The organism is Collinsella sp. CLA-ER-H5, from assembly GCF_040092375.1.
Classification (GTDB): Bacteria; Actinomycetota; Coriobacteriia; order Coriobacteriales; family Coriobacteriaceae; genus Collinsella.
Window position 1 is genome coordinate 1 of sequence record NZ_JBBNLR010000012.1, and the last position, 57,671, is coordinate 57,671.

At 60.2% G+C, this 57,671-nt stretch carries 43 protein-coding genes and 1 tRNA gene (1 of these 44 running past the window's edge); 11 read left to right on the plus strand and 33 right to left on the minus strand.

Annotated elements, in window-relative coordinates; translation table 11 throughout:
- Positions 1-144 precede the first annotated feature (144 nt).
- The 3 genes from AAAX31_RS05780 to AAAX31_RS05790 form a co-directional block, all read right to left on the minus strand.
- The gene (locus AAAX31_RS05780; protein ID WP_349076515.1) at positions 145-1,077 is read right to left on the minus strand and encodes a DUF4268 domain-containing protein; all 933 of its coding nucleotides are present in this window, start codon (positions 1,075-1,077) and stop codon (positions 145-147) included.
- Between the two features lie 193 nt (positions 1,078-1,270).
- On the minus strand, positions 1,271-1,393 hold the full coding sequence (locus AAAX31_RS05785) for a hypothetical protein (protein WP_349076516.1): 123 nt from the start codon (positions 1,391-1,393) through the stop codon (positions 1,271-1,273).
- 599 nt (positions 1,394-1,992) lie between these two features.
- Positions 1,993-2,069 (minus strand) — tRNA-Met (locus AAAX31_RS05790).
- 196 nt (positions 2,070-2,265) lie between these two features.
- Here AAAX31_RS05790 and AAAX31_RS05795 point away from each other — a divergent pair.
- A complete protein-coding gene (locus AAAX31_RS05795; protein WP_158557001.1) occupies positions 2,266-3,039 on the plus strand; it encodes a type III pantothenate kinase in 774 nt (257 codons plus the stop codon).
- Positions 3,040-3,059: 20 nt separating this feature from the next.
- Here AAAX31_RS05795 and AAAX31_RS05800 read toward each other — a convergent pair whose 3' ends face one another.
- From AAAX31_RS05800 to AAAX31_RS05810, 3 genes are all read right to left on the minus strand, one after another.
- Entirely contained in the window at positions 3,060-3,761 is a 702-nt protein-coding gene (locus tag AAAX31_RS05800; protein ID WP_117769759.1) for a hypothetical protein, read from the minus strand.
- Positions 3,762-5,504 carry a dihydropteroate synthase gene (gene folP / locus AAAX31_RS05805; protein WP_117769758.1) on the minus strand — a complete coding sequence of 581 codons (1,743 nt, stop codon included), beginning with the start codon at positions 5,502-5,504 and terminating at the stop codon, positions 3,762-3,764.
- A 95-nt stretch (positions 5,505-5,599) separates the two neighbouring features.
- On the minus strand, positions 5,600-6,352 hold the full coding sequence (locus AAAX31_RS05810) for an NAD-dependent protein deacylase (RefSeq protein WP_117848374.1): 753 nt from the start codon (positions 6,350-6,352) through the stop codon (positions 5,600-5,602).
- 135 nt (positions 6,353-6,487) lie between these two features.
- Here AAAX31_RS05810 and AAAX31_RS05815 point away from each other — a divergent pair, with 135 nt between their 5' ends.
- A complete protein-coding gene (locus tag AAAX31_RS05815) occupies positions 6,488-7,306 on the plus strand; it encodes an exodeoxyribonuclease III (protein ID WP_117848375.1) in 819 nt (272 codons plus the stop codon).
- Positions 7,307-7,845: 539 nt separating this feature from the next.
- On the opposite strand, the gene AAAX31_RS05820 is transcribed toward AAAX31_RS05815, so the two are convergent.
- The 3 genes from AAAX31_RS05820 to AAAX31_RS05830 are packed head-to-tail and all read right to left on the minus strand — an operon-like array spanning position 7,846 to position 11,094.
- A complete protein-coding gene (locus tag AAAX31_RS05820; RefSeq protein WP_117769755.1) occupies positions 7,846-8,559 on the minus strand; it encodes a DUF6580 family putative transport protein in 714 nt (237 codons plus the stop codon).
- A gap of 4 nt (positions 8,560-8,563) precedes the next feature.
- Positions 8,564-10,207: an ABC transporter ATP-binding protein gene (locus tag AAAX31_RS05825; protein ID WP_271737776.1), complete on the minus strand. Its 1,644-nt coding sequence runs from the start codon at positions 10,205-10,207 to the stop codon at positions 8,564-8,566.
- Entirely contained in the window at positions 10,207-11,094 is an 888-nt protein-coding gene (locus AAAX31_RS05830; RefSeq protein ID WP_271737777.1) for an energy-coupling factor transporter transmembrane component T, read from the minus strand. Before AAAX31_RS05830 ends, AAAX31_RS05825 begins: the two co-directional genes overlap by 1 nt.
- 199 nt (positions 11,095-11,293) lie before the next feature.
- Here AAAX31_RS05830 and glmU point away from each other — a divergent pair, with 199 nt between their 5' ends.
- From glmU to gltA, 6 genes are all read left to right on the plus strand, one after another.
- Positions 11,294-12,706, plus strand: a complete 1,413-nt coding sequence (gene glmU, locus AAAX31_RS05835; protein ID WP_349076520.1) for a bifunctional UDP-N-acetylglucosamine diphosphorylase/glucosamine-1-phosphate N-acetyltransferase GlmU — start codon at positions 11,294-11,296, stop codon at positions 12,704-12,706.
- A 192-nt stretch (positions 12,707-12,898) separates the two neighbouring features.
- The gene (locus AAAX31_RS05840) at positions 12,899-13,885 is read left to right on the plus strand and encodes a ribose-phosphate pyrophosphokinase (RefSeq protein WP_117769752.1); all 987 of its coding nucleotides are present in this window, start codon (positions 12,899-12,901) and stop codon (positions 13,883-13,885) included.
- 451 nt (positions 13,886-14,336) lie between these two features.
- Positions 14,337-15,464 carry a hypothetical protein gene (locus AAAX31_RS05845; protein WP_117769751.1) on the plus strand — a complete coding sequence of 376 codons (1,128 nt, stop codon included), beginning with the start codon at positions 14,337-14,339 and terminating at the stop codon, positions 15,462-15,464.
- Positions 15,465-15,815: 351 nt separating this feature from the next.
- The gene (gene pth / locus AAAX31_RS05850) at positions 15,816-16,445 is read left to right on the plus strand and encodes an aminoacyl-tRNA hydrolase (RefSeq protein WP_006235792.1); all 630 of its coding nucleotides are present in this window, start codon (positions 15,816-15,818) and stop codon (positions 16,443-16,445) included.
- Positions 16,446-16,818: 373 nt separating this feature from the next.
- Positions 16,819-17,658 carry a sulfide/dihydroorotate dehydrogenase-like FAD/NAD-binding protein gene (locus AAAX31_RS05855; RefSeq protein WP_006235793.1) on the plus strand — a complete coding sequence of 280 codons (840 nt, stop codon included), beginning with the start codon at positions 16,819-16,821 and terminating at the stop codon, positions 17,656-17,658.
- Positions 17,649-19,058, plus strand: coding sequence for an NADPH-dependent glutamate synthase (gene gltA / locus AAAX31_RS05860; protein ID WP_022094914.1), 1,410 nt, complete (start codon positions 17,649-17,651; stop codon positions 19,056-19,058). The genes AAAX31_RS05855 and gltA overlap by 10 nt, the downstream gene beginning before the upstream one ends.
- A gap of 394 nt (positions 19,059-19,452) precedes the next feature.
- Here gltA and AAAX31_RS05865 read toward each other — a convergent pair whose 3' ends face one another.
- Both AAAX31_RS05865 and AAAX31_RS05870 read right to left on the minus strand, forming a co-directional pair.
- Entirely contained in the window at positions 19,453-26,073 is a 6,621-nt protein-coding gene (locus AAAX31_RS05865) for a leucine-rich repeat protein (protein WP_349076523.1), read from the minus strand.
- Between the two features lie 336 nt (positions 26,074-26,409).
- Positions 26,410-28,803, minus strand: coding sequence for an LPXTG cell wall anchor domain-containing protein (locus AAAX31_RS05870; protein ID WP_117769748.1), 2,394 nt, complete (start codon positions 28,801-28,803; stop codon positions 26,410-26,412).
- 224 nt (positions 28,804-29,027) lie between these two features.
- Here AAAX31_RS05870 and AAAX31_RS05875 point away from each other — a divergent pair, with 224 nt between their 5' ends.
- Positions 29,028-30,431 (plus strand): helix-turn-helix transcriptional regulator, encoded by a 1,404-nt coding sequence (locus AAAX31_RS05875; protein ID WP_349076524.1) that lies wholly within the window; start codon positions 29,028-29,030, stop codon positions 30,429-30,431.
- A gap of 165 nt (positions 30,432-30,596) precedes the next feature.
- Here the strand turns inward: AAAX31_RS05875 and AAAX31_RS05880 are convergent, their stop codons facing one another.
- The 12 genes from AAAX31_RS05880 to purF form a co-directional block, all read right to left on the minus strand.
- Positions 30,597-31,712 (minus strand): AAA family ATPase, encoded by a 1,116-nt coding sequence (locus AAAX31_RS05880; protein ID WP_117769786.1) that lies wholly within the window; start codon positions 31,710-31,712, stop codon positions 30,597-30,599.
- Positions 31,713-31,902: 190 nt separating this feature from the next.
- Complete coding sequence (locus AAAX31_RS05885) at positions 31,903-32,526, minus strand: cytidylate kinase-like family protein (protein WP_022094991.1); 624 nt, start codon at positions 32,524-32,526, stop codon at positions 31,903-31,905.
- 171 nt (positions 32,527-32,697) lie between these two features.
- Complete coding sequence (locus AAAX31_RS05890) at positions 32,698-33,336, minus strand: amino acid ABC transporter permease (RefSeq protein WP_055285379.1); 639 nt, start codon at positions 33,334-33,336, stop codon at positions 32,698-32,700.
- 3 nt (positions 33,337-33,339) lie between these two features.
- On the minus strand, positions 33,340-34,086 hold the full coding sequence (locus tag AAAX31_RS05895; protein ID WP_035136546.1) for an amino acid ABC transporter permease: 747 nt from the start codon (positions 34,084-34,086) through the stop codon (positions 33,340-33,342).
- 25 nt (positions 34,087-34,111) lie between these two features.
- Positions 34,112-34,987 (minus strand): transporter substrate-binding domain-containing protein, encoded by an 876-nt coding sequence (locus AAAX31_RS05900; protein ID WP_117848438.1) that lies wholly within the window; start codon positions 34,985-34,987, stop codon positions 34,112-34,114.
- 8 nt (positions 34,988-34,995) lie between these two features.
- On the minus strand, positions 34,996-35,727 hold the full coding sequence (locus tag AAAX31_RS05905; protein ID WP_022094215.1) for an amino acid ABC transporter ATP-binding protein: 732 nt from the start codon (positions 35,725-35,727) through the stop codon (positions 34,996-34,998).
- Between the two features lie 247 nt (positions 35,728-35,974).
- Positions 35,975-36,418 (minus strand): GatB/YqeY domain-containing protein, encoded by a 444-nt coding sequence (locus AAAX31_RS05910; protein ID WP_117629799.1) that lies wholly within the window; start codon positions 36,416-36,418, stop codon positions 35,975-35,977.
- A 54-nt stretch (positions 36,419-36,472) separates the two neighbouring features.
- Positions 36,473-37,693 (minus strand): peptidylprolyl isomerase, encoded by a 1,221-nt coding sequence (locus AAAX31_RS05915; RefSeq protein ID WP_349076525.1) that lies wholly within the window; start codon positions 37,691-37,693, stop codon positions 36,473-36,475.
- 170 nt (positions 37,694-37,863) lie between these two features.
- The gene (locus AAAX31_RS05920) at positions 37,864-38,328 is read right to left on the minus strand and encodes a PTS sugar transporter subunit IIA (RefSeq protein WP_349076526.1); all 465 of its coding nucleotides are present in this window, start codon (positions 38,326-38,328) and stop codon (positions 37,864-37,866) included.
- Positions 38,329-38,481: 153 nt separating this feature from the next.
- A complete protein-coding gene (gene purN / locus AAAX31_RS05925) occupies positions 38,482-39,183 on the minus strand; it encodes a phosphoribosylglycinamide formyltransferase (protein ID WP_117848440.1) in 702 nt (233 codons plus the stop codon).
- The gene (purM, locus tag AAAX31_RS05930) at positions 39,173-40,276 is read right to left on the minus strand and encodes a phosphoribosylformylglycinamidine cyclo-ligase (protein ID WP_117848441.1); all 1,104 of its coding nucleotides are present in this window, start codon (positions 40,274-40,276) and stop codon (positions 39,173-39,175) included. Before purM ends, purN begins: the two co-directional genes overlap by 11 nt.
- Positions 40,277-40,433: 157 nt before the next feature.
- Positions 40,434-42,104, minus strand: coding sequence for an amidophosphoribosyltransferase (gene purF / locus AAAX31_RS05935; protein WP_349076527.1), 1,671 nt, complete (start codon positions 42,102-42,104; stop codon positions 40,434-40,436).
- 286 nt (positions 42,105-42,390) lie between these two features.
- Between purF and AAAX31_RS05940 the strand changes: the two genes are divergently transcribed.
- Entirely contained in the window at positions 42,391-43,620 is a 1,230-nt protein-coding gene (locus AAAX31_RS05940; protein ID WP_349076529.1) for a putative ABC transporter permease, read from the plus strand.
- A gap of 90 nt (positions 43,621-43,710) precedes the next feature.
- Here the strand turns inward: AAAX31_RS05940 and AAAX31_RS05945 are convergent, their stop codons facing one another.
- The 10 genes from AAAX31_RS05945 to AAAX31_RS05990 form a co-directional block, all read right to left on the minus strand.
- On the minus strand, positions 43,711-44,130 hold the full coding sequence (locus AAAX31_RS05945; protein WP_233504102.1) for a molybdenum cofactor biosynthesis protein MoaE: 420 nt from the start codon (positions 44,128-44,130) through the stop codon (positions 43,711-43,713).
- A 64-nt stretch (positions 44,131-44,194) separates the two neighbouring features.
- The gene (locus AAAX31_RS05950) at positions 44,195-45,193 is read right to left on the minus strand and encodes a sortase (RefSeq protein ID WP_349076530.1); all 999 of its coding nucleotides are present in this window, start codon (positions 45,191-45,193) and stop codon (positions 44,195-44,197) included.
- A gap of 35 nt (positions 45,194-45,228) precedes the next feature.
- Positions 45,229-45,693, minus strand: coding sequence for a 5-(carboxyamino)imidazole ribonucleotide mutase (gene purE, locus AAAX31_RS05955; protein ID WP_006235810.1), 465 nt, complete (start codon positions 45,691-45,693; stop codon positions 45,229-45,231).
- Between the two features lie 217 nt (positions 45,694-45,910).
- Complete coding sequence (locus AAAX31_RS05960) at positions 45,911-52,273, minus strand: discoidin domain-containing protein (RefSeq protein ID WP_349076531.1); 6,363 nt, start codon at positions 52,271-52,273, stop codon at positions 45,911-45,913.
- A 514-nt stretch (positions 52,274-52,787) separates the two neighbouring features.
- A complete protein-coding gene (locus AAAX31_RS05965) occupies positions 52,788-53,228 on the minus strand; it encodes a MarR family transcriptional regulator (protein ID WP_349076532.1) in 441 nt (146 codons plus the stop codon).
- Positions 53,229-53,332: 104 nt separating this feature from the next.
- The gene (locus AAAX31_RS05970; RefSeq protein WP_117584044.1) at positions 53,333-53,659 is read right to left on the minus strand and encodes a DUF202 domain-containing protein; all 327 of its coding nucleotides are present in this window, start codon (positions 53,657-53,659) and stop codon (positions 53,333-53,335) included.
- Between the two features lie 196 nt (positions 53,660-53,855).
- On the minus strand, positions 53,856-54,683 hold the full coding sequence (locus AAAX31_RS05975) for a PTS system mannose/fructose/sorbose family transporter subunit IID (protein WP_117646152.1): 828 nt from the start codon (positions 54,681-54,683) through the stop codon (positions 53,856-53,858).
- On the minus strand, positions 54,683-55,540 hold the full coding sequence (locus AAAX31_RS05980) for a PTS sugar transporter subunit IIC (protein WP_089572605.1): 858 nt from the start codon (positions 55,538-55,540) through the stop codon (positions 54,683-54,685). Before AAAX31_RS05980 ends, AAAX31_RS05975 begins: the two co-directional genes overlap by 1 nt.
- Before the next feature lie 71 nt (positions 55,541-55,611).
- A complete protein-coding gene (locus tag AAAX31_RS05985) occupies positions 55,612-56,100 on the minus strand; it encodes a PTS sugar transporter subunit IIB (RefSeq protein ID WP_117584041.1) in 489 nt (162 codons plus the stop codon).
- A 79-nt stretch (positions 56,101-56,179) separates the two neighbouring features.
- Positions 56,180-56,614, minus strand: a complete 435-nt coding sequence (locus tag AAAX31_RS05990) for a PTS fructose transporter subunit IIA (protein ID WP_089572603.1) — start codon at positions 56,612-56,614, stop codon at positions 56,180-56,182.
- Positions 56,615-56,922: 308 nt separating this feature from the next.
- Here AAAX31_RS05990 and AAAX31_RS05995 point away from each other — a divergent pair, with 308 nt between their 5' ends.
- Positions 56,923-57,671 carry the 5' portion of a GntR family transcriptional regulator gene (locus tag AAAX31_RS05995; protein ID WP_158551165.1) on the plus strand. Its footprint extends 34 nt past the window's final position, so 749 of the gene's 783 nt are visible here — the first part of the coding sequence; the start codon lies at positions 56,923-56,925; its stop codon lies beyond the right edge, outside the window.

The following is a 57,671-nucleotide window of genomic DNA, read 5'->3' on the forward strand; positions in this document are numbered from 1 at the left end:
CGCGCGGCCGTGCCCCTCGTCGTGCAGCTCTGCCGCTCGCAGTCTCATTCCGACGTCGTACAAAGCGTTTCCAGCCATAAAAAGGCCTCCCATTTCTTGTGTCCAAGAAATGGGAGGCAGTTCATATGAACTGCCGGGGCGTTTTTAGAGCCCGATCTCCGCGATTACCTTTTTCATCTCGATGGCCCATCCGAGCTGTTCCTCGATATACTGGGGCCATGCGTCCTGGTGGCCCTTGATGGGGTGACCCGCCTTGTAGAAGCGCAGTCCCGAGGCCTTTTTCGCATCGAAGGGTGCCGCCGTCAGCCCGAGGTGCTCCTCGAAGACCCCACCGTTGGCGATGGCGCGGTGCCCGATTTCCTTGTCGTCGTCTACGTACAGCTCGATGCCCGTGCGGCCCTTGTGCGTATCGATGAGCAGGGCGAGATGGTACGCCGAGACCCCCAGGCGAAGCGTCGACCAATGGTCCTTGCTGGGCTTCTGCGGGCTGAACTCCTTGAGGAACTCCGGATGGCCGCCCGCCACCTCGCGGTAGGCCGTCCAGTACGCCAGCTTGACCTTTTCGGTCTCGCTGAGCCCCTCGGAGAGTTTCACGGTCTTGGTCCACTCGTTCGGCTGCTCGACCACGCCGAAGCGCGGGGCGGGCAGGGAGTCCCCGATCTTCCAGAGCTCGACCTCGACCAGGAAGAACCCGAAGTCGCTGTCGGTGTGCTGGTTGAGCCACTCGATGGCCTGGCGGTGCTCGTCGCGGGCGCGCGCCACGACCCAGATGACGACCTCGGCGCCCTTGCCGGCGGCGTACGTGATCACCTTGCCGAGATGGTCGTGGTTGGTGTCCTCGAGCTGGTTCTCGATGATCACCTTGCGGCCCGTACCGGACTCCTGCGCGTAGATGTCCACGTTGAACGATCCGACCGAGGACTCCGTCTCTATGAGCTCGAGCTCGATTCCGACCGCCATCCCGAGGGTTGCGAGGTTCTGCTCCTCGGCCAGCCACTTGGTGAAGTCGTGGGCCTCATGCGGCCACACCTCGCGCAGGGGGACCTTTTGAATGGTGTCCAGGTTATAAGTCTTCATCCGTCACCCTCTCGACCGATAATCTGGCACCATTGTAGAGCCTCTCGCCATCAAACGACCGTAGCAGGAGCCACGACGCTCGTCGACGTCCTTCAGCTCGCACGGGTACACGAATAGCAAAATATATCTCTTCTTAGTCATGCGGTTTCCCTTCCCTTGAAAAACGAACCACTCGATCCGCGGAGAGGCGCTATCAGGTGCCGTTCGTCAACGCCGCGGCGATTATGTCGCTGTCCGTGAAGACGAAACTGATGAGCTCATCTTCCCAAGGCTCGCGCTCCTGCTCCTCCTCGGCCTCCTTGAACGTCATCGGCATCTCGCGCGCTCCCGAAAACTCGTGGCAGATAGCGTAGAGACGAGAGGGCCTATCAGCCCACTTATCAGCCGGTCGGCCAAAAGCGTCGTACTGCCGCAGCCCATCCCCAACATCGCGCCAGATTGTTCGATACCAACCCGTTAACGATAGGATCAAGAGCATCGTAGACCGTATTCATATAGCGACGCCTTTGTTACAGCTCAGATGTCACCATTTTAGATAATGGGCGTAGCGACCCGAATCTCATTTCAGGCCAATTCGACCAAGAGCAATCTACGGTCTTGTAACTGCCTCTTTCCAAATAAGGCCCGCCCCGGTGGGGCCCCACCCATGCCCACGGCATAGGCCCGCCAGAGCTAGAGGAACTTCGTCATTCTTGTCTGGTAGCTCTCAAATAAAGCGCAGAAAGTGTGGAGGAGCGCCGAACGGTCCTGCTGAACTCGTCGCCAACCGGCGTCAACCAGTGTGGAGATGGTTCAAGCAGGCAACCTGTTCGAAAAATGCCGTTATTAATTGATTTCGACCAAAATTCGACCAAGATTGAAAGTCAAAAAAGAAAACAGCCCAGAGGAACAATGCCTCTGAGCTGCTAAAAGTCTTGGTCGCGGGGGCAGGATTTGAACCTACGACCTCCGGGTTATGAGCCCGGCGAGCTACCAGACTGCTCCACCCCGCAATGTCTGGGCGCCTCATGTGCGCAAGAAAGAATATTACGCGGGAGTTCGGTAAACGGCAAGGAAAATCTCGTAGAGCATAATTCCTTCATATTTAAACCCCTCAGCCCCTATCACCGTAAACGAATCGCAGCCGAGCGCCGTCGACGGCACGTATACAATGGTGCGCGTCCTTTTATGCCGACACCGGGAGTAGACATGCTGCTCGCTATCGATATGGGAAACACGCAGACGGCCATGGGCCTGTTTGACGGAGACGAGCTGGTGCAGTCGTGGCGCATGCCCACCGACCGCTCCTATACCGCCGACGAGATCCATGTGCGCCTGATGGGTTTCTTTAAGATGTACGGCCTTTCGCTCGATGCGGTCGACGCGATCGCCTTTGCGGGCGTGGTGCCGCAGCTCTCGCGCGAGTGGCACGCCGTGGCCGACCGCATTGCCGCGGACGCCATCGTCATCGGGCCGCAGACGGCCGCCGTAACCAAGCTGCGGGCGGCGCGCCCCCAGGCCGTTGGTGCCGACCGCATCGCCAACGCCGTCGCTGCCGAGACCTTCTATGGCGCGCCGGCGATCGTGGTGGACTTTGGCACCGCGACCAATATCGACGTCATCGATGAGGACGGTTATTACATTGGCGGAGCGATCGCGCCGGGCATTCGCATCTCCATGGACGCGCTTGCCGCCCGTGCCGCCAAGCTCGCCAGCGTGCCGCTCGAGGCGCCCGAGCACGCCATCGGCCGCGATACCGAGGAGTGCATCAAGGTCGGCGCCGTAACGGGCGCCGCCGCCATGGCTGAGGGCCTGGTCGCGCGCATGAAGCGCGAGCTGGGCCGCGAGGATGCCACCGTTATCGCCACGGGCGGTCTCGCCAGCATCGTCGCCGATTCGACCGACGCCTTCGACATAGTCGACGGCCAACTCACCATCAAAGGCATCTGCGAAATCTACCGCCGCATGCAGGAGTTAGCGTAGGCTCTGGCGAAGCCGAGACGTTACAGCCCGCGAATTCGTACAGCCTCGGGCGGAAACTCCTGCTCGCCGGCATCGGTCTTGATGGTCGCGCGGCCCCAGATGTCCAGGCCCGCAAACACACCGACCGCAAGCGGCAAGCCGTTGGGAGACACCGCCGCAACCTGGCGGCCCAGCAGCGGCACCATGTCGAAGTACTCGCCCAGCACGGGAGCCAGCGGCCCTGCGGCGCCTTGCGGCGTGTTGGCAACAACCGCCCAGGCGTCCACGCGGGCCAGCACGGCGGCGGCCAGCGTCTCGACCAGCGCTTCGTCAGCCACGTCCACACCAAGCTCGCTCAGCGCCGAACGCTCAATATCCACCGTCACGGCACCGAACATGCCCGCAGCACCGGCACCGCCGTTCACGGCAACACGCGCGAGCGACGTCTCAAACGCAGGCGCACCGCACACGATATCGCTCGGCCACTGGATACCCACCTTACCGGCAAGGCCCAACCCCGGCGTCGAAGCCGTGCCCACAAGCGCGTCCATCATGCCCATAGCCGCCACAAACGGCAGGCCGTGGAAGGCATGCATGTTCACATCGGGGCGCACGACCAGCGAAAACATCAGCGATGCATCGCCCGCGCTCCACGCGCACCAGCCCGCGGACATGCCCTCGCGGCCCGCGTCGCGCGCCGCGTCGAGCTCGGTGCCAGCGGCAACAGCATTCATCTCGATCATCTACATACGCCCCAATTCGCCCACGATATGGCCCACGCGGTCCTCGGGCTCCTTGACCTCGACGCCGTTGTAGCGGAAGAACCGCGCCGGGTCGTGCATCAGGTCCTCGAGCGGCACCAGCACAAAATCGCGTTCGCCGATCAGCGGATGCGGCAGGCGCAGCTTTTTGCCGCCGTGGGTCTCGCCGTCCATCCACAGCAGGTCCAGGTCGATGGTGCGCGGACCGTTGGCCTTGGCCTTTTTGGAGCGGTCGCGCCCCAGCTCGACCTCGATCTTCATGAGCTCGTCGAGCAGCACCAACGGCGCCAGCTCGGTCTTAATCTCGATGACAGCGTTGGCAAACGCGTCCTGGCGCGTCTCGTAGGCCGGCTCGCTCTCGTAGATCTTGGAGGAGTTGGACACGCAGGTGAGCGGAATCTCGGCGATCATGTCGCGCGCGGCGCGGATGTTGTCGCAACGATGCCCCAGGTTGGAGCCCACGGCCACAAACGCACGGCGCGGCTGCGGCTTGGCGACGGCCCAGTAACCGTTCAGGAACTGCGCAAAACCCGCGGCGTCGTGCACGCGCACGATGTTGGCACCGGCCTGGATGGCGCCCAGGCACACGCCAAACGTGGCGGCATCGCGCGCGGCGGCCTCGGTCACGCCCGAGACAGCGCCCACAAAACGCTTGCGCGACACGGCGCACATGAGCGGATAGCCCAGTGACGCCATCTTGGCAGTCTCGCGCTGGATGACGATGTCCTCGTTAGCCGACTTACCAAAGCCCGGGCCAGGATCGATGCAGATGCGGTCGCGCGACACGCCGGCATGGATGAGTGTGCGGGCCTGGTCGGACAGAAAGCCCATGACGCGGCGCATGATGGGCGCCGAATCGGGCAGGGTAAAGCGGCGGAGCTGAGAGGTGGGCACGTAGGCCTCCTCGCGGCGGGCGCTGCGGCGCATCATGGCGGCCAGGCGGTCATTGGACTCCGATTCGGCCTCGGTGGCTGCGGGCGCGGCCTCGGGTGCGGGCGCGACGGTCTCGGCGGCAGCAGCCCGCTCGGCGGCGGGCGTCTCCTGCTCGCTTGCAGGCTCGGACGTGGGCTCCGGCTCGCCAAACGGCAGTGAGGGCTGTACCACACCGCCCGGAAGCTTGGCCTCAACCTTGGGCTCGCCCAGCAACTTGCCGCGACGGCGACGGGCCGGCTTCTCGGCCTCGCGCGCGGCCTCGGCAGCCGCTTCGCGTGCCTTCTCGGCAACAAACGCCGCAGCCGAGGTATCGAGCTGCACCGTTGCGTGCGTGCGGGCGGGCGCGGCGACCTCGCCGGCATGCATCACGATGACGCCGCAGGTGCTCGTCTTAACGAACTCGACCATCTTGGGATCAGTGAAGCCCGTCACGTCGTTGACGATCGAGGCGCCGCAGCGCACGGCCGCCTTGGCAACCGCCACATGACGCGTGTCGATCGAGACGATGGCGCCCTCCTTGGCCAGCGCGCGCACCACGGGCAGCACGCGGCGAGCCTCCTCGTCGGGGTTGACCGGGGTAAAACCAGGGCGCGTGGACTCGCCGCCCACGTCGATGATGTCGGCGCCGGCGTCGAGCATCGCCAGGCCGTACTCGATGGCGGCATCGGGGTCGAAGTGCTCCCCGCCATCGCTAAACGAATCGGGCGTCACGTTGAGGACGCCCATGATGCGCGGACGGTCAAAGCTGAGCTCGTACTTTCCGCACCGCCATGTCTTGCTGTCGTTCGCCATGAGCATCCTCCTAAAATGCCCACGCCGCCGAGCTTGGGGAGCTGGCGGCGGGGTCGCTTTGCACTCAGTCTTTCTATTGTATCCGCGCGCGCGGGCTAGAACGCAAACGTGGCCGCGATGTCGCAAGAAATCAGCAGGTCGGCATTTGCATCCTGATCGGTGGGAGCAAGGTTGCATATGGCCAGCGTATCGCCGGTAAAGTATCGCGTAAGGCCTGCCGCCGGATACACCACGAGCGAGGTCCCGCCTACAATGAGGGCATCGGCCGCGGCGATGGCGGCAACGGCACCGGTCAACACATGCTCGTCGAGCGGCTCTTCGTAGAGCACTACATCGGGCTTGATGCGGCCGCCGCACGCGGGGCACGCAGGCACGCCCGCGGCATCCTCGTGCTCGCGCGAGCAAATCCACTCGGCGCTATAGACCGCGCCGCACGACTGGCAAATGTTGCGATGGACCGATCCGTGCAGCTCGAACACGCGCTGTGAGCCGGCCATCTGATGCAGGCCGTCGATATTTTGCGTCACTACGGCGTCGAGCTTGCCGGCGCGCTCCAGCTCGGCTAGCTTGGTGTGGCAGCGGTTGGGCTTAGCGTTAAGCGCGATCATCTTGGTGCGGTAAAAGTCGAAGAACTCGGCAGGATGCGCCTCGTAAAAGCTATGCGACAGCATGGTCTCGGGCGGATAGGCAAACTGCTGGTGATACAGGCCGTCCACACTGCGGAAATCGGGGATGCCACTTGCCGTGGAAACACCAGCGCCGCCAAAGAAGACCACGCGCTTGTGGGTGTCAAACAGATCCGCCAGCGCGGCGGAGGCCTGCCTGGGGTCCGATATTGCCTGCGTCATATGAGTCCTCCGTCCTTGTTAGTCGGGCAGCGTTGGGCGACGTCCCAGCATGCGGCCTTTGAGTCAGCATGCGCGGAGCCCACCCCGCCCCTGTTGCGTTAATCTTAAGCCTGCCAACCCCGTCGAAAGGACACCATGCCTCAGACTTACACCTTTGCCTCGTGGAACGTTAACGGCCTGCGCGCCGTGCTCAAAAAGGACCCGAGCTTTATTCAGATCGCGCAAGAACTCGACGTCGACATCTTGGCGCTGCAGGAGACCAAGCTGCAAGAGGGTCAGGTCGATATTGACCTGCCCGGCTATCACCAAACCTGGAGCTACGCCGAGCGTAAAGGCTATTCGGGCACTGCGGTCTTTAGCCGCCAGGAACCGCTGCGCGTGCTGCACGCCGACGCGCTGCTACCCTACGCCGGCGAGGGCGAGGCGGCCGAGCTCGTCGCCCAAGCCGCAACCGAGGGCCGCGTCTGCGCGCTCGAGTTCGACAAGTTTTGGTTCGTGGATGTCTACACGCCCAACGCCCAAAATGAGCTCGCGCGCATCGATGTACGCATGGCCTGGGACGATGCCTATCGCGGCTTTTTGAGCGCACTTGAGCGCGAGACCGGCAAGCCCGTCGTAACCTGCGGCGACTTTAACGTGGCGCACGAGGAGATCGACCTTAAGAACCCCAAGTCCAACCGCGGCAACGCCGGTTTTTCGGACGAGGAGCGCGGCAAGTTTACCGAGCTGCTCAACGCCGGGTTTACCGATACCTGGCGCGCGGCAAACCCCGACGTCGAGGGCGTCTACAGCTGGTGGAGCTACCGCTTTAATGCCCGCAAGAACAACGCAGGCTGGCGCATCGACTACTTCCTGGTAAGCGACGCAATCGCCGACAACGTACGCGACACCGGCATCCGCGGCGACATCTTCGGCAGCGACCACTGCCCCGTCACCCTCACGCTAGAGCTCTAGCCCCCAAATGATCCCCCGGGGACGAAGGAATACAGATCACTTTTGCCCGCGCAAGGGGCGCCCGCGTGACCCCGTCCGCCACGAAACCAGCCCATCTACTACGTTTAAGCCACTACCCTCAACCACAGCGAACAACGCAAAAAGAAAACCGCAGGTAGAAAGCCTGCGGTTTTTCATAAAACGCGGTCATGGTCGGGGGTATCAAGCTAAACGTAGTAGATGGGCCAGTTTCGTGGCAAGCGCCGTCAACTGATTTCCTGGGGACATCTGGGGACGGAAGAAAATGGATCAATTTGGCTCTCTGGGGGCCACGATGCCCGTCGTATCAGCCGGCCATTTTAAAACTATGCCGGTTTACGGGGCTGAATCGCGAACCCCCAGCCATGCGCAATTCCGTAATAATAAAACCGCAGGTAAACGGCTTGCTCTATTTTGAAAAAAGCCGGTATGGTCGGCCTGCGCCAATCTAGCCCCGTAAACCGGCATAGTTTTAAAATGGCACTTCGGCAGTATTGATTCCCGCTCCGACGCAACCAGCCTTACAGCCCGTATTTCACGACGACACGGTTAATGCGGCGACACCAGGGCTTGTACAGGGCGACCAAGAACACGCAGGTCGCGAGGCCGTGTGTGATATCGAACGGCACCGCCGTGGCAAGACGCGCCACGGCACCCGCCCAGGTAAGCGGCTGCACAAAACCAATGATGTCATACGCGTTGATCACGACGCCATAGAGCAGGCCCGACGCAAAGCCGTACGCCAGCAGTGCTGGCATGCGCACGGTGCCGTCGGCGCGGTCGAACGCACCCGCATACGTCAGCGCACCGCCAACGTATCCCACGAGCCCCCAAGCATACATCTGCCACGGCGTCCACATGCCCTGTCCAAAAAAGAAATTGCTGGTCAGCGCCGCCAGCGCGCCAACCATAAAACCATTGCGGCGACCAAGCGTCGCCCCCGCGATAATGGCGATGGCGCTCACCGGTTTAAAGTCGGGAATGGGCCCAAACAGGATGCGCCCCGCCGCCGCCAGCACCGCCAGCACCAGCGTGGGCATAATCTGGCGCAAACCCGGACGAGATGCCTCGTAACCCGCAAAGAACAGCGCAAGCACCAACGCCACCACAACCAGCATGGCCAACGCTGCCTGCTCAACACCCGCCAGCAACGCGGCAGCCATCACCGCCGGCACCGCCAACAACAGCGGGATCTCCAGTTTTGCAAGCAAACGCGAGAAACGACAGTCCGTCATCCCATCACGCCCTATAGAACACGTTGTCGGCAAAGAAGTCGGCCGGCGGCTCCATGCAGGCAATCTCGCCGTCAAACATCATGGCGACGTCGTCGGCTACCTGCTCGGCAAAGTCCAAATCGTGCGTAGCCATGATGACGGTGCCGCCAGCCTTCGCATGGTCACGCAGGGCGCGGGCGATGATGCGGCGGCTGAACAGGTCTAGACCCTTGGTGGGCTCATCGAGCAATAGCAGTTCGGGGCCGATTAGCAGCAGTTTTGCCAATGCAAGCAGTTGACGCTGCCCGCCCGAAAGATCGTACGGATGGCGTCCATCCAGACCCGACAACCCCAAGCTCGCCGCACGCTCCCGCGCCAAGTTCTCGTCATATCCGCAGGTCGAGGCCCATTCCATCAGCTCATCGCGAACCGTCTCGGCAACCAGCAATGCTTTGGGATTCTGAGGCAGCAGCGCCGCCGAGGCCGCTCCGCGCACCATGCGGCCGCGCTGCAGCTTGGCGGTCTTCGCCAGCACCGAGAGCATCGTCGACTTGCCGCAGCCGTTACCGCCAACAACCGCATGCACCGCACCGGCCGAAAACGACGCATCGAGCCCACGCAACACCCAGCCGGACGCTCGATCGTAGCGAAACCAACCTTCCGACAGGATGGTAGCCGACCCAGCGTGCATTTTTTGGAGTATTCTACTTCCATCCGTGCGCGAGAAGGCTTCCAAGCCGTTCTCGAGCGACGTTTGCGCCACAAATTCGGACGATTTGTCCAATTCTGAACTTTTTTTCGCGCTCGATACGTCCCCGGGCGGCTCCAGAGAGCCCAAATTGTCCTCACGCCTGCTGAATACTCCGTTTTTTGCACATCGGATGGCACCCCACCCCAACGTGTCATCGGAAAACAGCGATTCTCGGCGTCCCAAAGATGCCATATCCGCCGCCTCGCGCACGCGGCCATCCTCAATCCGGTACGCACACGTCGCGTATTCGAGCATTGGGCGCGGCTGATGCGTCGCCACAACAACCGTGCAGCCCAGCTCGCGATTTACACGAAACAGCGCGTGCAGGAAATTCTTCTCCGCAACCGGATCAAGCTGAGACGTGGGCTCGTCGAGTAGCAGCACACGCGGACGCAGCGCCAGGACGGCGGCAAGCGACAGCAGCTGCTTGCGGCCACCCGAAAGCGTATCGGTATCACGATGAAGCCAGTCCTCCAGACCAAAGAAATAGCTGGTCTCGGCAACACGGCGGCGCATCTCGTCGCGCGACACACCCAGATTCTCTAGGCCAAACGCCATCTCATGCCACACGGTCTCGCACACAATCTGGTTCTCGGGATCCTGGAACACATAGCCCACGCGCTCCGCCGATGCCCGCACGTCCATGTCGGCAACGTTCTCGCCCAGCACGCGCAGTTCGCCAGTGCGCTCGCCCGCCGGCGCGATCTCGGGCTTGAGCAGCGACAGCAGCGTCGACTTACCCGATCCGGTACCGCCAACAAGCAACGCAAATGCACCTTGGGGAACAGACCAGTCGAGCCCCTCGAGCACCGCAGCATCAGCATCGGGGTAGGCAAAACTAAGGCCTCGCACCTCAATCGCCGGCGCGGCCGAGCCATATGCCACACCCGCCGCCGGGCCCCTATCCAACCGAGCCATCAGCCAAACCTCTTCTCATCAATCGCGTGCAACACGCAAGGCAGCACCATCCAGGCAGCGTACACGACATAGCCCGGCCACGGCGCCGGCACCGAGAGCTGCGGATAAAACGAATACTGCGTCGTCGCGGTCGCCGCCACGGCCACCGCGGCGGCACCAAACAGCGCGAGCCCGACCAGCGCGGCAACGTCGCTGCGCCCCAGTCGATACCGCGCATACGTCGTACGACGTGTCGCGGCACCCCACCCGCGCGAGCGCATCGCGTCCGCGCGCTCCAGCGAATCTTCCATGCCCCAGCCCATCAACACGCTCGACGCCCGCAGGTGCGATCGCACGGGATCGGTGGGCGCGCGGCCCGGCACATCAATCGCATCCTGCACCGCCAGCACCGTACGACCGCGGCGCAAAAACTGCGGGATAAGCCTCATGCACATCGAGATCATGAGCGCAATCACCGGTGCGGCATTGCCCAGCAGCGCGAGTACCTTGTCGTATTCGAGCATCGACGCCGCGGCCTCAAACCACAGCACGCTCGCCACAAACAGCCCGCCCATGCACAGGCCGTATACCATGCTCTCCAGATACACCGCGCGCATGCCAATACGGAACAGCTCCGTCGAGCCCGAGGCGCTAAACAGCGGATTGACCAGCGCGATAATCAAAATCACCGGCAGCTGCCAGCGAAGTGCGCCCAGCGTGCGGGCAGCCCCACGCGTCGCAAATCCATACGCCAGCCCGCCCGCAAGCGACAGCGCAATCAGCACCGGCTGCATCGAGAACATGGTGAGCCCCAGCGTCAGCACTATATAGAGTGCCGGCACAGCCGGATGCGACATCGAGAACGCCGCGACGGGCTCGCCGCCAAACTCCTCTTGTATGTTGTCCACGGGCACCCCCGTCCCCTCGCTCAAACGACAGCTCCGCAGCACCGCCAACGCCGCACGCAAGCAGCGCAAACGCCACGCCGGCGGCGCAAGCCTCAACCGCCGCAAACCAATCGCTACGCGCTCAACATATGCCTGCGGTATCATATTGCGCCGTGTATCGTTTCCAAACACACGTCTCTATAACGTAACAGGAGATCACATGGACGCAACCGCAATTATCCTCGCCGCCGGCGAGGGCACCCGCATGAAGTCGAACCACTGCAAGGTTTCGCACAAGATCCTGGGTAAGCCCATGGTCCAGTGGATCGTCGACGCCACCATCAAGGCCGGCTGCAGCCGCGTCGTGGTCGTCATCGGCAGCCACGCCGACGAGATGCGCGCCCTTATCGACGGCGCCTACGCCAACAGCGCCACCAAGGTCGAGTGCGTCGAGCAGACCGAGCGCCTGGGCACCGGCCACGCCGTAAAGGTCGCGCTCGAGGCCTGCGGCATCGCCGAGGGCCCGGTCGTCGTGCTCAACGGCGACCTGCCGCTCATCACCGCCGACACCGTCGCCAAGTTCGCGCAGACCGTCGCTACCGGCGAGCTCGCCTGCACCGTCATGACCATGACCCCGCCCGACCCCTTCGGCTACGGCCGCATCAAGCTGGGTGCCGACGGCCAGATTGAGCGCATCATCGAGCAGAAGGACTGCACGCCCGAGCAGGCCGCCACGCTGCTCGAGTGCAACGCCGGCTGCTACGCCTTCGACGGCGCGCAGCTCGCCGCCCACATCGACGAGATTGGCAACGACAACGCACAATCCGAGTACTATCTGCCCGACATGCTCGAGATCCTCAAAGGCCACGGCCAGGCAGTCTCCATCTTCCACTGTGACGACTACCGCGACGGCCTGGGCGTCAACAGCCGCATCCAGCTCGCACAGCTTACCGCCATCGCGCGCGACCGCATCAACGAGCATTGGATGGCCGAGGGCGTTACCTTCATCGACCCCACGCAGGCCTGGATCGGCCCCGACGCTACCATCGGCCGCGACACCGTCGTGTGGCCGCAGACGCATCTGATCGGCCACGTCACCGTGGGCGAGGAGTGCCAGCTCGGCCCCAACAGCCGCCTCACCGACACCACCGTCGGCAGCGGCTGCACCATCGATGAGACCATCGCCATCGAGGCCGTCATCGAGAACGGCGTCGACTGCGGCCCGCGCGCCTACCTGCGCCCGGGCACCCACATGCTCGACGGCTCCAAGGCCGGCACGCACGTGGAGATCAAGAAGTCCACGATCGGCGAGGGCTCCAAGGTGCCGCACCTGTCCTACATCGGCGACACCACCATGGGCTCCGGCGTCAACGTGGGCGCGGGCTCCATCACCTGCAACTACGACGGCGTCCACAAGCACAAGACCGTCATCGGCAAGGACGCCTTCATTGGCTCCGACACCATGATGGTCGCACCCGCCCAGATCGGCGACGGCGCGCTCGTGGCCGCCGGCTCCGTCATCACCGATCCGGTCCCGGCTGACGCACTCGGCCTGGGCCGCGCCCGTCAGGTAAATATTGAGGGCTGGGCCGCCGATTATCGCCGCCGTCTGCACGAGGACGACGAGGTATAACGTTTTACCAAGCACAAAAGGAGCTGTTCCATGGGGGCGGCTCCTTTTTCTATCGTGACCTGCGCAACCGGATGAGTGGTCGGTTCGTGTCCGTTGGCGGTAAAGACGTTATCAGGACCCGATAAACCCCGCCGCGCGGTTACAATGCAACAAGGCATCTATATGGCATTCGATGTATAAAGGAGAAGGGTAATGCCGATTAATGATCCCGAGAAGTCGGAGAATATGCGCAAGTCCATCCGCGTGTATTCCGGTTCCTCCAACCGTCCCCTCGCTCAGAAGATTGCTGAGTACCTTGGGGTCGAGCTTTCGGGCCTTACGCTAAAGCAGTTCGCCAATGGTGAGATTTACGCCCGCTACGACGAGACCGTCCGCGGCGCCGACGTCTTCCTGATTCAGTCCGTGGCCGGCGGCAACGTCAACGACATGCTCATGGAGCTGCTCATCGCCACCGACGCTGCCAAGCGCGCATCCGCCCGCTCCATCACCGCCGTTATCACCCACTACGGCTATGCCCGCCAGGACCGCAAGGCCGGCCCGCGCGAGCCCATCACCGCCCGCCTCGTCGCCAACCTGCTCGAGCGCGCCGGCGTCGACCGCATCATCACCCTCGACCTGCACCAGGGTCAGATCCAGGGCTTCTTCGATATCCCGGTCAACCACCTGTCCGCACTGCCGCTGTTTGGCCAGTACTACAACGCCATGAACTTCGACACCGACAACCTGGTTGTCGTCTCCCCCGATGTGGGCCGCGCCAAGGCCGCCAAGAAGCTGTCCGACATGCTCGGCTGCGACCTGGCCATCGCCCACAAGGGCCGTCCGCGCCACAACGCCGCCGAGGTCATGGGCATCATCGGTGACATCAAGGGCAAGACCTGCATCATCAACGACGACATGATCGACACCGCTGGCACCCTGTGCGCCAACGTCAAGGAGCTCAAGGCTATGGGCGCTGGCGATATCTACGTCTGCGCCACCCACGGTATCTTCTCCGGTCCGGCCATCGAGCGTCTGAACGACGCCCCGATCGTCGAGTGCGTCGTCACCGACGCCATTCCCGTCGAGGTCGGCGGCAAGATCAAGACCATCTCGGTCGCCGAGGAGTTCGCTCAGGCCATCTCCGCCGTTTACCACGAGGAGCCCGTCTCCACGCTCGTCGGCGGCGACTTCGCGCTGTAATCCAACGCGCATCGCATCATCTTTGATGCTTTTAAAGGGTCGGAAGCTCGCTTCCGACCCTTTTTCTATCCCTCGTCAACCCGCCCTGGACAATTAGTTCAGATACGTATTTTTCTAAAGCTCCAAAGGACCGTTCGGAGCCTTCTGACCTCCCCGGCGCATGCCATGCCGTCCAAAGCTCATCGTTTTCGAGTACAACCGCTGCATATTTATCCTCAAATCGCCCTCAAAGGCCCTTAGAAACGCCTCGAACGCCGCTGCCTTATACGTATCTGAACTAACTGTCCAGCAGCTATCGTCAACCTTCGCGGCAGAGCTCAATTTCCTGCAATCCCCTCAACCGATTCCACCGAATTCATAACACCCAGCCGTTCATGGCGCGCAGCGCCCCGCTGAGCGAAAAGAACGGTATGGCGGTCGCATTCTGCCGCCAACTTAGTACGTTATAGCTATGACGACCGTGATTTCACATCTCTCCGCCCTCCGCGCAATTCGTCGCGCACGACGGGCGTACTCTGCCCTACCCTGGGACTTCGTTGATAGCGAACAGCAAGCACATGCCTTGGCTAGCTGTATTCCCAACAATGACGCGATAGACTTTGGTGCACTTTCGATACTCGACGCCTGGAATGAAGATGATTCCGAACTGCTCGATCTTCTCGTTTCAAACGAAGACAACAGACGCCGCGACAGGCGACTTCTTCAGCATATTCTCTCCGCTCCTCTTCCTGAAGGTGCAATTATGCACGTCGAGGCCGACATCTACGCAACGTCTCCCGCCATGACAGCCATGCTTTGTTCCAAAAATGAATCAGTCGCCAAAACCCTGATGCTTCTCATGGAACTGCTCGGAACCTACTCCCTTCCTCCCGGGGCAACATACCCCATTGCCTATGACGGCATCTGGCCCGAGGGCGATGACTACGAAGCGATGGACGACCTCGATTGCCGGGGCGACCAGTCGGCGACCGAACAGCAGAACGAAACCCGCTACGAACAGGCACACTACAAATGCGAGCCCGCCACGACCATCGAAGATCTCGAGGCTGTTGCACAGCTTGCCAAAAGTAGCTCATACACATCGTTTCGCACGGCAGTCAAACTTGCCCGACCCGGATCTGCATCCCCAGCCGAATCCCTAATGTTTGCCGTTCTCGGAGCGCCCATGCGCTTTGGAGGATTCGGATGTTGCAGTCTGCCCATGGGAGGCCTGCTACTCAACTATCGAATCGACTTCGACACTCTTGCGGTCAACATGTCCTCGGGCATCCCCTATGCCATCTGCGACCTATATTGCCCGGCAGCCGGAGTCGACAACGAATACAACGGAATTGGGCATGAGCTTCAAAACGCTCGCATCCACGATGGCAATCGAAATAATGGCCTCAAGGCAATGGGCATCCACGTCCTGGTTATCAATCGCGACCAAATGAAAGACCTTGTTGCACTCGAAGCCTTCGCCCAAACGATGCATCGACTCGCGGGAGTCCGATTCCGATACCGTATCAAGGGCTATCGCAAGCGTCAGGCCGCTTGGCTCAACGCTCTGCGGGCTGGAATCGGCCTTGCGGCGGTCTAAACGGCGAATCACCCGCGCGCCGCCGAACAGGACTGGACAGTTAGTTCAGATACGTATAGATGGACACATTGAATTAGGCTGTTTTGCAGCTATCTCTATACCATTCGCCCTATTTGAAGGCAGGGTAGACTTCAAAACAGCGCCATATGGACTAACTAAAGCTCCGAAACAACGTATCGGCATTGAATTGAGCACTTCGAGTCCTCAGAACTTATACGTATCTGAACTAACTGTCCACCTCTGATTTCGACGGCCGTCCAAACGCCCCTAAACGCCCTCAATTACCCTCCATTTGACAGCGGCAACAGGGTCGCTCACCATAGCAGGCGACAAATCAACGAAAGGATAAACATGGCAGCTGCACAGCCGCTTAAGATTCGCATGGTTGCCGGACTTGGCAACCCTGGCGAGGAATATGCCGAGACCCGTCACAACGCTGGTTTCAAAGCAATCGACGAGCTGGCCCGTCAGGCCGGCGTCACGTACTGGAAAAACCAAGCAGGCGCCGAGGTCGCGCTCATCAACATCAACGATCCCGAGGAAGAGGGCGGTAAGCGCCAGATTGTACTGGTCAAGCCGCAGTCGTATATGAATACCTCGGGTGGCCCCATCTCCAAGCTCTGCCGCGAGTACAAGATCAAGGCCGAGGAGCTGCTCGTAATCCACGACGAGCTCGATATTCCCGCCGGCGACGTCCGCGTTAAGGTGGGCGGCGGCCACGCCGGTCACAACGGCCTGCGCTCCATCATCGACAAGATGGGCAGCCGCGACTTCAGCCGCATCCGCACCGGCATCGGCAACCCTCCCGGCAAGATGGCCGTCGCCGACTACGTTCTTAAGCAGCTGCGCGCCCGCGAGGCCGAGGATTTCCAGGACACCTGCGCCCGCGCGGCCGACGCCGCCGGCCTGGCGATCGTGCACGGCGTGGTCTATGCCCGCGACCATGTCAACGGCGCCGCCTCCGCCAACGGCAAGCACTAAAACCTATCATTTAGGAACAGGTTTATTTTGGCAGGTTTTACCTGCGGAAACGCCCCAGTTGCGGCATCGCAATCAACCGCGCGCCGACATACATGCATAGCACCCCAAAGGGGGCCGGCCTCATCACAACCCGAGGCCGGCCCCATTTGCCGTTTTACCTGATAAAACTGACCAAAATAAACCTCTCCCCTTTGGTAGGCCAAAGTGGATAAACCCTGCTCCCAACAGCCGAAGACACACGTAAGTGACATGTCCATGAGGGTATAATTTGCACCGTATGTCTGCACAACGCCTGTGCGCGTACGGTTTTATTCGGGCTACCGTCCATTTCCGTGGAGGCACGGTTCGGCGGCCCTAACAAGAGAGGGGTTCTATGTATAAGATCCTGGAGAAGACGCAGTTCTCGGAGAAGGTGTTCAAGTTCCGCATCGAGGCGCCTGCAATCGCCAAGCATGCGCACGCTGGACAGTTCCTCATGGTTCGCGCCAACGAGACGGGCGAGCGCGTCCCGTTTACCCTGGCCGGCTGGAACGGTGACGAGGGCTGGGTCGAGTTCATCTTCATGGTGATCGGCAAGACCACCGAAATGCTTTCCACCTACGAGGCCGGCGAGTCGCTGCGCGACGTCGTGGGCCCGCTGGGCGTTCCCACCGAGATGGCCGAGGGCCCCTGCGCCGTCATTGGCGGCGGCGTCGGCCTGGCAATTGCCTTCCCGGTCGCCAAGCACCTGGTCGAGACCGGCCACGAGGTGCACGCCATCATGGGCGCTCGCACCAAGGACCTCCTGCTCATGGAGGACCAGTTCCGCGAGCTCCTCGACGAGGACCACATCCACATCACCACTGACGACGGCTCCTACGGCGAGCAGGGCGTTGTCACCGCTCCGCTGGAGCGCCTGCTGCAGGACAAGGCCGTGAGCCAGGTCTTCTGCGTCGGCCCCGTTCCGATGATGAAGTTCTCGACCCTCACCGCCCAGAAGTACGACACCCCCATCACCGCGTCGCTCAACCCCATCATGGTTGACGGCACCGGCATGTGCGGCTGCTGCCGCGTCGAGGTGGGCGGCGTGACCAAGTTCGCTTGCGTCGACGGCCCCGACTTCGATGCCACCCTGGTCGACTGGGATGACCTTCGTGCCCGCCAGGCCGCTTACCGTTCCGAAGAGGGCGAGTCCCTCAAGGCCTATGAGGAAAAGAGCTGCGCATGCCACTAGTTAACGGTCGTTTCGTTGCCGATATGAAATCGCCCCGCACCCCCGATAACGAGGAGCCGGCTGCCGAGCGCGCCTGCGACTTCCGCCCCGTCGACAAGGGCTTCACCGAGGAGATGGCGCTGGCCGAGGCCGAGCGCTGCCTCAACTGCAAGAAGCCGTTCTGTGTTGAGGGCTGCCCCGTCAACATCAACATCCCCCGCTTTATCGAGCAGATCCGCGCGAAGGACTTCGGCGGCGCTCTCGATACCATCCGCGAGGACTCCATGCTTCCCGCCATCTGCGGCCGCGTCTGCCCGCAGGAGAACCAGTGCGAGGGCAAGTGCATCCGTGGCAAGAAGTCCGAGCCCGTGGCCATCGGCCAGCTCGAGCGCTTCCTGGGTGACCGCCCCGAGCTCGCCTCCACGCCCAAGATGGCCCCCAAGAACGGCAAGAAGGTCGCCGTCGTCGGCTCCGGCCCGTCCGGCATCACCTGCGCCGGCGAGCTCGCCCGTAACGGCTTTGACGTTACCGTCTTTGAGGCCTTCTTCACCGGCGGCGGCGTGCTGGTCTACGGCATCCCCGAGTTCCGTCTGCCCAAGGCAGTCGTCAAGCGCGAGATCGACGGCCTGGAGGACATGGGCGTCAAGTTTGAGTACAACTCCGTCGTGGGCAACATGGCCACGGCCGAGGAGCTGTTCGAGCAGGGCTTCGACGCCATCTACGTGGCGACCGGCGCTGGCCTGCCCAAGTTCCTCAACGTCCCCGGCGAGAACCTGCCCAACGTCTTCTTCGCGAACGAGTACCTCACCCGCGTGAACCTGATGAAGGCCAACAAGTTCCCCGAGTACGACACCCCCACCAAGCACGGCAAGAACGTCGTCGTCTTTGGTGGCGGCAACGTGGCTATGGACGCCGTCCGTACCGCCAAGCGTCTGGGCGCCGAGCACGCCATCATCGCCTACCGTCGTACCGAGGACGAGATGCCCTGCCGTCGTGCCGAGCTGCACCACGCCAAGGCCGAGGGCGTCGAGGTTCTGCCGCTCGTCTCCCCGCTCGAGTTTGTCGCTGGCGAAGACGGCTCCGTGTGCGCCGTCAAGGTCCAGAAGATGGAGCTCGGCGAGCCCGACGAGTCCGGCCGTCGTCGCCCGGTGCCCATCGAGGGCGCCATCGAGGAGATCCCCTGCGACGTCGCGATCTCGGCTATCGGCACCAACGCCAACCCCTTCGCAAAAAAGATCGGCGGCAAGATGGAGCTCAACAAGTGGGGCTACATCGTTGCCGACGAGGAGACCGGCCAGACCACCGATCCCCGCATCTGGGCCGGCGGTGACATCGTCACCGGTGCCGCTACGGTCATTCTGGCGATGGGCGCCGGCAAGAAGGCCGCCGCTTCGATCACCAAGAGCCTGCTGGGCGAGTAATCACCTGCGGCGCTAGCCACCAAACGGCAAAGTCCCCGTCGAGCACACGCCCGGCGGGGACTTTTTTTATGCCGGCCGCCCGATCACCACGATGGGGACAGGCACCTTTGTGGTGGTTGGGGACTTGCCCGGTCGTTTTGTCTCAATCTGTAACAGTTAGGCCCTGTTGAGCCTTGTAGTTGTTACAGATCGAGATATTTCTCCAGCCGCCCCCCGCTTTGTCTCAATCTGTAACAGTTGGAGGCCAAATTCCTCGCTACGTGTTATAGATCGAGACGTTAGGTTGGCGGCCGAACAGTTTGTCTCAATCTGTAACACCTGGAACCCAAATATCTGGCTTGGTGTTACAGATTGAGATCTTGCAAAAGCCGAGGATGGGCGCCGTCGCCAAAACCTAGCGCTTGCGGTGCTTGGTCGCGGCAACACCGGCGGCGGCAACGGTTGCGCCGACGATACCCAGGGCGGCGACCGTCATCGCAGTGGCGTCTCCCGTGTTGACGAGCACCGCGTTATCGGACTTCTTACCGTTCTTGCCCTTACCCTTGGACTTGTCCGTCGTCACCGTTGTCGTCGTCGAAGTCGAACCACCCGCAGGAGCCCCGGTACCGCCAGAGCCATCCGCACCGCCACCCTGCTCACCGCTGCCAGGCGTCGGCTTGGGTTCCGGCTTGGGCTCGGGCTCCGGCTTGGGCTCAGGCACCGCCTCATCGGTCACCGTGATCGTAATGTTCAAACGCTCGGAATACTCGCTGTACGACATGCCAGGGCGCTGTGCCGCAATGCGCACATACATGTTGCTATCGAGCGCAATGGGCTCGATGTACTTTACGCGGCCTTCGTCACGGCAGGGGCAGGTGTCGTTGGTGGTGTACCAAATCGTCGTGCCGTCCTCGGCTGAAAGCTCCAGCTTCGTACCCTTGGGCACCGTAATGTAGTTCTCCTTGGGCGACCATGCACCAAACGTCGTCGCACCAATCGTCGCCACCGGTCGCGCCGGTCGCACTGCCTCGGCAGACACGCGCACGTCGACCTGCTTGGACAGCGCCGTGCCGTCCACCGCCGCCGTCAACGTCGTCAAACCGGGCAGAGCACCATGCAGCACAAACGTCGCCGCGCCGTCCTCGCCCGTCACGGCTTGGGTGGCATCGACAGAGCAGATAGCCGAGGACTCCAGCCCAACACTAACCTTGGCGCCCGCGAACGGCTTGCCCGCCTTATCGGTCACGTGCGCCACCAGCTCAAAGTCACTGCCCTCAAGCATGGTCACGGCCTGCTCCACGTTGAGCCTGAGCTTGTCGGCACGAACGCCCACGGCAAGCTCCCCGCTTGCCCAGCGCGACATGGCCGTGCCGGCATAGTTCCGAGCGCCATCAAGCTCAAACGCCACCGTCGAGCCCGCCTCACGCGCATCGGCATAGCGAATGCGCAGCACGCGCGACAACGGCTTGCCATTGGGATCGTCCTGCTTGTCGAGCCACGTATACGTCACGTCGCCCAAGCCCTGCGAGCACAATGCGACCAGGGCATCGTCGCTCGCGTCCATATACTGCGCAAACTCAACCTCGATGCAATCGGTATAGGCATGGGCCGAAGCCACCTCGGGCGCCGCCGTCGACACCAAACCGATGTTCACCTCAGTCTGAATCGGCGGCACGCGCAGCCAAGCCGAACGCGCCTCCTCATACCCGTCCTTGGTCACGCGCACCTGATACCAGCCGGTCGGCGTATTCCAGTTGTACGCACCGTCCGCACCCGTTGCAAGCGGATTGTCCTGCTCATACTCCTCGGCATCCCAACGCGTGGCATTGGTGCCGGCCGCATCGTCGGCGCTCCACAGCTCAACCGTCGCGCCTTCAACCGTATTGGACAGCAGGCCCTCGTACACCACGCCCGCAGGGTCGGGTGCAGCCTTGGCAGCCACATTGCGATAACGCGCCTCAAAGATCGACTGCATCTTCTCATCCGAGATCAAGCCGTCCTTGTTGGCCTTGTAGACCTCGGCATCGGTCAGCTCGCCCCAGTTGACCGTAATACGATTCTGGCATGCGCGCTCCACCTGCTCGCAGGCAACATCGTAGGCGCATTCGGCATTGGTCAGCTTAATCGCGCGCTCCGAACCTACGCTGGTCGAAGCTGCATCATAGGCGGCGCCCACCACGGTACCCGCCGAACCGGCCGTCAGCACGCCGGCGATTGTCATAATGGAGCCCACCGCCACATCGGTGCTGTCGTGGCAGAGCTGGCGATACAGCAGATCCTCAAACGCACGCGCCTTCTCCATGGCGTCACGCAGCGCGTAAATGCACTTCCAGTCGTCCTCGGTCTTCTCGGGCTTGGCAAGCAAGCGCGTATGCTGAAGCTCATAGCCCTCGCGCTCGCCCTTCACCTTCTGCATACGGACGTTCACGTTCTCCCAGTTCTTGCTGGCATCGTTCACGCCGTAAATGCCGGTAAAGATGCCGATACCCTGGGTCGCCGCGGGAAACGCCTGGCCGGCCGCCTTCCACGCATCGGTCTTAAAGACCTGTCCGAACATCTCGCACTCGATCTTATAGCTCTTGAGCGAACGGATCGTGCGGATGAGCTTCATATGGGCGCTCACGTCGCCGTTGAGCTTCCAGGCCATGAGCCATCCGCGCACCTTGGAGTTGTTGAGGCTATGGACCACATTCCAGTTGTCGTACAGGTCGTCCAGAATGTCGCACTGCATGGCGATCGAGTTAAACAGAAGCGCCTGGTTCTTGTTGTTATTGGAGTTCTCGATAAATTCCGACTCGATATAGGCCGTCTGCTCGCCATCGGGCGCGGCGACCTTAAAGCCCTTGACGGTATCGTCGTCAGCCGCCTTGTAGCTCAGCGAGCTGCCGAGCGCCTGGCCCAAATCGTTAAACCCGCTCGTCGACTGGCCGTTGTACTCGCTGGCCTTAATGCCCGCACACTTGTTGAGCGCCGCAGCGGTTGCGTCATTCCAGCTTCCGTATTGGTTGAGCTGGCCGATACCCATCGACTGGCCCACCAGATCCTCGGCCTGCTGGGCAATAAACTCCGCTCGCGATGCATGGTCGACGAGCTCCTTGATGGCGGCCGCATCCGCAGCGTTCGCGCCCTGGGCCGCCGCGAGTTCCTGATACCAATCCTCGCTGGTGCCGTAAGCATCCTCAAAGATCATCTTGTCCACATTGACGCCATAGCTGTCGCCCTGCTGGGTCAGCAGCGCCGCCGACCCGCCGACCGCGGCCTTGAGCTCAGCCGCAAACTGCGCGGCCTCGTCGTTGCCAGCACCATCACCCTCGCCGTCGCTGGCGGCAGGGGCGCGACGAGCCTTACGGGCAGCTCCACCTTGGGCTTCGTCCTCTTTACCGTTCTCGTCCTCCTCGGCAAACGCATCAGCGACCATCTGGTCAATCGCGTCGTTAAAGGCCTCGTCGACATCATTAAACGAGTTATCCATCATATACTCGTGCCACTGCTGCACGGCATTCGAGAACTCCTGCTGGCGCTCCTCGGCCGCGGCGGAATGCTTTTTGGCCGAAGCGTTGGCGTCAAAACTCAGCATGGTCATAAGCTGAGCATTGGAGATGCGGTAGGTCTGCGGCATAAAGATCTGCTCAAAGTTGCCGCAGTTCACATAGGTCGAGTCATTCGCCTTGTTAAACTCGTCGAGCAGCTTAAGGTAACCCTCGTCCACATACTCCGCCACATAGCGCACATGGGTGCCCTCGCGCGACTTTTGAGTCAGAGGAATCGTCACCGTCTTGCCATCCACGCAGTCCACGTACAGGTCGAGCGTGTCGGCGGCCTCTTCGTTTCCCACCTCGAGCGTGATATCGAACGTCCAGTAGGCGTTCTTCTTTTGCGGCAGATGGTGGAAGGTCCACAGACTCTTGCCGGTGTCCTTGCCGTCCTTGACCAGGCTTTGCGTACCGCCACGATACGTCACATCAAAGTTCCAGACCGAAGCGCCCGGAACATAGCGCACATAATTGCGAGCCGTTACCTCGGCAGCAGCGGCGGCAGCAGCGGTCGAGCCCACGCGCGCTTCGAGCGTCACACGCTCGGCGGCAAGCGTATCCTGCGGCAGGTCGTATTCAATCTTGGCACGGCCGAGTTTATTGGTCTTGCCGGTGTACTTTGCGGCCGAGGCGCCCACGCCCACGGTAAGCTGCACGCTTTTTCCGGGCGCTGCGTATACGTAGGCCACATTGCCCAGTAGGCTGTGAACGTCGGTGCTGTCGACCTCGATGCGCGATCCGCTAACCTCGAGTGTGGTGCTTCCCAGCGGCAACGTCACCTCGCCCAGCGTAATAAGCGGCGAGATGGCATAGATGCCCGCGGCCTTAGGCTTAAAGCGCACAAACACATCGGCGCCCATGCCCTTATTCATATTGAGAACGAGGTTGTCGCCCTCCCAAGTTGTGTCAGCCCACATGGCCTCGGAGCTGGCGCCGGCTTCGCGAGAGCCTGCGGACACATCCCCGACGGCATCCTTGGCCAGCGGAATCTCAATCTTGGCAGCCTGGCTGTCCTTGAGCTCGTAATGAATGCGCAGCTCGGTCTCCACGCCAACGACCGCGGACGAATCAGCGATAACCGAGCCCGCCGTCAGCCCGCGCTCGGCACGATACGTCTCCACGTCAAACGTGGGGACGTCGAGCGTCACGTCGAGCTGTTTGCCGTCCTCAATCTTCACCTGCTTTTGCGCGATATGCTTACCCACGGTCAGCCCTAGGCGGCTAAACGTGGAATAGCTCGTCGCTTGGATGTCGTAGCTCGTCTTGTTAAAGGCGACGATGGTGTACGAACCGGCCTTAAGGCGCGGCGTCTCGGCCTTCATGATAGGCGTGGTGCCATCGTCTTCGTAACCCATCAGATAGGTGACGCCGTCGGCGACCAGCTTGCCGTCGGACGTACGGAACACCAGCACGCGGTTAGCGCCCTGGTAGTCGCCCTTGGTCGCGACCGTCGCCGTGCCCCAGGGCTTCAAGTCGATATCGACCTTGCCGGCCGAGGGCTTCACCGTCGCCGTCGTCCCACCCAGCTTGAGGCTGTCTTTGGGCTCGAGCGTTATCTCCAGATCCTGGTCCGCGTCGGCAATGGCCTGCGACACCACGAGCGCTGTGCCCTGGATACGGAAGTCGTTTTCCTTGTCACCCTTGGCAGGCTTAAGCGTCTTGCCGCCGTTCTTCACCGTCAGATCGATGTTATCGAGACTATCGAGCTCAATGCGTTCGGTCTTATCCTGGCCCATAATCGGTTCAAGATAGCCCACGTTGAGCTCAATCGCGCGCGAAGCCGGAATCTTGGTAAAGTCCTCCGCCTTAATCTCTCCGATATTCCATGTGCCCGTCATCTGGTCGCCCGGGCGCGCCAGCACCATGTCATAGTAACCGCTGAGCGAAATGCGCAGCGTTGCTGCCGTCTTGGAGAGGACGTTGGCAGCAACGGAGCCGTCGTCGCCAACCGTCAACGGCGTGGACTGCCCCGCCTGCAAGAGCACGGCCGCCGCGCTCTGGGGAAGTTTGCCCGTCACCTGGGCCGCCTCGCCCATCCACTCAAACGTGTAGGCAGGCTTCGAGGAATCGACGGAGTCCTTGCGATCGGCCACGGCATCGGCAAGCTTTTTGACCATCGAGGGGTTGCCAGCCGAATCGGTCGCATAGGCATAGATGGTCTGGCCTTCACCAAAGGGAATCGTATACGTTACGCCATCGATTGTCACGCGCTCATTATAGTCGCCCGGATAGCCCGCCTCACCAAACTGAAGATCGGGGTTCATCACGCGCAGGGCAACGGCATTATGGTTCGTCTCGTTTCCGTATCTCGTGTTCTCAAAAGCTCCCCACTCTATCATTTCCACGCTTTTGGGTAGCACAATCTCTTTGCCGGCAATCGCAGGATCAAGAGAGGCGAACGCGAGCGCCCCGATAGATTTGACACCATCGCCGATCGTCACCGATGACACGTGCGAGCACCCGTCAAAGGCATAGCGCTCAATCCGCTCCACCGTGCCCGGCACGTTGATCTGCGTAAAGGTGAGTACCGTTGTGTCCGAGACATAGAACTGCGGTACGCCGCAATTGGCGAAGGCGCGATAGTCGATAGTCTTAACCGAAGGTGGCAGCGTTGCCACCACATTGTCGTCAAGCTGTTCGCAGCCCTCAAAGGCCTGCTCGGGAATCGTGGTAAAGGCCGCGTTGTTGGGCCAGGTCACCGTGTGAAGTGTCTTGCTTCCAGTAAACGCATTCCAGCCCAGTTCCTCAACCGAATCGGGCAGTGCGATTTCCTTGATGCTGCTGCCGCCCAAACCGCCCACAGAGCGGATATGCGAATCGGGGGCAAACGTAATTGATGTGAGCGCAACGTTTCCCATGCCCTTAAGACTCACGACATTTTTGCCGTCGATGGTCGAGGGCACCTCCAACGTGGTAATGCCCGCGTCGCCATACTCGATAGAAATTTCGTTGGTGAGGCTATCGATCGAGAAGTAGTACTGCGCGGGAGTCTGCTCGCCGGCCACGTAGCCATCATCGTATTCGCCTTTTACGCCCGTAGCGCCCTTCGAGGTCATCCAGAGCCCAAGATCCTCATTCCAGGTTGCTTCGGCTTCGGCGGTCTCCTCCTGCTTCTGCTGCTCGGCGAGTTCCTTGCCCTCGACAAGATCAGTGGCGAGCGTACCCGCAGGTGTGCTCTCGGTCTGCCCGGCGCCCGTTAGGCCCGCCGCCGATGCAATCTCGGAGGGCGGGGGCGTAGGGGTATCACCGCTATCGAGCACTGTGGGGTCGGCGGCGCCGGCATCGGGCGCGGGGTCGGCGGAAGCAGAGTCTGACGTTTGGGCGTCAGCCGAATCGGCGGGAGCGGCGTCGGCTGCTTGGCCGTTATCCGTCTGCACAAAAGTGCCGTCGGTGTTGAGGGCCTCAGCAAACGCGCCCGCGGGAAACGAACCCGTCACCATCGCGAGGGTCACCGTGGCAACCGTCAGCCGTCGGCAAAGCGCTCGAGCAGTAGTCCACCTCATGGTCGTTCCTTTCCTGCAAACCAAAAGTCATCCAGCGTAATCGTTGTCCAAAAACAAAGCGAACGGTAGGTTCATATATACGAACCTACCGTTCTACCTGCGCAAACCACCACAAAGGGGACAGGCACCTTTACGGTGGTTCTGGACTCGGCCGGTCGGTTTGTCTCGATCTGTAACAGCTAGAGGTCAAATTCCCCGCTTGGTGTTACAGATCGAGACATTAGATTGGCGGCCATTCGGTTCATCTCAATCTGTAACATCTAGAGCCGTTTTGGGCAGTTTGGTGTTACAGATCGAGATTTTGCTGAAGCCGAGGATAGGCGCCGTCACCAAAACCTAGCGCTTGCGGCGCTTGGTCGCGGCGATGCCTGCGGCGGCAACGGTTGCGCCGGCGATGCCCAGGGCGGTGACCGTCATCGCGGTGGTGTCGCCCGTGGCGGCCAGGACGGCGGCGGACTTTTTGGCCGGCGTGGCTTTCTCAACCGTCTTGCTCACCGTGGTGGTCGTAGCCGGCTTGGCCGCGGGTTTGGTCTCGGGCTTCACTTCGGGCTTGGTCTCGGGCTTAACCTCAGGCTGCGGTGTCGGCTTGGGATCCGGCGTAGGTTGCGGATCGGGAGTCGGCGTGGCTTCAGGCGTAAAGGTCAGATCGGTGTTGAGCCACAGGGTGTAGATCCAGCCGCTGTCCTCATCGGATACGCTATCCGCGACCTGGTAGCCGCACTCCTGGCCGTTGATCATCAGCTTGGTGTCGGGCGTGAAGTAGAAGCCGCGCGCGGACTTGAGGTAGATGCCGTAGCGATAGGTCACGCCAGGCTTAAAGGCGTCGATGTGATTCGTAATGTTCTGATCCCAGAACTTCTGAGAGTTCACTTCGCTGCCATCGCTGCCCGTCCAGAACTCACACTGAGGAAGGGAGTTGGAGGCCGTCGGAACATTCGCCGTAAAGACCGGCTTGTCGCCCGCCTTAAAGATAGTCGTGGCGCCGTTGATCTCGATAACGTCGATTGCCCGCCATTCATCAATCGGCTGCTCGCACAGCATATTGTCAGTGTGTGGCGCGAAGACGCCGTTGGCGGTCTTGATGTGGTGCGCCCAATGACCGTTGACGTTCATTTCGCAGTCATCAGCCACGGTATTGTCGCCCTTGAGCCTCAGCTCAACGGAATACATGTAGAACTTGCCCTCTTCGAAGTGGTCGATCTTCTTCATGCCCGGCGTGTACATTGCGGGATCGGAATACCAGAAGGCAACGGGCTTGAGCTCCGCAGGGTCGCTGCCATCCATCTCTTCCCAGCACTCATAGGCGATCTCATACTTATCGGCATCGGCGGCAGGAATCGTCGCGGTCGCACGCGGCGCCTCGCCGGGCGCATAGTCGGTTTTCACATCGTTGACGTTTAGATTCTCAAGAGCTTCGTTTTCCGACGAAGCAGGCATCGTAATTGTTTTAATAGCAGGGACATACAGGAATTCTCCGCTTAGACTCGACTTTACGGTTTCCCCGTTTACGGTAACAACGGTTTCATCGCTGAAGGAATATCCGTCTTTTGGCTTCAGCATAAGAGAATACACGTACTCTTTCCCGCTTTTAAACTTTGTAATAGTCGGCAGGGAACCATGTGAGCCGTTATCGGAATACCAGGCAGCAACGGGTTCGTTGTTTTCAAATTCCTGCCAGCATTCATAAGCGATTTCGTATTTATCTGCATCGTAGTTAGGGACACCTGCCGTCGCCTGCGGACCAGTATCCAGCTGCCAATTGAAGTTCGTATTCTGAACATTGGCAAAGGAGATGGATTCCGATTCTGATTCCGCTGCCGGGATAACAAGGCACGCCCTCTCGTAGACATGGGTGCGGGTGTAGTAGTCATCCCGGATCTCGTTAATAGTGGGTTTCCCGGTCGCCTCGGTATCTCCTTTAAAGGCGTCGTCCGGATCACCGATGATGATATTCCCGGGCTCTGTACCCGTATACGTAAGCTTGGATCCATCATAGGTGGTCGTCATCTTGGACTTATTCTCCTTGTACTCCGTAAAGTACTTCTGCTCCTCCTTCTGTCTCTGAATCTTGCTGATATCCAGGGTAAGCGTTGTTTTATTGCTCGCACTGTCATACGCCGCATGGACGATCAAGTCCCCCAGGCCGATAAAAGTCAAAGCGCTACCATCGAGAGCAGACTGGTCTCCATCTACAAGGGCAATCCCCTTCACATACTCAATCGTTTCTTCTTTCTTGATGTCGGTGTAATTGTTCCGCACCGTAATATTGACCCTAACGCCGCTGCCGCCAACAACATCGGTCACACCGCAGGGCATGATGGCGTCATTCGCCGGCGTGGCGGCGTTGTCGCTGGGAGTATTTTGTTCAGCGGGTGCCGCATCGTTGGATTCATCGGTGGCGCCAGTCGGGGCCGTCTGCTGAGGCTCAGCGGTGGCTTGCGCCGCCGGAGCAGCATCGGCTGCAGGCACGGTCGAAGCGGCTGGTGCGGTCGTTGCGGCCGTATCCTCCGCAACCGTCGGCGTCACCGGAGCCGCGGCAACTTCATCCGTCCCAGCGGCGGGATCGGCGCATTCCGTCGCCAGCGCCACGCTCGGCAGCAGCAGCTGGCCGACCATAAGCGCACACGCGCCGGCGCAAGCTATTTTGGCACCCACACAACACCGGGTACCGTGAACCAGCGAGCAGGTGCGCTCACGCTGAGTTTGCTTATCAAAGTGGCTTCCGCACATAACGCCCTCCTTGGTCGTAGGGACACCACCACAAAGGTGCCTGTCCCCTTTGTGGTGGTCCTGTACCACCAAGATGTGTCAAATGACTCCGTATGCCTAGGTTCGTAGATGTGAACCTAGGCCTCTACCTGCGGTTTAATTCAATATGATTTCACCATCGCCACACTCGTCCCGGGAACGCTACAATCGAGGACACGATCATTCGTCCACCCAAAGGACTGTCCTTGAACCTGAGCAAGCCTAAAATTAACGCGCTTTTGGCACTCGCGCTCTTTACCTTCGTCTTCCTTGCCGCCGAGTTTCGCTTCGATATCAATATCGGGCTACTCGCCGGCGCCGAGCGCGTTGTGCTCGCACAGGGCCTTATCCTTGGCGCCAGCGTGATCGGCTTTATCGGATACGCTCCGTTGCTTGATCATGCGCAGCGCAAAGGCCAGCCTCAGGCAGTTGTCAGTGCCGCCGTCCCTATCGCCATCTTGGGGCTGATTCAGATCCAGTCCCCCACGGCCCCGCTTGCCCTCGAGATTCTGGGCTGCCTCGCATTCCTCGGACTCGGCCTGTTAGGCGCCGCAGCGCACCACGCCTTTTCGTTGGCATTCCAAGATGATCCCAAGCTCGCCACCGGTGCGGGAGCGGCCTATGCCGCGGGCATCCTGATGCAGTTCGCCGTCAACCTGCTCAATTGCGGTGGCATCGTCGAGCTCATCGTCCTTGGCGCAGCGACTATCGCCATCTCCGCCCTCAGCGTCGTTCCCCAAAAGGCCGCCGAGAGCTCCAACTCCGCCATCAATCCCTTTATTGAGCCCTCTCATGCCCTCGCCAAACAGTCATGCTGGAGCATCGCGCTCGTCATGATTCTTGCCTGCTTGTTCTCGACCCTCGACAACGTGGTCACACTCTCCAACGCCCACGGCACCATTGCCGTGCAAACCTGGCCGCGCCTCTTTTTGGCGGCAAGCGGCCTTGCCGCCGGTCTTATCTTTGACCTTGCCGAGCGCCGCTACATGGGACTTGTCATGCTCGGCATCGCCGTGCTCTCGACCATTTCCATCCTGGCCGTGGAGGCCGGCGCCGATCCCAACCTGGGCCTTGTCGTCTTTTATCTGAGTTCGGGCTTTTTTGTCACGTTCTTTACCGCCACCTTTACACAGCTGGCACCGCGCATGCATGCGCCCGCCCTCTGGGCCGGCATGGGACGCGCCGACAACAATGTATGCGCATTCACTACATCGGGCCTCTCGCTGGCGCTCGTAACCTCGGACAACGTTGCCCTCATTATGATCGGCGCGCTCGTTTTGCTCGTCGCCGCCTGCGCGGCATTCGTGGCAGCCGGCCTGTTTCGCCTGCCCCAAACCGAGCAGGAGCGCGAGCGCGAGCAACTGGCAAAAGAAGCACTCACCGCCCCCACCATCGAAGAGCAACGCCAGGCCTTCATCGCCGACCACGCTCTCACCCCGCGCGAAGTCGACGTGCTCATAGCCGTGACCCAGGATGAACGCCCGCTCAAGCAGGTCGCCGAGGAACTCGGCATCTCGATGCGCATGGTACAGCGCCACCTGAGCTCTATCTACCAAAAGACCGACACGCAGACGCGCGCCGGTCTCGCCAAAGCCTTCCCCTCTGCCTAAAACAAAAACCACCACAAAGGCCCCCTTTGCGGTGGTTTGAGCGGAGCAGAAGGCCACTCTGCCAGTTTGTCTCAGTCTGTAACAGATAGGCCCCTAAAAGCAGGCTTATTGTTACAGATCGAGACAGTAAAGGGACACGAAGCGATCCTTCGCAGCAACGACCCTCTAGTAAAGCGATGCGACATATCGGCCAAAGCCTGGCAATGCAAACTCAAAACGTCCTTGTAGAGGCTCTTCAATTACCCCAGCCTCTACCAGACGCTTTTTATACGTTGAAATCGAACCGGAACTCTTCTTAAGCCTCGCTGCCAGCTCTTGCCTGGTCGTCGTCCCAACCGGATTCATTGCACGAAGAAATTCAAGGTCCCCTCGTGAAAGTTCCGCCGCTGTTGAAGCGAAAACTCGCGATTCCAGCTCCTCTTGCGCAAGTTTCGCGCCTCGTTCGACATCCTCAATAGAAACCTCGGAGGCTTGGCGCGAAGCATTCCATGCCCGATACCCCACCAACTGGAACATAAATGGAAAGCCATCGATCGCCTTGGCAGCGAGGTCAATCGCCTCATCAGAAATCGTCTTGCCGCCGTCCTCAATCGTTAGTCGAAACGCTTCTTTTACCTCAGTCGGTGAAATTGATCCCAGCGAATGTTGAGCCGCGCGACGAAGAAACGATGTCGATTTCCCCGTCAGCAGCGCCAGCACGCGAAACGGCAGCCCCGCCATAAGCAAAGCTACCTTTTTATTCTCGCTTACAAAGTGCTGGTAGGTAGTAACAAGCTCCGTCATTTGCGCAAACGATACATCCACTTCGTCAACGGCGATAAGCACCCCGGTGTCAGTCGCTTCAAGCTGAGCAAACAAAGCGTTCATCTTAGTACGCCAGTTAGCGCCCTCAAATTCAACATCGATGTTTTCCCAGCTCATGCTTCCTACGTGGGCAATGCCGACACTGTTCACACGCCTAGAAGCGGGCTTTTCGATCAGATGGGCGGCTGATTCGTTGAGGCGCTGCAAAATGTCTTCGAGCATCCCCTCCGAGGCCGTCACATTCGCTGTAATCCAGCCCTCTTGCTGGGCGCGGTACGACAGATATGCCAAAAGCGCCGTTTTACCTGTACCACGTGCACCATAGAAAACCGAGCAAAGATTGGGATCGGAGTCGTCATTTTCAAACGCCAGCACCATATCATCGATGATTTGCTCACGGCCGGCCATATACGCCGGTACACGTCCGAACATCGGCGTGAATGGATTTGCCTGCCTGTACGCCGTCGGTGCCGCCATAAAGCCTCCCTTGAACTCATACAACTTAATTATGCCCCTACAATCTTTAAGTATTTTGAGCATCTTTGAGTTTTTTGAGCATCTTTGAGTTCTTTGAGTGATCGGCCCCCGCAGAACCAGTTGACTTTCTCCGCCTAAAACAAAAACCACCACAAAGGTGCCTGTCCCCTTTGTGGTGGTTTTTGATCGATTAGCCTTCGAGCTGCGCCACTTTGTAGCGGTAGGCGGCGGCGATGACGTCTTTACAACCCTCGCGGCCCAGCTTGGCGCGGTTGACGACGATGTCCTTGCCGCTCGTCATCTTCCACTTGCCGGCGCTGTAGCGCTTGTAGAATGCCTCGCGCGCCTTCTGCTGCTGTTTAACTAGCTTGGCGCCCTTCTTTTTGTTGAGGCCGCGCTTTTTGCGCACGATCTCGACGCGGTCCTCAAAGGGAGCGGTCACCAATACGGCAATGTGGTTGGGGTTGTTACGCAGCAGGTAATCGGACAGGCGGCCTTCGATAATGCAGCTCTCGGTCTCACCCAGATCCAAAATCACCTGGCTCATCTTTTGGAACAACTTGTCCGAGTACGAACGCGCATCGTAACGGTCGGGCAGAAAAGCCATGTTCTCCACGGCCAGGCGCTCGTCGTAAGCGGCCATCTTGTCGAGCGACTCGCCCGCGCGCAGCGAAGCACGCACCAGCAGCTCGTTATCGTACAGCGGAATCCCCAACTCGTTGGCGAGGATGCGTCCGATCTCGTGGCCCTCGGCACCAAAGTCGCGCGCGATGGTAATGACCACGGGGCTCTTTTTGTTCTCCAGATCGCTCATCGCGATTCCTTTCTAACAAATGAGAAATAGGCGATTCCTGATTCTCATTTTGTCACTTACGACCGTCCTGGTTTCCCAAGTGCGGCAGATTGCCCCGAAAGAGGAGCGCCGCGTACTAAATGTACGCAAGCGACGATTGAGGGGCAAGATGCCGTGCTTGGGGAAGCAGGACTACGCTGCCACAATACGGCGTTGATATGCTCGGACCAGCAACGAGATACCAAAGTTGAGCACAAAGTACATCGCAAACACCAGGCCGTAGAGCATAAGCACCTGCGACAGGTCGATCGCGTGAGCCATCACAACGTTTGCCGTGTACATGAGCTCGGCCACGTTAATGCCCGAAAGATACGAGCTGTCCTTAATGACGGTCGTGCACTGGCTAAACAGCGCCGGAATGATCGTCTTAAACGTCTGCGGCAGAATGATATAGCGCATGGTGGCAAAGAAGCCGAAGCCCTGGCTCTGCGCCGCCTCAAACTGGCCGCGCGGAATCGAGTTGAGGCCGCCACGCACAATCTCGGCCATAACAGCGCTGGTAAACAGCGTAAAGGCGATGGTCGAAATCACAATGTCCAAACCCTGCACCGTAAAGTAGATAAACAGAATCCACAGCAGGTTTGGCGTACAGCGGAACAGCTCGATATAGGCGCTCACCAAAATACGGAACGGGCGGGGCGCATAGCTTTTAACGAGCGCCAGCACCGTGCCAAAGATGAGCGAGAAAAAGATCGACAGCGCCGAGATCTCGATCGTCTTAACAAAGCCGCCCCAAATGTAGAGCAGGTTGGTCGCGTTGAAGATTTCCATGCGCTAGGCCTCCTCTACGTTGTCGAGTCCCAGCTCGGCCAGGCTCACGCCGCGCGGACGCTCCTTGGAGCGGCGCTCGAGCCACTGCACCAGCATGGCGAGCGGAAAGCAGATGATGAAGTACATAAGGCAGCAGACGATGTATCCCTGCAGGTAACCGTACAGACTCACAAAGTTGTCGGAACGGTACATAAGGTCGCCGCCGGCCACAAGCGCCAGCACCGACGTGTTCTTGACCAGGTTGAGCGCCTGGTTACACAGCGGCGGCAGAATAATCTTGAATGTCTGGGGCAGCACGATGTACCAGTACGCCTGCGCACGGGTGAAGCCCTGGCTCTGGGCCGCCTCCATCTGACCGCGCGGAACCGCCTCGATACCAGTGCGGATGACCTCCGAAATGTAGGCCGCGTGATACAGGCCCACACCCAAGAAGCCCAGCACGAACGGCGCGATGCGCACCGGCTGGTCGGCACCGGTTATGGCCTGCAAAAACTGCGGACCAGCCATGTACATAAAGAGCACCTGCACGGGCAACGGGGTGTTCTGGTAAAACTCCACATACACACGGCTTATGGCGCGCAGCACGCGCGAGCGAGTGGTAGAGAACACGCCCAGCAGCGTGCCCAGCACCAGCGATAGCAGCAGGCCGGCAACGACCACCTGCAGCGTCACGCCAAAGCCCTCCCAGAAGGGCCCCATGTTTTGAAATGTCGTCGACCAGCGGTCGGCGTCAAACAATCCTTCGAGCATTTGATTCCTTCCTTGGACGATGCGCCTATACAAGACCCCAGGTCTTGACCTCTTGGTCGAGCCAGCCATCGGCCAGGCGATCGCAAACTACCTGATCGACCACAGCCGAAAGGTCGCAGCCCTTCTTGGTCGCCACGCCGTAGCCCTGCTCGCCAAACTTGACCTCGGGCTGCAGCAGCTCAACGGTCTCGTTCATGTAACCGGCCAGCGTGGAGCGGTCCATGGCAAAGACGTCGATATTGCCGGCGTCGAGCGAACTCTTGATGATGGGATAGCCGCTAAAGGCCCTAAACTCGGGCTTGCAGCTAAAGCCGTTGTCCTTGATCATCTGCTCGATCAGGCCCTGCGTGGTGGCACCCTGGCTCACGCCAATAACCTTGCCGTCCAGGTCCTCAATCGAGGTAAAGCCCGAACGTTTCTTGACCATGAGTCCCACGTAGTCGGTGCGGTACGGCGTCGAAAAATCCCAGCTCTTCTTGCGCTCGTCGGTGATGGTGTAGGTCGCCGCGACCACGTCGAGCTGGCCGTTATCGATCAGTGGGCCGCGCGTCTTGGGCGTTACGTCGGTAAACTCGACAAGCTCCTGGGCGCGGGCCTCCTTGTAGCTCACGCCGAAGACGGCAGCGGCGATCTGGTAGCACAAATCGACTTCCATGCCCTCAAAGCGGCCCTTGGCGGTGTCGTAATAGCCGTAGCCGGGAACATCCTTCTTAACGCCGGCATTCAGATGGCCACGCGACTTAATGGCCGCAAGCTTGGACCCCTTGTCGGAGCCCTCGCCACTGGTGGAGTTGCCACAACCGGTAAGCGCGGTCCCCGTCAACGCGAGCATGCCGGCGCCCGCCAGCTGCAAAAAGTGACGGCGCGACACGGCCGCCCTCGTCATATCCGTCATGTCCATCACCGCGCCTAGTGCAGAATCTTGGACAGGAACTCGCGGCAGCGCGGGTTCTCGGGGTTATCGAAGAAGTGCTCGGGCGTGCCCTCCTCCAAAATGCGGCCGTCCTCCATAAAGATGACGCGGTCGGCCACCTGGCGTGCAAAGCCCATCTCGTGCGTCACGCAGATCATGGTGATATCTTCCTGCGCAAGCTCGATCATAACGTCCAGAACCTCCTGGACCATCTCGGGGTCGAGTGCCGAGGTCGGTTCGTCAAACAGGATGATGGGCTGCTTGGTGCACAGGGCACGGGCGATGGCGATGCGCTGCTGCTGACCACCCGAGAGATTCTGCGGATACTCGCCGGCCTTATGCGCCATGCCGACGCGCTTGAGCGCAGCGATGGCGATCTCGGTCGCCTCCTCCTTGCTCTTCTTTTGCAGTTTGATGGGCGCGAGCGTCAGGTTGCCCAGCACCGTCATGTTGGGATACAGGTTGAACTGCTGAAACACCATAGAGCTATACTTGCGAGCCATCTCCAGGTGATTCTTTTTGGTGAGCGGCGTACCGTCGATGACGACCTCGCCCGACGTGGGCTCCTCCAGATAATCGACGCAACGGATGAGCGTCGACTTACCCGAACCGGAAGGCCCGATCATTACGAGCTTCTCGCCGCGCTTGACGGTGAGATTGATATCTTTGAGCACATGCAGGTCGCCAAAGTACTTGTTGAGATGCTTGATCTCGATCATGTCTGCCATGAATGTCCCTTCCCTGCGTTTACACGAGTTGAACTATTGTACGGAAAGAACCGCGTTTCCGCAGCCCACACTACATTCCCGTAAAGAACCCGCAACCTTTAACCCACTCATTGGGGACGGGCTTAAATGAGTACCCGCTCATTGGGCACTCATTTAAGCCCGTCCCCAATGATTGCCCAGCCCAGCAAAAAGGGGCGCGACCGCAATGGTCACGTCCCCTTAACATCAACTATGTACCGCTCGGCCCTTAAGCCAGCTTTGCTCCGACGATCTTTGCCGCGGCAGGCTTGTCGAAGTTGCCGCCGGTGGCTTTGCCGAGCGCCCCCATGACCTGGCCCATCTGCTTCTTGGACGTGGCGCCCAGCTCGGCGATGACCTGCTCGATCAGAGCCTCGAGCTCCTTGCCCGAAACCTGCGCGGGCAGCAGGCTCTCCAGAATCTTGACCTGCTCGGTCAGGTTGTCGGTACGCTCCTGGTCGGTGCCGGCCTTGATGGACATCTCCAGCGTCTCGCTCGTCTGCTTGATCAGACGCTTGATCATGCTGTTGACGTCTTCCTCGGTCACATCGCGGCGCTCGTTAACCTCGATATTCTTCACCTCGGCCTTAACCTGGCGAATGATGGACAGGCGAACCTTGTCCTTGGCCTTCATGGCCGCGATCATTTCCTTCTGCAGCTCTTCGTTGGTCATCTGCAAATCCTCTCTAATAGCGTGGGCGGCACTCGCGCGAGCACCGCCCCATGATTACTCAGTCGTCGACGAATCGTCGGTCGAACTCTTGGTGACGCCCTTCAGGCTCACGTTATAGGGTACGTCCTTGGGCATGGGATTGACGGTAATGTCGGCGTCCTTCTTGTACTGCTCCAGCCACTCGCTGTACGCGGTGCTGGCCGCCTGCGTCTTCACCACGTTGGAGACATACTTCTTGATGTCCTTGGGTACCTGCTTGATGTCATCAACCTGATTATCGACATGGAAGTAGTCGGTGCACTTGATGATGTGGTAGCCATAGGTCGACTCGATGACTTCGCTCACGTCGCCCTTGTTGAGTCCCTCGAGCGCCGTCTGGTAGCTGTCGACAAAGGTGGTGAGCTTATCCCAGCCCACATCGCCCTTCTTCTCCTTGGAGCCGGTGTCGTCGGAGTACTGCTCAACGGCGTCCTCAAAGCTCAGCTCACCGGAGTTGATCTTGTCCAGGCACTCCTGCGCCTTGGCCTTGGCGGCAGCCTTGTCCTCGTCGGAAGCGTCGGAATCAACCTTGATCAGGATGTTCGACGAGCGGCGGGCGTCGTTGTAGCTGGACAGGTTTTCGTTGATGTAATCGACAATCTCGCTGTCCTTGGGCTTGCTCGTGGGCGCGACGGCATCCTTGAGTTTCTGCTGCGCCAGGCTCTCCTTGAGCGAATCCTTGTAGGTGTCCTCGGTATAGCCGTAGGTCTTGAGGGTCTTCTTAAAGGCCTTGGCACCGCCCGCGCTCTTGCACGCGTCCTTCCAAGCCTTCTCGACCTCCTCATCCGACACCGTCACGCCGTTCTCCTTCTGTGCCTGTTGAAGCAGAATCTGCTGTGTGTAGGAGTCGATGAGTTGCTTACGGTACTTCTTGGGAGTGAGGTCGTTGTCAACCAGATACTGCGCCCAATCCTCATCCTTGGTGTAGCCGTAGGACGTGCGCATGCTCATGATCTGCTTGGTCACGGTGTCCTCGGTGAGGTTGGTACCGTTGATAGTAGCAGCAACGCCGCCGGTCAGCTTGTAGCCCGAGGTGTCCTCGGCCTGCGACATAAGGCCAGAGCACGCCATCGCCGAGACGGAAAGCAGCATCGCCAGCACGCCGATGACCACCAGAACGATCTTGACGGTCTTAGACACGTACGTCTTGCGCTGCTTCTTGCGAGAGCTGGAGGCAGCGCGGGCCTGCTGCTCGGGCGTCGGCGCGGCCTCGGAGTTCTTTTTCTTATTTGCCATAGTTGGCCTTTCGCATAACGAATCGAACAAACGCCATTGTGTCACAACGCAGCCCCCGCGGCACGCTTGGTGCATTGGGGACAGGTTAATCTGCACCATTTTGGTGCAAAGGGGACAGCTCTGGCAGCCGGCAGTTAGGGACAGTCCCCAAGTGCCGACTCAGCCCCACCTTAGAAGTGACGGCGGATGGCGTCGACCATGCCCTGGGGCGTGGTCTGGCCGAGCACGTCGGCTGCGGCATCGGCGTCCATAAAGATGTTCATGAGTGCCTGCAGGGCCTCGACCTGGCCGCCCGGCTCGGCGATGCCCAGATTGATGACGATCTGCGCCGGCACCGGAGCGCCCATGCCAGCCATAGCGTTAAATGTCACGGGCGCGGCGGGCTTCACCACCGCGATATAGGGCTTGGCCACAAACCCCGGATCGGTATGCGGAATGGCAATGTTTGCCGCCGGCATGGCAAGACCCGTGGGATAGGCATCCTCGCGCGTGCGAACGGCGTCGAGCCAACCGGACGCAATGTAGCCACGTGGTGCAAGCTCGCCCTCGAGCCGCGCAAACACCTCATCCGGCGTTGCACACTCCCAATCAAAAAACACCAGCTCAGGCGTAAACAGAGCTTCGTTATCCGCCATGCGCTCACCTCTCTCACCCAGTCACCTGCGACGTTCTTGAATGACTAGTCGTTAAAGACCGTCCCCGATGACTACCCAAAAACAAAAGGTGGCCACGCGCGCCTTGGCGCCAATGACCACCCTGACTACTCGGCTAAATTGTACTGTGCGCCGCTAGCCGCGAGGCGCGTCAATTGCGACCTTGCCGCTCTCCAGCACGTGGACGCGGCCGTCGGCGAGCATTTGCACGACCTCGGGATACAGCACGTGCTCAATCGCGTGGATGTGCTCCTCGAGCGTGTCGACATCCCAGCCCTCCTCAACAGCCAGCGCACGCTGGGCGATGATGGGACCGTTGTCGTAGATCTCGTTGGCAAAATGCACGGTCACGCCAGTTACCTTGACGCCGCGCGCAAAGGCATCGTCAATCGCATGCGCACCGGTAAAGCTCGGCAGCAGCGCCGGATGCAAGTTGACCACGCGGTTGGGAAACGCCGCCAGCAGCGGCGTGTGCACCATGCGCATGTAGCCGGCCATGACCACATACTCGCAACCGCGCTCGAGCAGCTCGTGCGCAATGATCTCGTCGGCGGCGATGGGGTCGGCATAGACATCCTTGGACAGCGTGAGCGTCTGGATGCCCGCGCGCTCAGCGCGCTGCAAACCCTTAGCCGAAGGACGGCTCGACACCACAAGCTCAATCGAAGCGTTGAGCTTGCCGGCGGCGATCAGGTCGATCAGCGCCTGCAGGTTGGTACCCGAACCGCTGATGAGCACACCGATCTTGAGCGGCTCGGCCGTATCGGTGCCGGTCGGACGGGTGTAGGGCACAAAGCCCAGGCTCGCGGCAGCAGTCATCTGCTCGTTAGCGCTCATCGGAGTACACGACCTTACCGGAACCCTCGACGCACTCGCCCACGCGGAACGGCTTCTCGCCCAGCGCGACCAGAGCCTCGGTCACCGCGGCCTCGTCCTCGGGGGCGACGATCAGGCACAGGCCAACGCCCATGTTGAAGGTCTTGCATGCCTCATTGGGCGCGAGCTCGGCCTGGCGCGAGACGTAGGTGATGACGGGCGGAACGTCCCAACCCATCTCGGCGCCGTTACGGGTGACCACGGCGTCAACGTCGTCGGCAAGCGCGCGGTTGAGGTTCTCGGTGATGCCGCCGCCGGTGATGTGGGCGATGGCGTGCACCGGAGCGCCACCGCGCAGCAGCTCCAGAATCGGCTTGACATAGATGCGCGTGGGGGCCAACAGGGCGTCTGCCAGCGAAGCACCGCCGAGCTCCTCGAGCGGACGGCTCAGCTCCTCCGCCTTAGCGGCGGCCTCGGGCGTGCCCGGCTTAATGCCGTCGACGCCGATGACCTTGCGCACGAGCGAGTAGCCGTTGGAGTGCACGCCGGTGGAAGGCAGGCCCAGGATCACATCGCCCGGGCGGACGTTTGCGGGGTCGAGCATCTTGGGACGGTCGACGACGCCCACGGTAAAGCCGGCAAGGTCGTAGTCGGCCGGAGCCATGACGCCGGGGTGCTCGGCCATCTCACCGCCCACGAGCGCGCAGCCCGCGAGCTTACAGCCATCGGCCACGCCCTTGATGATCTTTGCCATGTGCCCGGCCTCGATGTGACCGATGGCAACATAGTCCAGGAAGAACAGCGGCTCGGCGCCCGAAGCCAAAATGTCGTTGACGCACATAGCGACCAGGTCCTGGCCCACCGTCTCGTGACGGTCCATGATCTGGGCAAGCACGAGCTTGGTGCCCACGCCGTCGGTACCGCTAATCAGAATCGGGTCTTCCATATCCTTAAGCGCGGCGGCCGAGAATAAGCCACCAAAGCCACCGATACCGCCGATGACCTCGGGACGGTTGGTGTCCTTAACCATCTGCTTAATAGCGTCAACGGCGCGGCCGCCCTCGGCGGTATCGACGCCGGCATCCTCATACGTCACATGCTTGCTGTCGCTCATCTGAGCCTTCCTCTCCCACTACCGTGGCGCCGCGCGGGCGCCAAACGGTGCTCATAGTTGCGTTCATTTCGGCGCGCGCCATAACAACGCGCGCCGTCATATCAACAAAACAGCAGGTAAAACCTACCAAAATAAACCTGTCCCTACATGGCAGGTTTTAGGCCTCGCCGTGTTCCTCTTCCCAGCTGCGATCGTCGTATTTCTCGACCACGGCGTCGTCATCAACGTGCAGCGGCTTGTCCAGGTTGCGGGGCTTAAAGCCCTCCATGAACTTGTCGCGGCCAAAGCTCTCGGGAATCGCCACGGGGTAGCGGCCGGTAAAGCACGCATCGCAGTAACCGCCCTTGGGCATGACCTTAAGCAGGCCCTCGACCGAAAGGAAGGCCAGCGAATCGGCGCCGATATACTCGCAAATCTCGTCGACCGTCTTGTTGGCGCTGATAAGCTGCGACTGCACGTCGGTATCGATACCGTAGAAGCACGGCCAGATGACCTCGGGCGAGTTGATGCGGATATGAATCTCCTTGGCGCCGGCGTTGCGCAGCATCTTGACGAGCTGCACCATGGTGGTGCCGCGCACGATGGAGTCGTCGATGACGACCAGGCGCTTGCCCTCGATGTTGTCGCGCAGCGGGTTGAGTTTCATACGCACGCCCATGGCGCGCAACTCCTGCGTAGGCTCGATAAACGTACGGCCCACGTAGCGGTTCTTGATAAGGCCCTCGCCAAAGGGAATACCGCTCTCGTGCGAATACCCCTCCGCAGGCGGCAGGCCGGAGTCGGGCACGCCGATGACCAGGTCGGCCTCGACAGGCTCCTCATGTGCCAGCTGACGACCCATGTCGTAACGGCAGGCATAGACGCTCTTGCCGTTCATGATGGAGTCGGGGCGGGCAAAGTAGACCTGCTCAAAGATGCAGTTGGCGGGCTCTTCGGCTGCAGGCACGCCCTGCTCGGATACCAGGCCCTCGGCGCTGATGCGCAAGATCTCGCCGGGACGGACGTCACGGACGTACTCGGCACCCACGATGTCGAGTGCGCAGGTCTCGGAAGCAACGACCCAGCCGCCGGCGCGCGTGACACGGACGGCGGAGTCGACCGTCGCGGCGCCGTCCTGCGACGGCAGCTGCGAAACGGCTGCGGCATCGGCCTGGTCCAGACCCTCGTCCACCAGCTTGCCCAGCACGAGCGGGCGAATGCCGTGTGGATCGCGAAATGCGTAGAGCGCCTGCTCGTTGATGAGCGTCATGGCGTAGCCGCCGCGCACGAGCTCCATGGTCTTGCGAATACCCTCGCGCAGGTGGCCCGTACGCTGGGTAAAGTAGCCGATAAGCTTGGTCGCGACCTCGGAATCCGAATTGGAGAGGAACGGCACGCCCAGCTCGATCAGCTGACGGCGCAGCTCGTCGGTGTTGACGAGGGTGCCGTTGTGCGCGAGCGCGATAATGACGCTATTGATGGTAGAGAGGTGCGGCTGAGAGGCTTCCCAGCTCTTGGCGCCGGCAGTGCCGTAGCGCACATGACCCACGGCCAGCTGGCCGGAGAGCGTCGACAGGTCGGCGTTGGAGAACACGCGGTCGAGCAGGCCCAGATCTTTGCGGACCATAACCGTGCCGCCGTCACCCACGGCGATTCCAGCCGATTCCTGGCCACGGTGCTGCAGCGCACGCAGGCCAAAGTACGTCAGTCGAGCCACGTCGCGATCGGGCGCCCATACGCCGAAAATGCCACATTCCTCATGCAGCTGGTCGGAGTCCGGATCATACGTCGACATGGTGTTCACCTGTCCCGCGGCACGCTCGGCCGCGCGGATGGTTTCTTGAGACATGGTATCCCCTCAGAGCCTCGTATTTTTGGCGTTACCCGCCTTATTATACGCACGGCGCGACGTGCTCCCCAGCGCATGAGCAGCGCTTTTTAAAAGCCCACCGAGCTAATAATCAGTTTTGTTGCCAAACATTTTATCGGTCTGTCCAGTGCAAGCGCCCGCGCCCCCCAGATGGCCGCCGCGTCCACCGTTGGGGATTACAAAGTTGCAATTGGGACGTTCGTCCTGTCTTTTGGCAGGTCGGCGGCGTATCCTTGTACCTACAGCAAAACGAGAAAGGTTATGTATGGATCGAAACGAACTCGACCCCAGCGTCCCCAGCGCCACGGAGGTCAAGAAGATCCCCCTCATCATTAAGGTGTACGCCGTCCTGTGCATCCTGTCCGGCGTGGGCACGCTCCCGTCGGTCGCTGCCTTTATGTGGCAGGTCATCACGGCACTTGTTAACGGCAACGCCACCGAAAAGCTCGGCGACAACACGCTCGTCGCAGTCGGCCTTATCGTCGGCGGCATCATGCTCTCTGCGGCAAGTGCCGTCATCCTAATCATCTTTGGCCTGGACCTTATCAAAAACCAGCGCCGCAACGCCGCCCGCCTGTCCTACATCCTTATTGCATTCACCGTCGTCGAGCTTTTGGTCGACGTGATGCTCCAGGGCATCGGGCCCTTCCTGCTGCGTCCCGCGATCCAGCTCGGCATCCTTGTTGCACTTTCGGCAACCGTCGACCCCACGCTGCGTCAGGAGCGCGAACTGCAGCGCCGCCTGCAGGAGATGCTCGACCGCGACGCTGCCGCCGAGGGCATGCTCGGCCGCGATGAAACCGGCGAGGGCTACATCAAGCTCAACTACTTCAACCTGTTCTGGGTGTTCTTTGTCTGCTGCATACTCGGCCTGATCGCCGAGGACATCTGGCACATGACGGTCGACGACCCGGGCGTCTATCAGAACCGCGCCGGCATGCTGTTTGGCCCCTTCAGCCCCATCTACGGATTTGGCGCCGTGCTCATGACCATGGTGCTTAACCGCTTCTACAAAAAGAACCCCATCATCATTTTCCTGGTGAGCGCCCTGCTCGGCGCCAGCTTTGAGGTGTTCGTGGGCTGGTTTATGCAGACCGCGTTTGGCGTGGTCTCGTGGAGCTACTCGCACATAACGCTGTTCGGTTTGCCCGATCCGCTCGTGGTCCTCACGGGCGGACGCACCTGCACGGGCTTCGCCTGCCTGTGGGGCCTGGGCGGCCTCATCTGGATCAAGCTGCTGCTGCCGAGGCTGCTTAAGCTTATCAACAAGATCCCCTGGAAGAGCCGCTACTCGGCCACCGTCATCTTTACCGTTATCATGCTGGTCGACGGCGTCATGACGCTGCAGTCGCTCGACTACTGGTACCAGCGCGTTAACGGCACGGAGCCGGACATTCCCGTCGCACAGTTCTACGGAGAGCACTTCGATAACGAGTACATGGAAAACCGCTTCCAGAGCATGACCATGAGCCCCAAGGATGCGACACGCGTGTAGCGCCCACCGCGCCCAAAACGCAAAATGCCCGCCGGTATCACACGTACCGGTGGGCATTTTTATAAACGATCCTTCTATCGACGCAAGCCTCTACGCCTCGCGCTCGACCTCACTCACGCATTCGTTCTTAATGGTGCCAACGAGCGCCTGCAGCGCATCGACCACGTGCGGGCGAATGTCCCCGCCGATAAGCACGAGCATGATGTCGTCACCTACGGCAAGCTCGCCGCTTGCCAGCCACACACGCACATAGCCGATACCCGGCATCGCACGCGTCGCCTCGATAGCCGCCTGCACCTTCTGAGCATCGAAGCCAAACACCATGCCGCCCACCTTATGCCCAGGCGCCACGCCATCGGTCTCGACTCCGCGCACCTCAGCCTTGGGCGTCGCGCGCACCACACCGTTATGCGTCAGATACATCCCACAGCCTGCCGCCGAAGCATCGGCCTTGGCCTCGCGCAGCCAAGCATCAATCGAAGGCATCAATTTGCCACTCTCGAGCATCATTTCTCCCTTACCGTCGTCGAGTAGCCAATTTGGGACGGGGCCTTTTTAGCTACTCTCGAACAACTTATTCCTCGACCGGCGTGAGCACCATGACGGCGCGTGTGTTGCTCAGCGACAGCGAACGACAGGTCACAAGCGTTACAACCTTAGTTGCCGAAGCGGCACGATCGGTGGCATCACTCGCCACGGCAGAAGCGCCGTCGAGCATCTCGGACAGGTAGTTCTTGAGTCCGTCGTCGCCCTCAAAATTGGTCGTGCGCGCCTTGGCATACGTGTCCTCGACCACCTTGGTCGCCAGCGGACGCAACTTATACGTCGCATCGCGCGTGATGTAGTACACATATTCAACGCTATCGAACGTTGCCTGGTCAGTCGTATCCGAAATCACGTTGAACATCGACCCATCGTTCATATGGTGGCCGTAGATCGTGGTCTGCTGGTCGACCATTCCCGGCGCGGTGTCATCGCTATCCAAGAAGATGGCACCCGAGGCGTTAGACGTGCCATCGAACAGCGTGTTGAGGTATTTGGAGTTGTTGTTGGTCTGCACCACGGGATAGTTGATGTTGGTTCCCGGCACGTAAATCCAACCCACAATCTCGGGGTTCGTCTGAGCAAGTGCATCAAAGTCGATAATCGGCACGCCGCTGGCGTCCTTATCGCTTACATATTGCTTCTCGATTTTCTGATACGAATCGCTCGCCTGCTTATAGCCAATCTGGGCATTGATAAAGATGGCAGCGGCGGCAACAATCAGACCGATGCCCACGATGATGAGCAGAATAGGAATGATGGAGCGGCGCTTTTTACGCGGCGACTCGGTGTAATCCGACGGCGTGGCATGCGATGAAGACCGGGGCGGCTTCTTAGCGGTGCTATAAGATGAAGGTCGATATGCGGCCGGCGCGTCCTGTCGACGATGCGTCGCCGGTGTCACGGGGCGCGGCGTGCGCGGCTGCTGAGGAGAGGATGTCCGACCCTGCTGTGCCGCATGGGCAGCACCCGGCTTCGACGGATCGGGAATCTGAGAAGCCTTGAATCGTTTTCCCTGATAGTCGGACATGGCTCTCCTTATACTGCGGTGAAACGGCGGAACGCCTAGGCGTCAGCCATCTCCTGCTTCATCTTCTCGATAACCTTGCGGTACTCGGGGTCGCATGCGCCCAAGATCTGCGTGGCATAGATGGCGGCATTCTTGGCGCCGTTGATGGCAACGCAGGCCACGGGTACGCCCGAAGGCATCTGCACCATCGACAGCAGCGAATCCATACCGCCCAGGTCACTCGTCTTCATAGGCACACCGATAACCGGCAGCGGCGTAAAGGCAGCCACGACACCACCCAGGTGAGCAGCCTTGCCGGCGGCGGCGATAATCACTTTGATACCGCGATCGGCGGCAGTCGAGGCCCACTCGTGGACCTTCGCCGGCGTGCGGTGTGCGCTCGCAATGACGAGCTCATAGGGCACACCGAGCGCCTCGAGCTCGGCGGTGCAGCCTTCCATAACACCCAGATCGGACTTGGAGCCCATGATGATCCCGACAACCGGCTTTTGATCTGCCATAAACAAAGACCTCCTGTTGAGAGCGGTGACGCGGCGAATCCGCGACCCTTAACTGCAAATAATTCAAGTATAGCCGCCGATGCTGATGTGTTCGGCGGGAGACGGAACGCTTTGCGAGATTAAGGCCGAAGGGTCGGAGCTTTCCGCCTACATTCAAAAAGCGTGCCCACCGTCCTTGGGTGGGACGGCGGGCACGCTTGCTTAGCTGTTGCTGGGGCTACTTAGCCTTGCTGCGACGATGGAAGAAAGCGCCGATTGCGGCGATGATGGCGCCAAGACCACCGACGGTCGCGACGGTCGCCGCCGTCTGGTCTCCGGTATTGGGAATCGCCGAGCCGTTCTTCTTGCTGCCCTGGGCCTTGTCGCCTGCGGGCTTGCCCGCCTGGTTGCCGGAATCGGCATCCTTGAGGCTCTCAATGGCCAGCTTGAGCTGGCCATAGGCCGCCTGGATCTGGGTGTCGGAAGCATTCTCATCACCCAAGACGTCCTCGGCGTAGGTAATGGCATCCGTCAGGACCTTGACAGACTCGGCCGTCTTGCCCCTGGTGTCAGTCTCCTTCGCCTGCTTGACCAGGGCCTTGAGCTGCTTCTTAGTCGGATTCTCGACCGGGGCCACCGGGGTCTTCTCGAGCGCGCCGCGGGCGCTCTCGAGCGCTCTGAGCGCCTGGTCGACCTCGTCCTGCGTGGCGTTCTCGTCGCTCAAGATGGCGCGGGCGCTCGCCAGGGCGTTCTCGAGCGCCGTCCAGGAGGCCTCGGTGTAGTCACCGGCCTTGAGGTCGCCGGCAGCAACCTCGGCATCAACCTTTTCGATCGCGGTAGCGAGATCATCCTTCGCCACCGGATCGAGGACGGCCGTACCGTAGAACTTGAGCTCTGCCATGCTGCAGTAGGCATCAACGTCGCCTCCGCCGGCGTGAATCACCTTGACGGTCACGTAGCGACCGCGCGCGGCGCCAAAGCTCATCTGTTTCCAGTCGCCACGGTCGGTGAGCACGCGGCCGTCGTTGTCGAAGGCGAACGTACCCATCGACGCGGCGGTGCCCATCTCATAACCGTCGGCAGTGTCGGAGACCAGTATCTCGGCCTCGAAGATATCGCCGTTAGTGCCGCCGTCCTGGCGCGGCAGGAATGTAACGTCGGTGAGATCGTAGTCGCGGCCCAGGTCGACACTCAGATACTGGGGCATACCGGTCCCATGGGCCCAGTCGCTGTGCCAAAGCGTCCGCTCGTCGCCGTCGAGAGCGTTGACGGCGTTGCTGCCCTCGTAGTCGGCCTCACTCGAGAAGCGGGCCACCTTGACGTTCTTGCGGTTCTCGGGCGTGTTGATGAGAATCTTCTCATCGACAGGGCGCATCTTGAGGCCGTCGATTGCCTTCTCGATCTTGACTGTGGCGTCTGCGACATCCTTCTTGCTATAGCTGCCTTGGCCGCCGTCGAGGAGCTTCTGAGCCGCCTCGACCGCAGTGGTGAGAGCTGCATAGGAATCCTTAGTGTAGACGGACTCGCTGTAGCCCGCGGCCTTGGAAAGCGCTGCCACGAGCGCAGAGGTATCGACACCAGCCTTGACCTCGACCTCATAGGATGCGGTCTTGGAGGGGTCGAGTACCGACGCCACCGTGATCTTTGCCTTGCCGGCCTTGTTGGCACGCAGGTAGTAGCTCACGCTATCGCCAGCCTGAACAGCGGAGACGCTTACCACAGAGGGGTCGGAGCTCTCGACCGTCACATAGGGGTAGCCGGCGCTCTCAGGCGTAGCCTTGGCGTCGACGAGCGTAACGTCGCCTTCAAAGAACTCGGTCTGGTTCTTGCCTAGCTCGACACCCTCGATGGCCTCGACACCCTGCGTGTAGTTGAAGTTGACCTCACGCAGTGTGAGCATCTGGTCACCCGATGCCTCAAGCGGCGTGACCTCGACCTTGGTCGCCTTCTTGCCCTTGTTCTCGGCAGAGAGGCCAAAGGCGTAGCGAGCCCGGAAGGAATCGTACTCCCCGCCCGCGAACTCTTGGGTCGAGCCATCCTCGAACGTCACGACAGCCTTGATCTTCTGCACGGTTCCGTTGCCACCGTTGCGGTTAACGACCTCGACACTATCGAGTTTCGACGGCGTCTTAAATGCGAATGTCATCGTGGTGGGAAGCTTCACGTAACTCGGAAGCTTACCCTCGCTGTCCCAGTTGCCGCTCCAGTTCCATAGGAACTCAAAGCCGTTGTCGCCCTCGTTATTATCGAACAGCGCGTTATAGCTCTTCTGCTGGATAAGTTTCTCGACGTTGGTCCCGTCGTCGGTCGTGAGCTCATCGTTGGTCATCGTGATGTTGAAGGCATCCTGACCGTACTCGGCGACCGTTGGCTGAGGAACATCCGGCATCGTCACCGTGCCGTCGCTCGCAAACTCAAGTGCGTCGCATGCCGGACCGATGAGCCAAGATGTCGAGGGCAGTTCGACCTTGCCGGCGGTCTTGGCCTTGAGCTTGAAACTCGCCACCGCGCCGGTACCGTTGTAGAGCTTGCCATCGCCGCGGTTGGCAAAGGCGAGATTGATAGTCTGCGTTCTGTCCGCGAACTGGACCTTCTCGCGAGACAGGTTCTCCATGCCGGCAGTCGAGCCGTCCTGCGCGATGCTCTCGGACACAAACTCGAACTGGTCGCTCTTGAAGTTGACGAGAGCGCCCAGGGCGTTGACGTTCTTGGCGTCGGCCGCATAGACATCAACGGTGATCTCATCACCGGCCTCGACCTCGGTCTTGCTCGGAATCACCGCGAGCGAACCTGCGAGCTTGCCCTTTTGTTTAGTGCCGCCGTCAAGACCCGCCATGGTGAACGAGTAATCGTAGACGTCGTAAACGCCGTTATCGTTGAGGTCGGCGAAGTGGTCGCGGATCTGCGAACCGAACGTCGGGGTATCGGGCTCGCGGTTCTCGAGGCCCAGATAGTTCTTCATGTTGGAGTAGTCTCCGTCGGAGATCGTGGCCTTGTTGAGGTTGGAGCCCACGGCGAAGCCATCCGTGCCGTCGGTCTTGTAGATGGCAATCTCGGACGCGGAGAAGAAATTGCCGACCGAGGCGAGCGGTGTCATGCGCACGTAACGGGCGGCCACGGTGCCGTCAAACGCTACCGTCTTACAATCAGCGGAACGTGCCCAATCGACCTCCTGGCTCGTCCAGTGGACGCCATCGAGACTCGTCTCAACACGCATCTTGGTCACAGTGCCGTTGCCGGCGTCATCGCGCGCATAGTACTCGAGCTTATCGAGCTTGTAAGCGCGTCCATAGTCAACGGTAAGCGCCTTGCCTAGATCGTTGCCACCGGAGTGGAAACCGCCGTCGCCCGACTGGAACTCATGGTCGAAGGCAAGCTCGGCCTTATGGCTGCCGTAAAGTGAGCCCTCCCAGGTGATTTCCTCGGCGTCGGGGACGTTCCGCCACGGATCGAGTGCGGAGTTCGCCTCGAGCACATCGCTCCAGGCGGAGTAACCCTCGGCGTTGCGTGAACGAATCTGGTAGGTGTGCTTGCTATTGTAGGCGAGGTCGGTGTGCGTGAACTCGGCCGCATCACCCACGGCAAACACAGTGCCGTCGACCTTAAGGTCGTAGGAGGTAGCACCATCGACCTTTCCCCAGGTGAGCTTGATGCTCGTTGGGGTCGTGACGTCCTCGGGGGCAGCAAGGTTCGTGGGTGCGGAGAGGTTCTCGTTGAGGCGATCGGCCGTGAGCGTAGCGTCGGCGTTCACGAAACCGCCCAGCTCGAGCGTCTGCGCCGCCGCAGCAACATCGGTCTTCGCGAACTTGACGTAGACCTTGGGGTTCGTGGTGATCTTGGTGTTGTTAAAGCTCTCGCCCCGCTCGGCCTCGGTGCCGTCCACATCGCTGCCGTAGTGGTTGAGGTTAGGGGTCTCGCTGTAGAAGTAGACCGCCTGGCCGGCCTCGGGGGTCGCGGTGTCAAAGGTCTCCTGCGAGTCGACCTCAACCACGTTGAGCGCGGATCCGCCGTTCTTGGCGACGACGCTCATGGGCTTGGCGGACACGTTGGCCACGAAGGTCGTGGTGCGATTGGAGTCGTAGCCGTTGTAGCCACCCTGCGAGGCTTCGGCGGTAAAGGTCGCGGTGCCGCCTGCGGCCTTGGATCTGTAGACGGTGCTCACATGCTCACCGTAGGAGATATTGTCGATCGTACCGTAGGAATCGTCCTCAGTCGTGTTGTTCTCGATGGAGGAGCCGTCGTCCTCGTACTGCGTAAAGGTGCCGTCGCCCTCGGTGGCGAAGAACTCGACGATACGCTGGCTGCGGTCGGTACCCTTGGTGTTGGTGTCGCTCACGGCCTCGGGGTTGTTGTTCTCGGCGTACATCGGCACGATAGCGTTGGCCTTCACAAACAGCGGCAGCTTCCAAAGCGGAGCCTCGTAGTTGTTGAGAACCTGGCCGCCGCGATACTGCTTACCCGAGAAGTAATCGATCCAGATGGTGGGATTCTCGTCGGTGCCGTAGTTGGGGAGGTAAATCCCATTGCGAATGTCGTTGCCGTTCTCGTCTGCCTGGGTATCCTGATACACCGGTGCCACTAGGAAGTTCTCACCGAACATATACTGGTACTGCGTCGAGGTGCTTGCGGCGTACTCGGAGTTATCGGAAAGCAGCATGGCGCGGATCATGGGCAGGCCGGCATCGCCGTTACCCGTGTCGATGTTGGCCGCCGAGGCCGCGCTCGTGTAGATATAGGGCATGAGCTGCGCCTTGAGCTTGAGGTAGAAGCGCGAGATGCCTGTGTAGGGATCGCCGTGCGTCATGGGCGATTTACGGTAGGTGCCCCAACCGTCCATGTCGAGCATAGAGGGCGTGAACGTCTTCCACTGGTAGTCACGCGCAGAGATGATGGGGTCGCCGCCAAAAATGCCATCCATGTCGGAGCCGATGTTGGGGTTGCCCGAAAGACTCTGACCGATATACGTGGGGATATGGAAGCGAATGTACTCCCAGTTACCGCCATACTGGTCGCCGGTCCAAATGCCACCAAAGCGCTGCGTGCCGGCCCAACCATCGAGCGTGATGATGTTGGGGCGCTTGTTAGCGCCGGTCGTCACCGTGTCATAAGCTGTCTTGATGCCATTAAGACCAAAGGAGTAGCCAGATCCAACCCAGGCAACGTCGGTCTTAAGGGTAGTGATGCCTCCCGTCTTGACCTCGGCGTCGAAGTCGCGAAGCAGATGCCACGGGGTCTCAGGGTTGCTGTCGGGCTCAAGGTTGGACTGGGTCCACAAGCCCGTGCTCACACCCTTTGAGTTGGCATACTCGGTGAACTTCTTAAGGTTGTCGACGTTGGCACGCACAGCGTTAAGACGGTCGGCCGAGCTCGCTCCGTCGGAGTTGACGCCGCCGGTCTTGTAGTAACCGTTCTGGCCATAGCCGGCGCCGTAGCCGTCGTTCGGCAGGAACCAGCCGAGCGGCATGTCGCTGTCCTCGTAGTCATCGATAACCTGCCGAGCAGAGAACTGGCGGTCGAAATCGGTCGCTTTCATGTTCTCGGTATCAACCGTAGGGCCCTCACCGTTGAGCGTCTCGGCCGCAAGTGTGCCGTCGAGCTTGTAGCCCGTCGACATGCCAGACTCGTACTTAACGCCGCCCTTCTCGCTCGAGGACTTGCTGCCCTTGGTCTCCCACTTCTTTTGACCCGAGGTCGTTGACCAGCCATCACGGTTATAGGCATTAAGATGACCAAGGTAGAACCCGTACTCGGGCAGCAGTACCGGGTTACCGGTCACCTTGTAGTAGTCCTGCAGCATCTCAGTTGCCACGTTCGAAGCTCCCTCGTTGGTCGCCACGAAGTAGTAGGCATCAAACTCATTCTCGCTGTGCAAAGTCGTGACCGTCGATGAGTCCGTGGAACCGAAGTCGTAGGAACCCTCTGCAAACGTGTTTCGGAGCACGCCGTAGCCGTCACTCGTCCAATAAAACGGGTTGGGCGAGGCAACGCCGCCATCGGTCCAGTTGTTCGTGTTGGAGATGGCGATGGTCTGGTTGGTGTGCAGGAAGCGTCCGTTCTGGGTGCCGCCGCCAAAGAAGTTCTCGGACTTCTCCTTGGCGAGCGTCTGGACGGTACCCTTCTTATCAAGGTCGAGGGACGCGGACTCGGAAACCACGACACGGTCGCCTGACTTGATACTCATCTTGCCAGTCGCCTTGTCCAGGATCACGGTCGCCTTTCCGCCGGTGATCTCGATAGTGTCGCCCTTGTCGGCAACCGTCGCACTCGGCTTGCTGTAGGTGTCCGAGGTATCGGGCTGAGCCTGGATCTTAGCCGTGTGGGACTTACTGCGCGGCGTGGCGTACTCGGAAAACTCACCCTTGGGGTCGACGTTATAACGGAAAATACCGTCCTCGAGGAACGTAATACGGCCCTTGATGCCGTCAGCGAAATCGATGTCGACGACATTCGAGGCAGACTGGGACACGGTCGCCGAGTCGACGCCCTTGAGTGGCGTGGCAATCGCCTGCTGGGGATTGGCAAACACGAGCGTCGCTGCAGTGGCAACGAGGACCGCGCTTCCCTTCACCCACCGTTTCGTAAAAATGGAATTCCTGCGCATCTGGTCTCCTTTCTTCCGACATGCTGAGGTGCCGAGGACGCCCCCCCCCGGCAGCATGGGAAAACGTATCAAACGGAGATGTTCGGTACATTCCGCACAATGGGGGCCACCCGTTACCAAGGGGCCAACTGGTAGTAACCAGATAGCCACCTACTAGGTCATATCAACATATGGGAGCACTTGCGCACCCAAGTTCGGAATTCTCCCAGCGGTAGCAAAATAAGCGTCAACGGCAAGGTGGGCTTAATAAGCCATACCAATTGGTTCTTCAGTCAAATACCAATCTAGCAAAAATGTACTGTTTATCTGGTATTACACAGACCATACCTTTCCCTCGGGAACTGGGCTTCGCGAAGTTTCCCGAGGGAAAGGCTCAGCCGCCATCCTGCAACCTACCGGGGATTGCCATGACGTACGTTGGCTGATTTGGTTTGGAATGAGATGTTGACGGTGGCTGATGGGCACAACTGTCCCGGGTGCATTTCAAGATGCACCTAAATGTCTGTCTTTATCCTTATAGATTGTCCAGGTAGTCGTCGGCATCATAGGTAAGGCTGTAAGCTTTATTCAGGATGCGCACGAGCTCCTGGGCATCGTGCTCGCCGAGCGCTGAGAGTTGTTTCGAGAGCGATGCCACACTCTCGGCATTTTTTTTCGCCGCGAAATCACGGCCTTCCTCGGTAATGCTCACCAGCACACGCCGACGATCGTTTGGATCAGTCCTGCGCTGAACGTAACCCTTACTCTCGAGTGAATCCAAGATATGCGACATGCGCGCACGGGAGAATTTCAGCTTCTTGGCAATCTCGGAGGGAATGACATCACCGTCAATACCCGATAGATACTGTAAAACCGGTGCCTCGCCCACACTGGCGCCGCCGGCAACACTCAAGGATCCCTTGGCAAGGGAACGTGAGTACACAATCAGTTTTCGAGCGACGTCATCGTAATCCACTGGGGATATTGTCCTTTGCAACTCTAGAAGGGCCATAAAACCGTCATTTGCCGTACATTAGTTAACATTCGCAACAATTATTTATGATACCCCAACGCGGAAGTCTATTGCTCGTCCTTCTTGCGTCGCATAAGCTCCTCAACGTCGATACCCGCGGCCTCGAGCATACGCTCAACATTCTTTTTGGCGTTGGTCGTGCCAACCTTAAGCACAATCGAAAGCGGAGTGCCCACCACCAGGCACACGATGCCCGCGGGGACGCCCCAGCCGGGGCCGCCCTGCATACCCCACATCCCCACCAAAAAGCCAATAGCCACGAGCGAATAGCCCAGGCGCAGCCAAACGTTGAGCCGCTGAATAGCATCGGTCTGCATCTTTGCCTCGCGGATCAAGTCGTCGCGCGAAAGGTCGTGTCCGTGTTTCTCGTGCATATGGGTCCTCCTCGTGCAAAGCGTGCATCATGTGCAAGTACATCGTTTTTCGAATACGTCATCTTTCAAGAGCAATATAGCGGGTGTCGTGTAGGCGATGGAGGTCGCTGGCCATATTGCCCTTGAAGGGCGGCGCAAAATCAGAAGGCCGTGCGGTTGAGGCCGCACGGCCTTACAGGGGGCCAGGGGATGATGACTAGTAGCTCAGTGCCGGGTCGAAGAAGCCAATGAGAACGCCCACAAATGCGATCACAACGAGGATCAGCATCATAACGATGGGGTTGACCTTCTTCTTGGTCATCATGTACCAGCAGAAGATGATGAAGATCATCGGCAGCAGGTGCGGATAGATGCCATCGAGCGTGTCCTGGAACTTACCGCCGCCGGGCAGCACCAGGTTGGGGCTGCAGGTGATGGAGACCCAAGTTGCGCCCACGGCACCGATGACCATGGTACCGACCATCACGATGGAATCACGCAGAGCCTTGGCCTTGGGGCCGACGAGGGCCTCGACCGCCTTGCCGCCGAGCTCATAGCCCTGGTTGTAGGCAAAGCGCATGCCAAGGAACATGAGCAGGTTCCACACGACAATATAGAAGATGGCGCCGAGCGGGGAGCCGCCGGTCGAGAGACCGAGGGCGATACCGAGCAGAATCGGGATCAGGGTACCGACGATCAGCGAGTCGCCAAGGCCGGCGAGCGGGCCCATGAGGCCGGCGCGGATGCCGTTGATGGCGTCGTCGTCGATGGCCTCGCCGTTTGCGCGAGCCTCCTCGAGGCCGGCGGTGACGCCGACAATCATGGTGCCGATCTGCGGCTCGGTGTTGAAGAACGCGGAGTAGGTCTGGAGGGCCTGCTTCTGCTCCTCGGGCGTGTCGTAGAGCTCCTCGACAATCGGAAGCATGGCGCACAGGTAACCGAAGGTCTGCATGTGCTCCTGCGAGAAGCAGGTCAGGTTGCCATAGGACCAGTTACGGAACGACTTGGCAAGCGTTTTCTTAGAGAGCTTTTTCTTCTCTGCCATTAGATGTCCTCCTCTTCCTCATCATCTGAACCCGAGGCGATAGCTGCCTTGGGAGCGTTTGCGAGGTCGATCTTGAGCGAAGCGATCTCATAGTTGATCAGGGCGAAGAAGCAGCCGATGCCGGCAGCGGCGATCAGGTTGCAGCCCATAACAGCGGACAGGGTGAAGCCGAAGAAGAACGTCAGGAAGTCCGTGGGCTTAGAGATGACCTGCTTGAGCAGGATGGCGATACCGACGGTAGGCAGCAGCGAGCCGACGGTAAACAGCGTCTTCATCGCGATGCCGTCCATGGGCATGTAGGTCTTCATGAGGTCGACCATGGCGGTGCCGCCCATGGTGATGATGAACGTCGGGAGGAACGAGCAGACGATGTGACCGATCCAAGGCAGAACGTTGTTGACCAGGTAGAGCTTGTGGAGATCGCCCTTCTCGAGCCACTTCCAGCCCATGCCCTGCCACACCAGGTTGATGGTGGCGGTGCCATAGAAGAGCACAGTGCCGAGCGTGCCGACGGCGGCACCGAGGGATGCGGCCATGCCGGCAGCCTCAGCGGAGGCGGGATCGATGCCCGAGTTCTTGATGGCGAGGATCGCCAGCGGGATACCGATATAGGACACGGCGCGGACGTCGGCGGAGACGGTTCCGCCGGGGGTCACGAGAGCGATGTAGACAACCTGGATGGCAGCGCCGACGAGGATGCCCGTCTGCATATCGCCCATGATGATGCCGACGATGAGGCCGGCGACCAGAGGACGACCCAGAGTGTAGTTGCCGATCGTCGTGCCGCCCATGCCAGGCAGTGATGCCAGGCAGGCGAACAGGCCGAACAGCGCGGCTTGGAATGCATTGATTGCCATGCTTTCCCCTTTCTTTATTCCTCAGCCCCTTTCCCCAGGGCTGTAGGTACCAAAATGCAGCTGGCGCCTAACTAGAAGCCAAACTGACCGCGGAACTTGGGCCACTCACCAATGGATTTCTCCTTGATAAGGGCGAACTCGACCGTGTAGCCGGCGTTGGTGAGATCCTCGAGCGCCTGGGCCTCTTCCTGCGTGATCGACTGGTTGTTGCCGAGCTTGGTGGCGCCGGGACGGTCGTTGCAGGGGCCGACGATGATGCGGTCCATGCCGGGCTTAAAGCCAAAATCGACGAGAAGTTCCTTCATGTCGAGCGGGTTCTTGGTGATCAGGAAGTACTTGGTGTTGGACTTGAGAACCTTCTCGGAGACCTCCTTGAAGTGCTCCTTGGTCCACACGAACGTCTTCTTGCCCGAGGCACTCTTGTAGGCCTCCTTGAGCACGGGATTGGACGCCGCGGCGTCGTTGACGGCGATAAGACCGTCGCAGGGATACTCGAGGGCCCAACGGGTAACGGTCTGTCCATGGATCATACGGTCGTCAATGCGGATGAACGAAATCATGCGTTCTCCCTTTCCTTATCACCGGGGGTCTTTCCTCTTAACCCCCGCTCCATCACGAAAATTGGGGCGGATGCCCTGCCTAGATGTCGTCGTCCTCGTCGTCGGCGTCATCGGTCGGGACAACGAGCTCGGACATACCGTTCTTGCCCTCCTGCAGCATCATCTGCTTGAGGGAATCCAGGTCCATGGTGGCAAGCCCCATCATGGCGGTCATAGCCATGGGCAGATTCATACCGCCGAAGGCAATGGTGTGGGCGAGCAGGCCCTTCTCGGCCAGCGTGTTCATGGCATTGGTGAGCGGCGATCCGCCCAGGATGTCACCAAGCAGGACAACCTCGTCATCGGCGGTAACGGGAGCGAGCATCGCCTTGACGTTCTCGACATACTCGTCAGCGCCCATGCCGTCCACGAGACTCGTCGACAAGATGTTCGGGGCGTCATTGCCGAGCATCTTGAGGACACTGTGCAGTCCGGGAGCGAGCGTTCCGTGACTGACCATTACCAGATACCGCATGCGGTCTCCTCTCGACCTGCCGTGTGTCGCACGGCTTTGCTTTTTGCTGAGATTATTGTTGCGCCGGGGCATGTTCGGTACAAGAAAATAGTTGCGAACGGCAACTATTCGTCGGTTAACGGTAGCAACTATTTTTGTGCCTAAATTATTTTTTCTTCTAATTATTTTTAAAATAGCAGGTAGATTGCCTGATAAATGTTTTATGTTCCTTATGTACCATACATACCAACAAGAATCGGGCCTGACATCACCGGTTTGTCCCGCAGTGTCAGACCATGTCACGTATGCTCACGACATGGAGGTACCTCATGGATATGATCTCGTTTCTCGCCTCCGAACCCTTCGACCGCAGCGGTGATACGCCGCTCTATGTCCAACTTAAACATCGAATCGCCCTGCTTATCGCCAGCCAGGCGTTCGACACCAAGACGCCGCTGCCACGCGAGCTCGAAATCTGTGAGCGGCTGGAGTTATCGCGCGCGACCGTGCGCCGTTGCTTCCAAGATCTCGTCATCGAGGGGCGCGTGGTGCGCAAACGTGGGCAGGGCACGTTCATCAAGCCCCAAACCTCAGCACCCGGCATCGACCTGGCCCTGAATTTCAGCGCGCGGATGCGCGAAGCGGGACGGGTTCCGAGCTCGCAGATTCTCGCCTTTTCAAGCATACCGGCCGTCCGCGGCATCGCCTCTGGGCTCAAAGTGCCCGAAGGGACACCCGTCTGGGAGATTCGCCGCCTGCGTCTCGCCAACGACAAACCCATGGAGCTCAACTACGTCTATATCCCCGTGTCACTTTGCCCCGAGCTCACGCGCAAAGACGTGGATGGCTCGCTCTACGCCTATATCGCGGAAAAGACCGGCATCCTGCCCGCAAGCGTCGATGCCGTCTACGAGACGGTCAACCTCGACAAACATGAGGCGCGCCTTTTGGGACAGAACACCGGTAAGGCGGCGATGCGCATCGTGCGTTCGACCTACGACAAGACGGGAACCCCGTTCGAGGTAGGCGTGCTCATCAGCTGCGACGGTCAGGCAAAGCTGCACGTGCACATCGCCGC

What these genes read in the sequence shown, in the direction of transcription:
- AAAX31_RS05945 (WP_233504102.1), bottom strand. Translation starts at nt 44,130, where the DNA reads ATGATGCTCGAGAGTGGCAAATTGATGCCTTCGATTGATGCTTGGCTG.
- AAAX31_RS05980 (WP_089572605.1), bottom strand. Translation starts at nt 55,540, where the DNA reads ATGGCAATCAATGCATTCCAAGCCGCGCTGTTCGGCCTGTTCGCCTGC.
- AAAX31_RS05890 (WP_055285379.1), bottom strand. Translation starts at nt 33,336, where the DNA reads ATGGAAATCTTCAACGCGACCAACCTGCTCTACATTTGGGGCGGCTTT.
- AAAX31_RS05900 (WP_117848438.1), bottom strand. Translation starts at nt 34,987, where the DNA reads ATGGACATGACGGATATGACGAGGGCGGCCGTGTCGCGCCGTCACTTT.
- AAAX31_RS05940 (WP_349076529.1), top strand. Translation starts at nt 42,391, where the DNA reads ATGGATCGAAACGAACTCGACCCCAGCGTCCCCAGCGCCACGGAGGTC.
- AAAX31_RS05910 (WP_117629799.1), bottom strand. Translation starts at nt 36,418, where the DNA reads ATGACCAACGAAGAGCTGCAGAAGGAAATGATCGCGGCCATGAAGGCC.
- AAAX31_RS05820 (WP_117769755.1), bottom strand. Translation starts at nt 8,559, where the DNA reads ATGACGGACTGTCGTTTCTCGCGTTTGCTTGCAAAACTGGAGATCCCG.
- AAAX31_RS05780 (WP_349076515.1), bottom strand. Translation starts at nt 1,077, where the DNA reads ATGAAGACTTATAACCTGGACACCATTCAAAAGGTCCCCCTGCGCGAG.
- AAAX31_RS05840 (WP_117769752.1), top strand. Translation starts at nt 12,899, where the DNA reads ATGCCGATTAATGATCCCGAGAAGTCGGAGAATATGCGCAAGTCCATC.
- purN (WP_117848440.1), bottom strand. Translation starts at nt 39,183, where the DNA reads ATGAGCGCTAACGAGCAGATGACTGCTGCCGCGAGCCTGGGCTTTGTG.
- AAAX31_RS05870 (WP_117769748.1), bottom strand. Translation starts at nt 28,803, where the DNA reads ATGTGCGGAAGCCACTTTGATAAGCAAACTCAGCGTGAGCGCACCTGC.
- AAAX31_RS05920 (WP_349076526.1), bottom strand. Translation starts at nt 38,328, where the DNA reads ATGGCGGATAACGAAGCTCTGTTTACGCCTGAGCTGGTGTTTTTTGAT.
- AAAX31_RS05960 (WP_349076531.1), bottom strand. Translation starts at nt 52,273, where the DNA reads ATGCGCAGGAATTCCATTTTTACGAAACGGTGGGTGAAGGGAAGCGCG.
- AAAX31_RS05990 (WP_089572603.1), bottom strand. Translation starts at nt 56,614, where the DNA reads ATGCGGTATCTGGTAATGGTCAGTCACGGAACGCTCGCTCCCGGACTG.
- AAAX31_RS05895 (WP_035136546.1), bottom strand. Translation starts at nt 34,086, where the DNA reads ATGCTCGAAGGATTGTTTGACGCCGACCGCTGGTCGACGACATTTCAA.
- AAAX31_RS05785 (WP_349076516.1), bottom strand. Translation starts at nt 1,393, where the DNA reads ATGCCGATGACGTTCAAGGAGGCCGAGGAGGAGCAGGAGCGCGAGCCT.
- AAAX31_RS05845 (WP_117769751.1), top strand. Translation starts at nt 14,337, where the DNA reads ATGACGACCGTGATTTCACATCTCTCCGCCCTCCGCGCAATTCGTCGC.
- AAAX31_RS05810 (WP_117848374.1), bottom strand. Translation starts at nt 6,352, where the DNA reads ATGACGCAGGCAATATCGGACCCCAGGCAGGCCTCCGCCGCGCTGGCG.
- glmU (WP_349076520.1), top strand. Translation starts at nt 11,294, where the DNA reads ATGGACGCAACCGCAATTATCCTCGCCGCCGGCGAGGGCACCCGCATG.
- gltA (WP_022094914.1), top strand. Translation starts at nt 17,649, where the DNA reads ATGCCACTAGTTAACGGTCGTTTCGTTGCCGATATGAAATCGCCCCGC.
- pth (WP_006235792.1), top strand. Translation starts at nt 15,816, where the DNA reads ATGGCAGCTGCACAGCCGCTTAAGATTCGCATGGTTGCCGGACTTGGC.
- AAAX31_RS05885 (WP_022094991.1), bottom strand. Translation starts at nt 32,526, where the DNA reads ATGAGCGATCTGGAGAACAAAAAGAGCCCCGTGGTCATTACCATCGCG.
- purF (WP_349076527.1), bottom strand. Translation starts at nt 42,104, where the DNA reads ATGTCTCAAGAAACCATCCGCGCGGCCGAGCGTGCCGCGGGACAGGTG.
- purE (WP_006235810.1), bottom strand. Translation starts at nt 45,693, where the DNA reads ATGGCAGATCAAAAGCCGGTTGTCGGGATCATCATGGGCTCCAAGTCC.
- AAAX31_RS05800 (WP_117769759.1), bottom strand. Translation starts at nt 3,761, where the DNA reads ATGATCGAGATGAATGCTGTTGCCGCTGGCACCGAGCTCGACGCGGCG.
- AAAX31_RS05825 (WP_271737776.1), bottom strand. Translation starts at nt 10,207, where the DNA reads ATGGCTCGGTTGGATAGGGGCCCGGCGGCGGGTGTGGCATATGGCTCG.
- AAAX31_RS05855 (WP_006235793.1), top strand. Translation starts at nt 16,819, where the DNA reads ATGTATAAGATCCTGGAGAAGACGCAGTTCTCGGAGAAGGTGTTCAAG.
- purM (WP_117848441.1), bottom strand. Translation starts at nt 40,276, where the DNA reads ATGAGCGACAGCAAGCATGTGACGTATGAGGATGCCGGCGTCGATACC.
- folP (WP_117769758.1), bottom strand. Translation starts at nt 5,504, where the DNA reads ATGGCGAACGACAGCAAGACATGGCGGTGCGGAAAGTACGAGCTCAGC.
- AAAX31_RS05975 (WP_117646152.1), bottom strand. Translation starts at nt 54,683, where the DNA reads ATGGCAGAGAAGAAAAAGCTCTCTAAGAAAACGCTTGCCAAGTCGTTC.
- AAAX31_RS05905 (WP_022094215.1), bottom strand. Translation starts at nt 35,727, where the DNA reads ATGGCAGACATGATCGAGATCAAGCATCTCAACAAGTACTTTGGCGAC.
- AAAX31_RS05950 (WP_349076530.1), bottom strand. Translation starts at nt 45,193, where the DNA reads ATGTCCGACTATCAGGGAAAACGATTCAAGGCTTCTCAGATTCCCGAT.
- AAAX31_RS05865 (WP_349076523.1), bottom strand. Translation starts at nt 26,073, where the DNA reads ATGAGGTGGACTACTGCTCGAGCGCTTTGCCGACGGCTGACGGTTGCC.
- AAAX31_RS05880 (WP_117769786.1), bottom strand. Translation starts at nt 31,712, where the DNA reads ATGGCGGCACCGACGGCGTACAGGCAGGCAAATCCATTCACGCCGATG.
- AAAX31_RS05970 (WP_117584044.1), bottom strand. Translation starts at nt 53,659, where the DNA reads ATGCACGAGAAACACGGACACGACCTTTCGCGCGACGACTTGATCCGC.
- AAAX31_RS05815 (WP_117848375.1), top strand. Translation starts at nt 6,488, where the DNA reads ATGCCTCAGACTTACACCTTTGCCTCGTGGAACGTTAACGGCCTGCGC.
- AAAX31_RS05915 (WP_349076525.1), bottom strand. Translation starts at nt 37,693, where the DNA reads ATGGCAAATAAGAAAAAGAACTCCGAGGCCGCGCCGACGCCCGAGCAG.
- AAAX31_RS05985 (WP_117584041.1), bottom strand. Translation starts at nt 56,100, where the DNA reads ATGATTTCGTTCATCCGCATTGACGACCGTATGATCCATGGACAGACC.
- AAAX31_RS05795 (WP_158557001.1), top strand. Translation starts at nt 2,266, where the DNA reads ATGCTGCTCGCTATCGATATGGGAAACACGCAGACGGCCATGGGCCTG.